Annotated in this window: 58 protein-coding genes and 6 pseudogenes (1 of these 64 running past the window's edge); 17 read left to right on the top strand and 47 right to left on the bottom strand. The window is 31.2% G+C overall.

Annotated elements, in window-relative coordinates:
- Window positions 1-519: the 3' end of a YihY/virulence factor BrkB family protein gene (locus tag HMPREF2737_RS00945; RefSeq protein ID WP_053026912.1), read on the top strand. Its footprint begins 693 nt before the window's first position; the window shows 519 of its 1,212 coding nt (coding positions 694-1,212); the start codon falls outside the window, past its left edge; its stop codon occupies window positions 517-519.
- Window positions 520-581: 62 nt separating this feature from the next.
- On the opposite strand, the gene vraR is transcribed toward HMPREF2737_RS00945, so the two are convergent.
- From vraR to HMPREF2737_RS00925, 4 genes are read right to left on the bottom strand one after another with little or no spacing between them, the layout of a single operon-like run.
- Window positions 582-1,211 carry a response regulator transcription factor VraR gene (vraR, locus tag HMPREF2737_RS00940; protein ID WP_037551137.1) on the bottom strand — a complete coding sequence of 210 codons (630 nt, stop codon included), beginning with the start codon at window positions 1,209-1,211 and terminating at the stop codon, window positions 582-584.
- Window positions 1,201-2,247: a sensor histidine kinase VraS gene (locus HMPREF2737_RS00935; protein WP_037551138.1), complete on the bottom strand. Its 1,047-nt coding sequence runs from the start codon at window positions 2,245-2,247 to the stop codon at window positions 1,201-1,203. The genes vraR and HMPREF2737_RS00935 overlap by 11 nt, the downstream gene beginning before the upstream one ends.
- A complete protein-coding gene (gene liaF / locus HMPREF2737_RS00930) occupies window positions 2,244-2,945 on the bottom strand; it encodes a cell wall-active antibiotics response protein VraT (RefSeq protein ID WP_011275374.1) in 702 nt (233 codons plus the stop codon). The genes HMPREF2737_RS00935 and liaF overlap by 4 nt, the downstream gene beginning before the upstream one ends.
- Window positions 2,946-2,969: 24 nt before the next feature.
- On the bottom strand, window positions 2,970-3,356 hold the full coding sequence (locus HMPREF2737_RS00925; RefSeq protein ID WP_037551139.1) for a hypothetical protein: 387 nt from the start codon (window positions 3,354-3,356) through the stop codon (window positions 2,970-2,972).
- Between the two features lie 213 nt (window positions 3,357-3,569).
- On the opposite strand from HMPREF2737_RS00925, the pseudogene HMPREF2737_RS00920 reads away from it, so the two are divergent.
- Together HMPREF2737_RS00920 and HMPREF2737_RS00915 are read left to right on the top strand one after the other, a co-directional pair.
- Window positions 3,570-4,574: pseudogene (locus tag HMPREF2737_RS00920) on the top strand (HoxN/HupN/NixA family nickel/cobalt transporter).
- Window positions 4,575-4,693: 119 nt separating this feature from the next.
- Window positions 4,694-5,503: pseudogene (locus HMPREF2737_RS00915) on the top strand (SDR family oxidoreductase); the annotation flags it as partial.
- A 115-nt stretch (window positions 5,504-5,618) separates the two neighbouring features.
- On the opposite strand, the gene map reads toward HMPREF2737_RS00915, so the two are convergent.
- Complete coding sequence (gene map / locus HMPREF2737_RS00910) at window positions 5,619-6,371, bottom strand: type I methionyl aminopeptidase (RefSeq protein ID WP_016931021.1); 753 nt, start codon at window positions 6,369-6,371, stop codon at window positions 5,619-5,621.
- 151 nt (window positions 6,372-6,522) lie between these two features.
- Here map and HMPREF2737_RS00905 point away from each other — a divergent pair, with 151 nt between their 5' ends.
- Complete coding sequence (locus HMPREF2737_RS00905; RefSeq protein ID WP_016931022.1) at window positions 6,523-7,512, top strand: FUSC family protein; 990 nt, start codon at window positions 6,523-6,525, stop codon at window positions 7,510-7,512.
- Between the two features lie 64 nt (window positions 7,513-7,576).
- Here HMPREF2737_RS00905 and HMPREF2737_RS00900 read toward each other — a convergent pair whose 3' ends face one another.
- Together HMPREF2737_RS00900 and HMPREF2737_RS00895 are read right to left on the bottom strand one after the other, a co-directional pair.
- Window positions 7,577-8,296, bottom strand: coding sequence for a lipid II isoglutaminyl synthase subunit GatD (locus HMPREF2737_RS00900; protein ID WP_016931023.1), 720 nt, complete (start codon window positions 8,294-8,296; stop codon window positions 7,577-7,579).
- Window positions 8,297-8,298: 2 nt separating this feature from the next.
- Window positions 8,299-9,609: a lipid II isoglutaminyl synthase subunit MurT gene (locus tag HMPREF2737_RS00895; protein WP_037551141.1), complete on the bottom strand. Its 1,311-nt coding sequence runs from the start codon at window positions 9,607-9,609 to the stop codon at window positions 8,299-8,301.
- A gap of 195 nt (window positions 9,610-9,804) precedes the next feature.
- Between HMPREF2737_RS00895 and ftnA the strand changes: the two genes are divergently transcribed.
- Entirely contained in the window at window positions 9,805-10,305 is a 501-nt protein-coding gene (gene ftnA / locus HMPREF2737_RS00890) for an H-type ferritin FtnA (RefSeq protein WP_011275365.1), read from the top strand.
- Between the two features lie 256 nt (window positions 10,306-10,561).
- A complete protein-coding gene (locus HMPREF2737_RS00885) occupies window positions 10,562-11,113 on the top strand; it encodes a 3'-5' exonuclease (protein ID WP_037551142.1) in 552 nt (183 codons plus the stop codon).
- A 55-nt stretch (window positions 11,114-11,168) separates the two neighbouring features.
- Here HMPREF2737_RS00885 and dinB read toward each other — a convergent pair whose 3' ends face one another.
- From dinB to gatC, 7 genes are all read right to left on the bottom strand, one after another.
- Entirely contained in the window at window positions 11,169-12,245 is a 1,077-nt protein-coding gene (gene dinB, locus HMPREF2737_RS00880) for a DNA polymerase IV (protein WP_037551143.1), read from the bottom strand.
- A gap of 115 nt (window positions 12,246-12,360) precedes the next feature.
- Window positions 12,361-12,909, bottom strand: a complete 549-nt coding sequence (locus HMPREF2737_RS00875) for a DUF3267 domain-containing protein (RefSeq protein ID WP_037551145.1) — start codon at window positions 12,907-12,909, stop codon at window positions 12,361-12,363.
- 126 nt (window positions 12,910-13,035) lie between these two features.
- The gene (rlmD, locus tag HMPREF2737_RS00870; protein WP_037551148.1) at window positions 13,036-14,400 is read right to left on the bottom strand and encodes a 23S rRNA (uracil(1939)-C(5))-methyltransferase RlmD; all 1,365 of its coding nucleotides are present in this window, start codon (window positions 14,398-14,400) and stop codon (window positions 13,036-13,038) included.
- Window positions 14,401-14,502: 102 nt separating this feature from the next.
- Window positions 14,503-15,495 carry a diacylglycerol kinase gene (locus HMPREF2737_RS00865; protein ID WP_037537988.1) on the bottom strand — a complete coding sequence of 331 codons (993 nt, stop codon included), beginning with the start codon at window positions 15,493-15,495 and terminating at the stop codon, window positions 14,503-14,505.
- A 248-nt stretch (window positions 15,496-15,743) separates the two neighbouring features.
- Window positions 15,744-17,171: an Asp-tRNA(Asn)/Glu-tRNA(Gln) amidotransferase subunit GatB gene (gatB, locus tag HMPREF2737_RS00860; protein ID WP_037551151.1), complete on the bottom strand. Its 1,428-nt coding sequence runs from the start codon at window positions 17,169-17,171 to the stop codon at window positions 15,744-15,746.
- 12 nt (window positions 17,172-17,183) lie between these two features.
- Window positions 17,184-18,641, bottom strand: a complete 1,458-nt coding sequence (gene gatA, locus HMPREF2737_RS00855) for an Asp-tRNA(Asn)/Glu-tRNA(Gln) amidotransferase subunit GatA (protein WP_037551153.1) — start codon at window positions 18,639-18,641, stop codon at window positions 17,184-17,186.
- Window position 18,642: 1 nt separating this feature from the next.
- Window positions 18,643-18,945: an Asp-tRNA(Asn)/Glu-tRNA(Gln) amidotransferase subunit GatC gene (gene gatC, locus HMPREF2737_RS00850; RefSeq protein WP_037551155.1), complete on the bottom strand. Its 303-nt coding sequence runs from the start codon at window positions 18,943-18,945 to the stop codon at window positions 18,643-18,645.
- A 464-nt stretch (window positions 18,946-19,409) separates the two neighbouring features.
- On the opposite strand from gatC, the gene putP reads away from it, so the two are divergent.
- On the top strand, window positions 19,410-20,948 hold the full coding sequence (gene putP, locus HMPREF2737_RS00845; protein WP_037551157.1) for a sodium/proline symporter PutP: 1,539 nt from the start codon (window positions 19,410-19,412) through the stop codon (window positions 20,946-20,948).
- Window positions 20,949-21,007: 59 nt separating this feature from the next.
- Here the strand turns inward: putP and HMPREF2737_RS00840 are convergent, their stop codons facing one another.
- From HMPREF2737_RS00840 to HMPREF2737_RS00795, 10 genes are all read right to left on the bottom strand, one after another.
- Complete coding sequence (locus HMPREF2737_RS00840) at window positions 21,008-22,213, bottom strand: CamS family sex pheromone protein (RefSeq protein ID WP_037551159.1); 1,206 nt, start codon at window positions 22,211-22,213, stop codon at window positions 21,008-21,010.
- Between the two features lie 12 nt (window positions 22,214-22,225).
- Window positions 22,226-24,229, bottom strand: a complete 2,004-nt coding sequence (gene ligA / locus HMPREF2737_RS00835) for an NAD-dependent DNA ligase LigA (RefSeq protein ID WP_037551160.1) — start codon at window positions 24,227-24,229, stop codon at window positions 22,226-22,228.
- A 3-nt stretch (window positions 24,230-24,232) separates the two neighbouring features.
- A complete protein-coding gene (pcrA, locus tag HMPREF2737_RS00830) occupies window positions 24,233-26,428 on the bottom strand; it encodes a DNA helicase PcrA (RefSeq protein WP_037551161.1) in 2,196 nt (731 codons plus the stop codon).
- A complete protein-coding gene (locus HMPREF2737_RS00825; RefSeq protein WP_037551162.1) occupies window positions 26,425-27,120 on the bottom strand; it encodes a heptaprenylglyceryl phosphate synthase in 696 nt (231 codons plus the stop codon). Before HMPREF2737_RS00825 ends, pcrA begins: the two co-directional genes overlap by 4 nt.
- A 276-nt stretch (window positions 27,121-27,396) precedes the next feature.
- Window positions 27,397-27,699 carry a YerC/YecD family TrpR-related protein gene (locus HMPREF2737_RS00820; protein ID WP_011275350.1) on the bottom strand — a complete coding sequence of 101 codons (303 nt, stop codon included), beginning with the start codon at window positions 27,697-27,699 and terminating at the stop codon, window positions 27,397-27,399.
- Between the two features lie 94 nt (window positions 27,700-27,793).
- A complete protein-coding gene (gene purB, locus HMPREF2737_RS00815; RefSeq protein ID WP_037551163.1) occupies window positions 27,794-29,089 on the bottom strand; it encodes an adenylosuccinate lyase in 1,296 nt (431 codons plus the stop codon).
- Between the two features lie 277 nt (window positions 29,090-29,366).
- A complete protein-coding gene (locus HMPREF2737_RS00810) occupies window positions 29,367-29,537 on the bottom strand; it encodes an NETI motif-containing protein (protein ID WP_070631709.1) in 171 nt (56 codons plus the stop codon).
- Complete coding sequence (locus HMPREF2737_RS00805) at window positions 29,518-30,126, bottom strand: DUF2179 domain-containing protein (RefSeq protein ID WP_037551165.1); 609 nt, start codon at window positions 30,124-30,126, stop codon at window positions 29,518-29,520. Before HMPREF2737_RS00805 ends, HMPREF2737_RS00810 begins: the two co-directional genes overlap by 20 nt.
- Before the next feature lie 83 nt (window positions 30,127-30,209).
- Entirely contained in the window at window positions 30,210-31,031 is an 822-nt protein-coding gene (gene nadE / locus HMPREF2737_RS00800; protein WP_037551167.1) for an ammonia-dependent NAD(+) synthetase, read from the bottom strand.
- On the bottom strand, window positions 31,024-32,493 hold the full coding sequence (locus tag HMPREF2737_RS00795) for a nicotinate phosphoribosyltransferase (protein WP_037551169.1): 1,470 nt from the start codon (window positions 32,491-32,493) through the stop codon (window positions 31,024-31,026). Before HMPREF2737_RS00795 ends, nadE begins: the two co-directional genes overlap by 8 nt.
- Before the next feature lie 179 nt (window positions 32,494-32,672).
- Between HMPREF2737_RS00795 and HMPREF2737_RS00790 the strand changes: the two genes are divergently transcribed.
- Window positions 32,673-33,740, top strand: a complete 1,068-nt coding sequence (locus HMPREF2737_RS00790; RefSeq protein WP_037551172.1) for a nitric oxide synthase oxygenase — start codon at window positions 32,673-32,675, stop codon at window positions 33,738-33,740.
- Window positions 33,741-33,769: 29 nt separating this feature from the next.
- Window positions 33,770-34,570 (top strand): prephenate dehydratase, encoded by an 801-nt coding sequence (locus tag HMPREF2737_RS00785; RefSeq protein WP_037551174.1) that lies wholly within the window; start codon window positions 33,770-33,772, stop codon window positions 34,568-34,570.
- A gap of 158 nt (window positions 34,571-34,728) precedes the next feature.
- Here HMPREF2737_RS00785 and HMPREF2737_RS00780 read toward each other — a convergent pair whose 3' ends face one another.
- Entirely contained in the window at window positions 34,729-35,811 is a 1,083-nt protein-coding gene (locus HMPREF2737_RS00780; RefSeq protein ID WP_037551176.1) for a glycosyl hydrolase family 28-related protein, read from the bottom strand.
- 171 nt (window positions 35,812-35,982) lie between these two features.
- On the opposite strand from HMPREF2737_RS00780, the gene HMPREF2737_RS00775 reads away from it, so the two are divergent.
- From HMPREF2737_RS00775 to HMPREF2737_RS00765, 3 genes are all read left to right on the top strand, one after another.
- On the top strand, window positions 35,983-36,543 hold the full coding sequence (locus tag HMPREF2737_RS00775; protein WP_037551178.1) for a cysteine hydrolase family protein: 561 nt from the start codon (window positions 35,983-35,985) through the stop codon (window positions 36,541-36,543).
- A gap of 50 nt (window positions 36,544-36,593) precedes the next feature.
- Window positions 36,594-37,523 (top strand): manganese-dependent inorganic pyrophosphatase, encoded by a 930-nt coding sequence (locus HMPREF2737_RS00770; RefSeq protein ID WP_037551180.1) that lies wholly within the window; start codon window positions 36,594-36,596, stop codon window positions 37,521-37,523.
- A 167-nt stretch (window positions 37,524-37,690) separates the two neighbouring features.
- Window positions 37,691-39,073: an aldehyde dehydrogenase gene (locus HMPREF2737_RS00765; RefSeq protein WP_037551182.1), complete on the top strand. Its 1,383-nt coding sequence runs from the start codon at window positions 37,691-37,693 to the stop codon at window positions 39,071-39,073.
- A 52-nt stretch (window positions 39,074-39,125) separates the two neighbouring features.
- On the opposite strand, the gene HMPREF2737_RS00760 is transcribed toward HMPREF2737_RS00765, so the two are convergent.
- Both HMPREF2737_RS00760 and HMPREF2737_RS11395 read right to left on the bottom strand, forming a co-directional pair.
- Window positions 39,126-40,160: a 6-phosphogluconolactonase gene (locus HMPREF2737_RS00760; RefSeq protein WP_037551185.1), complete on the bottom strand. Its 1,035-nt coding sequence runs from the start codon at window positions 40,158-40,160 to the stop codon at window positions 39,126-39,128.
- Between the two features lie 141 nt (window positions 40,161-40,301).
- The gene (locus tag HMPREF2737_RS11395) at window positions 40,302-40,475 is read right to left on the bottom strand and encodes a hypothetical protein (RefSeq protein ID WP_011275337.1); all 174 of its coding nucleotides are present in this window, start codon (window positions 40,473-40,475) and stop codon (window positions 40,302-40,304) included.
- A 336-nt stretch (window positions 40,476-40,811) separates the two neighbouring features.
- Between HMPREF2737_RS11395 and HMPREF2737_RS00755 the strand changes: the two genes are divergently transcribed.
- Window positions 40,812-41,852, top strand: a complete 1,041-nt coding sequence (locus HMPREF2737_RS00755; protein WP_037551187.1) for a C45 family autoproteolytic acyltransferase/hydrolase — start codon at window positions 40,812-40,814, stop codon at window positions 41,850-41,852.
- A gap of 70 nt (window positions 41,853-41,922) precedes the next feature.
- On the opposite strand, the gene HMPREF2737_RS00750 is transcribed toward HMPREF2737_RS00755, so the two are convergent.
- From HMPREF2737_RS00750 to HMPREF2737_RS00740, 3 genes are all read right to left on the bottom strand, one after another.
- The gene (locus HMPREF2737_RS00750) at window positions 41,923-42,765 is read right to left on the bottom strand and encodes a DUF4097 family beta strand repeat-containing protein (protein WP_037551189.1); all 843 of its coding nucleotides are present in this window, start codon (window positions 42,763-42,765) and stop codon (window positions 41,923-41,925) included.
- On the bottom strand, window positions 42,762-43,319 hold the full coding sequence (locus HMPREF2737_RS00745) for an HAAS signaling domain-containing protein (RefSeq protein ID WP_037551191.1): 558 nt from the start codon (window positions 43,317-43,319) through the stop codon (window positions 42,762-42,764). Before HMPREF2737_RS00745 ends, HMPREF2737_RS00750 begins: the two co-directional genes overlap by 4 nt.
- An 84-nt stretch (window positions 43,320-43,403) precedes the next feature.
- Window positions 43,404-43,889 (bottom strand): hypothetical protein, encoded by a 486-nt coding sequence (locus HMPREF2737_RS00740; RefSeq protein WP_037551195.1) that lies wholly within the window; start codon window positions 43,887-43,889, stop codon window positions 43,404-43,406.
- Window positions 43,890-44,100: 211 nt separating this feature from the next.
- On the opposite strand from HMPREF2737_RS00740, the gene HMPREF2737_RS00735 reads away from it, so the two are divergent.
- Window positions 44,101-44,661, top strand: coding sequence for a thioredoxin family protein (locus tag HMPREF2737_RS00735; RefSeq protein WP_037551197.1), 561 nt, complete (start codon window positions 44,101-44,103; stop codon window positions 44,659-44,661).
- Between the two features lie 79 nt (window positions 44,662-44,740).
- On the opposite strand, the gene HMPREF2737_RS00730 is transcribed toward HMPREF2737_RS00735, so the two are convergent.
- The 7 genes from HMPREF2737_RS00730 to HMPREF2737_RS11695 all read right to left on the bottom strand — a co-directional run bounded on the left by HMPREF2737_RS00730 (window position 44,741) and on the right by HMPREF2737_RS11695 (window position 48,931).
- Complete coding sequence (locus HMPREF2737_RS00730) at window positions 44,741-45,469, bottom strand: phenol-soluble modulin export ABC transporter permease subunit PmtD (protein ID WP_037538020.1); 729 nt, start codon at window positions 45,467-45,469, stop codon at window positions 44,741-44,743.
- Window positions 45,470-46,342: a phenol-soluble modulin export ABC transporter ATP-binding protein PmtC gene (locus HMPREF2737_RS00725; protein ID WP_011275330.1), complete on the bottom strand. Its 873-nt coding sequence runs from the start codon at window positions 46,340-46,342 to the stop codon at window positions 45,470-45,472. It lies immediately after the preceding gene.
- Complete coding sequence (locus tag HMPREF2737_RS00720; RefSeq protein WP_037551199.1) at window positions 46,339-47,022, bottom strand: phenol-soluble modulin export ABC transporter permease subunit PmtB; 684 nt, start codon at window positions 47,020-47,022, stop codon at window positions 46,339-46,341. The genes HMPREF2737_RS00725 and HMPREF2737_RS00720 overlap by 4 nt, the downstream gene beginning before the upstream one ends.
- On the bottom strand, window positions 47,019-47,918 hold the full coding sequence (locus HMPREF2737_RS00715; RefSeq protein ID WP_037551201.1) for a phenol-soluble modulin export ABC transporter ATP-binding protein PmtA: 900 nt from the start codon (window positions 47,916-47,918) through the stop codon (window positions 47,019-47,021). The genes HMPREF2737_RS00720 and HMPREF2737_RS00715 overlap by 4 nt, the downstream gene beginning before the upstream one ends.
- Window positions 47,915-48,295, bottom strand: a complete 381-nt coding sequence (locus HMPREF2737_RS00710; protein ID WP_011275327.1) for a PSM export ABC transporter transcriptional regulator PmtR — start codon at window positions 48,293-48,295, stop codon at window positions 47,915-47,917. The genes HMPREF2737_RS00715 and HMPREF2737_RS00710 overlap by 4 nt, the downstream gene beginning before the upstream one ends.
- A gap of 188 nt (window positions 48,296-48,483) precedes the next feature.
- A complete protein-coding gene (locus HMPREF2737_RS00705) occupies window positions 48,484-48,660 on the bottom strand; it encodes an SE1626 family protein (RefSeq protein ID WP_029376652.1) in 177 nt (58 codons plus the stop codon).
- Between the two features lie 175 nt (window positions 48,661-48,835).
- The gene (locus HMPREF2737_RS11695) at window positions 48,836-48,931 is read right to left on the bottom strand and encodes a Trp-rich small protein (RefSeq protein ID WP_011275325.1); all 96 of its coding nucleotides are present in this window, start codon (window positions 48,929-48,931) and stop codon (window positions 48,836-48,838) included.
- A gap of 194 nt (window positions 48,932-49,125) precedes the next feature.
- Between HMPREF2737_RS11695 and HMPREF2737_RS00700 the strand changes: the two genes are divergently transcribed.
- On the top strand, window positions 49,126-50,412 hold the full coding sequence (locus tag HMPREF2737_RS00700; protein ID WP_037551203.1) for an aminotransferase class I/II-fold pyridoxal phosphate-dependent enzyme: 1,287 nt from the start codon (window positions 49,126-49,128) through the stop codon (window positions 50,410-50,412).
- 453 nt (window positions 50,413-50,865) lie between these two features.
- Here the strand turns inward: HMPREF2737_RS00700 and HMPREF2737_RS00695 are convergent.
- Together HMPREF2737_RS00695 and HMPREF2737_RS11950 are read right to left on the bottom strand one after the other, a co-directional pair.
- Window positions 50,866-51,319 (bottom strand): annotated as a pseudogene (locus HMPREF2737_RS00695) (ClbS/DfsB family four-helix bundle protein).
- A 104-nt stretch (window positions 51,320-51,423) separates the two neighbouring features.
- A pseudogene (locus HMPREF2737_RS11950) lies at window positions 51,424-51,602 on the bottom strand (hypothetical protein); the annotation flags it as partial.
- Between the two features lie 304 nt (window positions 51,603-51,906).
- Here HMPREF2737_RS11950 and HMPREF2737_RS00690 point away from each other — a divergent pair.
- Both HMPREF2737_RS00690 and HMPREF2737_RS00685 read left to right on the top strand, forming a co-directional pair.
- Window positions 51,907-52,116, top strand: a complete 210-nt coding sequence (locus HMPREF2737_RS00690; RefSeq protein WP_052071615.1) for a hypothetical protein — start codon at window positions 51,907-51,909, stop codon at window positions 52,114-52,116.
- A gap of 425 nt (window positions 52,117-52,541) precedes the next feature.
- Window positions 52,542-52,748 carry a hypothetical protein gene (locus HMPREF2737_RS00685; protein ID WP_037551205.1) on the top strand — a complete coding sequence of 69 codons (207 nt, stop codon included), beginning with the start codon at window positions 52,542-52,544 and terminating at the stop codon, window positions 52,746-52,748.
- 547 nt (window positions 52,749-53,295) lie between these two features.
- On the opposite strand, the gene HMPREF2737_RS00680 is transcribed toward HMPREF2737_RS00685, so the two are convergent.
- From HMPREF2737_RS00680 to HMPREF2737_RS00655, 8 genes and pseudogenes are all read right to left on the bottom strand, one after another.
- Window positions 53,296-54,126, bottom strand: coding sequence for a class I SAM-dependent methyltransferase (locus tag HMPREF2737_RS00680; protein ID WP_002445384.1), 831 nt, complete (start codon window positions 54,124-54,126; stop codon window positions 53,296-53,298).
- 57 nt (window positions 54,127-54,183) lie between these two features.
- On the bottom strand, window positions 54,184-55,098 hold the full coding sequence (locus tag HMPREF2737_RS00675; protein WP_002445383.1) for an iron-hydroxamate ABC transporter substrate-binding protein: 915 nt from the start codon (window positions 55,096-55,098) through the stop codon (window positions 54,184-54,186).
- A 254-nt stretch (window positions 55,099-55,352) separates the two neighbouring features.
- A pseudogene (locus tag HMPREF2737_RS11690) lies at window positions 55,353-55,463 on the bottom strand (hypothetical protein); the annotation flags it as partial.
- 77 nt (window positions 55,464-55,540) lie between these two features.
- On the bottom strand, window positions 55,541-55,768 hold the full coding sequence (locus tag HMPREF2737_RS00670) for a DUF3102 domain-containing protein (RefSeq protein WP_070650030.1): 228 nt from the start codon (window positions 55,766-55,768) through the stop codon (window positions 55,541-55,543).
- Between the two features lie 204 nt (window positions 55,769-55,972).
- A complete protein-coding gene (locus HMPREF2737_RS00665) occupies window positions 55,973-56,434 on the bottom strand; it encodes a hypothetical protein (protein WP_256277608.1) in 462 nt (153 codons plus the stop codon).
- Window positions 56,421-56,582, bottom strand: a complete 162-nt coding sequence (locus tag HMPREF2737_RS11685; protein WP_256277607.1) for a hypothetical protein — start codon at window positions 56,580-56,582, stop codon at window positions 56,421-56,423. The genes HMPREF2737_RS00665 and HMPREF2737_RS11685 overlap by 14 nt, the downstream gene beginning before the upstream one ends.
- Window positions 56,575-57,084, bottom strand: a complete 510-nt coding sequence (locus tag HMPREF2737_RS00660; RefSeq protein ID WP_002492698.1) for a Panacea domain-containing protein — start codon at window positions 57,082-57,084, stop codon at window positions 56,575-56,577. The genes HMPREF2737_RS11685 and HMPREF2737_RS00660 overlap by 8 nt, the downstream gene beginning before the upstream one ends.
- A 279-nt stretch (window positions 57,085-57,363) precedes the next feature.
- A pseudogene (locus HMPREF2737_RS00655) lies at window positions 57,364-57,671 on the bottom strand (terminase small subunit); the annotation flags it as partial.

The following is a 57,671-nucleotide window of genomic DNA, read 5'->3' as shown; positions in this document are numbered from 1 at the left end:
TTAATTAGAGTTGTATTACCATTAATTATTATTTTGATTCTATTTACAATTCTATATTCAGTAGCTCCAAACGTTAAAACTAAACTAAAATCAGTATTACCAGGAGCTATATTTACATCAGTTATCTGGTTACTTGGGTCTTTCGCATTTGGTTTCTACATTTCAAATTTTGGAAACTACTCTAAGACTTATGGCAGTATCGCAGGTATTATTATCTTATTAATTTGGTTATATTTAACAAGTTTTATCATTATTATTGGTGCTGAAATTAATGCAATCATCCATCAGAGACATGTTATTAAAGGACAAACCCCTGAAGAAGCAGCGCTCGACCATGATGATAATAACCAAAACCACTATAATGAAGATACTACTTATGAATATAAACATACAGCTACTGGCAAAGATGAAGACTATAAAGTCGATAAAGATCCAGAAGATAAAGATGAAGAAGATGCTTCATTAACTGAGAAAATTAAAGATAAATTTACTAATAATGACGATGATAATAAAAAATAAGTGTTTAATTACTAATTAAATTAATAAAAGGTTGAGGCAACGGTTTATCGCCTCAACCTTTTTTATTGAATCAAATTATGTTGGAATGCATAAATTACGGCTTGTGTTCTATCTTGTACTTCTAATTTACTCAATATATTACTTACATGAGTTTTAACGGTTTTAATTGTAATATGAGAAGCACTCGCTATTTCTTGATTTGAATACCCTTTTGCAATTAATAATAAAATTTCCATTTCACGCTCAGTCAGCATTTCATATAATTCTGCACGTTTCTTCATTCTATTACGCATCTTAACTAAAACTTCAGGTTCAAATACAGATTCACCATTATAAGTTTTGCGTACTGCGTCGGCTATATCACTAGCACTAGTCGTTTTTAAAATATAGCTATCTACACCAGCATCTAATGCTCTATATACCTCTTTATCTTCAATAAAACTAGTTAACATTACAACTTTAATATGTGGCAAATCTTTTTTGATTTGAGTAGTTGCTTCAACGCCATCCATGTCATCCATTAATAAATCCATAAGAATTAAATCAGGTTTTAATTCATGAGCTTTTGCAATGGCATCTTTACCAGATTCCCCTTCTCCAACTATCTCAATGTCAGATTGTGTTGATAGATAACTTGATATCCCAATTCTAACCATTTCATGGTCATCAACGAACAATACTTTAATCGTCATTATTATCATCCTCCCTATTTAACGGTGCTTTAACTTCTATTCTCGTTCCAGAATCCGGTAACGATACAATATGGAATGTCGCACCAATTTCTAATGCGCGTTCTCTCATATTTTTTAATCCATAACTTTGCTCTAATTTCTCGTCAACATTGAATCCTTTACCATTATCTTGAATTCGAAGTAATAGATAATCTTGTTTGTTAAATAATTCCACTGTGACTTTTGTTCCATTTGAATGTCTTAACGTATTTGATATAGCCTCTTGTGTAATTCTAAATAAATGATCTTCTATACCTTTAGGCACCTTGAAATCTTGAATATCGTGTATGACTTTCATAGGCACTTTCTTTTGCAAATCAATAACTAAATCTTTGATACCTTCACCTAGTGATTTATCTTTTAGCCCTAAAGGTCTTAAATGAAGTAATAATGCGCGCATTTCAAGTTGAGACTCCTGTACCATTTTCTCTAAAACTGGTATTTGTTGATCAAGCGGTGCCTCTAACTTTGTTTCTTTTATTGCAGATAACATCATACTTGCTGCAAAAAGTTGTTGACTTACAGAGTCGTGTAACTCGCGAGCTAATCTCTGTCGTTCATCCTCAATGATTTTCTTAACTTTGACATCATTCATATTGTAGTTTTCATTAGTCAAGTTTTGCGTTTTCATTCGTAAACGGTGCAACTCTTGATTTAGGGGAACTAATGTTTGATAAAGGTCTATGGTTTCGTTATAAAGCTCAATGTTTTGATCATTAATACCTACTGTTTCTCCTTCAATGGCATGTTCAATTTGCGACTTAATCCACTGATTTTGTTGATTAATTTTATATGCGAGAATTGAACCTACAATAATACAAAGTAAAATGATGACTAAATTTAAAAATAGAAAAACAGGTATCCCAAAAATTTGAGTATAAAACATACCTTGGAAATAGATAATATTAACAAATACTTTATCTATAAATAAGAACGCGGTTAACATGCTATAAACTAGTATAAGCATTGAACCGATAGCTCTTAAGTAGTGGTTCATCGATAAATCACCTCAACATCTCCTATGAATGTTGAAACATAAACATTGACATTATAATTCTCTTCTTTAGGCTTCTCTTCAACTTGGATATGATTATTTTCAACTTTATACGATTGGCCATTTAAATAAGCATTTCCATATAGAGCAGCCATGTGTAAATTAATATTATAATTCAATGGTACCACTAACTGAATTTTCCCTAAAATATGTCTTACTACTATTGTATTATTCTCTTTAATATTTGCAGCTTTTGTCATATCAATGTGTATATCACCAACACCATGTTGAATTTGTACATCTTCCCATTTATAAACATAAACTGGTGTGCGTTGCTCTCCAAACCACTTTTGTTTAATAAATTGAGGTGATGTAACTTCATCTTCTGAGGCAATCACTTTTAAAGGTTTAAACTTAAAAATGAGATATCTAATGATTACGATAACTAGAAAGACAAATAATATTATGATGGTATATTTATTCGACAATAAAGTAAATGCTATAAGCAATGCACCTATCCAAAACGCTAAGAGACCCCTTACTTTATGAAAGTAAAGGTAGCCTACATAAACTAATATACATCCCAAAAGTAATACAAATAGGTAGCCTATTTTCTCAAAAAAGATGTAATAAAAATTGGCAATAATCATTAATGCCGTAAATATGATTAATAACTCTGTCGATATATATTTTCGAGTCAATGTGTCGCCTCCTATTCCTTTCAATTAAGCTACTACACTCATTTGTTCAATTATGTCACATTGGCCTTGTGTTGTGATCTTTTCTTTAGAGCAACGATGAATATCCGCTTCAATTTTTGCACAATAGGCTTCAAATAGATCAAGTTGTCTTTTAAGACCTTCAATTTCATAATTATTAATTTCTTGTGCATGTTTAATATTATACGTATTAGTTATATCAATATATTTATTTTCTAATGTTGCAGTTAAACTGTCAATCAACTTATTCATTTGCGTTTTCTTTTCTTTTAAATATTCAATGTAATTTTCAATGCTCTTTAATTTTTGATCTAAACTGATTTTGTAATCATTAATGTTTCGTTTAATAACTACTTTAAGAAAGTGTTGTAAATATAAGTCCATATAATTCATAGAACCACCTCGTCCTTGATTAAGCTCAATTATAGTTTAAAGTGACTCAAACTCATATAGGCTCTAGGACCATCTTACTCTCATACTTTAGTACGATGTTTATTATTTCTATAGAATTTATATAAAATTCATGTAAGTTACACCTCAAATTTTATTTTCAACTTAAACAGGTCTATGATTAATTATATTTATTTTTGAACGAAGGTAACATCAATGATTAACACACATCGTCTTAATTGGCTTCCTTATGTACTTGTTGTGATTTCACTTCACATTCTGTGTTTTGGCCTCCTCTATTTAGCAAATACTAATCATTTACTACTAGGTATGGGATTATTTGCTTATACATTAGTACTTCGATACGCTTTTGATGCAGACCATATAGCTGCTATTGATAATACAGTGCGTAAATTATTCCAACAATAACGTAATCCAGTATGTGTAGGTTTCTACTTCTCAATTGGACATTCGACAGTAGTCTTTTTTATGGCTGTCTTTTTAGGCATTTAACTTAAATAGGCTAAAGATGCATTACCCCACTTTCAAGAAATTGGTGGAATTATTGGCACTCTCGTTTCAGGAACATTTTTAATTATCATAGGTATATTAAATCTAATGATATTAATTTCTTTAATAACTTTATTTTTAAAGTTTCGCAAAGACAAAATTAATGATGAGAAGTTAAATGATTTATTAGATACACGTGGCTTTGTTTCTCGTATGTTCGGACCATACTTTAAATTTATTAGTCATATTTGGCATGTCTTGCCACCAGGCTTTCTATTTGTTTTAGGATTGGATACTGCTAGTGAAATCTCATTGCTATCTTTATCTTCAGGTGCATCACAGCAAGCAATTTCATTCGTAGGTATAATATCTTTACCTATATTGTTTGCTGCCGGAATGAGTTTGCTAGATACATTAGACGGTATACTTATGATTTCTGCTTATAATTGGGCATTCTTCACTCCTATTCGAAAAATTTATTACAATATTACAATTACTGCTATATCTGTTATCGCTGCGCTATTAATTGGCACTGTTGAATTACTACAAATACTAGTTGATAAGCTTCAATTAAAAGGTTCTATCTGGGAATTTATTGAAAACATACAATTTGATAATATAGGTTATATTTTAGTGATTTTATTTATTATCAGTTGGCTCATTTCTACTTTAATTTGGAAATTTGGCAAAGTTGAACAACGATGGTCTTAATAGATTCATTTCTTGGACATTATTCGTAGAATAGTTAATACTTTATTGACTTTCACAAAGGAGATTATGTTATGACTAAAACTATTGCTCTAGTTACTGGTGCTTAATCAGGACTAGGATTTGAAACATCGCTCATGCTTGCTGAAAAAGGATTTCAAGTATATGCCACGATGCGTAATTTAGAAAAACAAATAGATTTAAAAAATGAAGCTACTAAAAGAAATGTAGACCTAACCATTTTAGAATTGAATGTAACCAAATTAGATAGTATTAAATCTACTGTTGAATTCATTATACAAGAAGAAGCTCGTATAGACATTTTGATTAACAATGCTGGCGCCGGCTTTAATAAAACTACAGAACAAGCAACCGATGAAGAAATAAATTGACAACTTAATTTAAATTTAATGGCTGTTATTCGAATGACCAAAGCTGTATTACCAATCATGAGATCACAAAGAGAAGGTCGTGTTATCAATATTTCGTCAGTTGGAGGCCTAGTTGGACAACCTTTCAACGAAATATATTGTGCCGCTAAGTTTGGTGTTGAAGGTTATACAGAATCTTTAGCAAGTTATATTCAACCTGAATTCAATATTAAATTTACTATTATTGAACCCAGAGGCATACAATCTGAATTTATGCCCAACATTATGAACCACTTAACTCAAACTGGTGGCATACAAGAAGATGAATATACGCACTTATACAATTCATATACTAGTGGTATTAAAGAAAATTATGGGCATGATGCTTCTCAAAGTTCACATGAAGTTGCGCAAGTCATTTTAAAAACAATTGAAATGAAAGAACCACCTATCAGAACGCGTACGTCTGATTGGTCTGAAACTTTCACAAAAATTAAAACCAAACTAGACCCAGATGGCAAACAACAGCAGAAACAAGTCTATAAATTATTAGTTAAATAACTTTATAAAACTAACTAGTATAAACTAAAAAACCAGTAAATGAGCGTTGTCATCTCTTTTACTGGTTAATTTATATATATATCGAATTTTTAATTAATAGTAATTAAATATGAAATTAATCAATTTTTGTAGTTAATAATGGTCCATCTTTAGTAACGATAACCGTATGTTCGATTTGAGCGACAAAACTCTTATCTCTAGTTTCGAAGGCCCATTCATTTTTACCTTCTGTTACAAAAGTTGCTTTAGAAGAAATAAATGGCTCTACTGCAATTACAACCCCTTCTTTAAGTAAAGTTTTATCTTTAGGATCATAATAGTTCATAACATGGTTAGGCGCCTCATGTAGTGATTGACCTACACCATGCCCAGTTAGATTTTTAATGACAGTTAAATCATTTTGACGTGCTGTTGCATGTACTGCTTTACCGATATTACTTAATTTAGTTCCAGGTTTAACTTTTGCCATTGCATTTTCAAATGCCATTAGTGCAACATCACATACTTTTTGTTTAAGTGGGTCACTTGCTTCACCCACAACAAAAGAAATACCAGTATCAGCGTAATAACCATTTTTTAGAGCTGATACATCTATATTAACTAAATCTCCTTCACGGATGATTCGTTTGCCAGGAATGCCATGGGCTACTTCTTCATTAACACTTATACATGTTTGCCCAGGGAAATTCTCATCATGAATAGGTGCTGAAATAGCACCATGTTCTTCAAACAAATCTTTAGCTATGTTGTCTAATTCTTTAGTTGTAATACCAGGTTTAGTAGCTTCTTGCATAGTATCTCTAACCTTAGCACAAATGTAACCTATCTCTTTTAAGGCTTGTAATTCTTCTTCTGTTTTTATAATCATAATATCCCGTTCCTTTTTAAATTGTGATTACACCTTATTATACCAAAAAAATTTTGATATACTAAACATACAAAAAATGAAGCGCAAAATAATTTCTGTTTAAAAGATAAAATTATAATTGTTATTTTCGTACAACGAGAGGATTTATCATATGGATAAATGGTACAAGAAAATTATAGGAGCGAGAACAATCAAAACTGGCCTAGCGACCTTTTTAACATCGCTATTTTGTTTGATGCTTGATCTCACTCCAATCTTCGCTATATTAACTGCTATTGTAACTATCGAACCTACTGCAAAGGCGTCATTAAAAAAAGGTTATAGAAGATTGCCCGCAACGGTAATTGGTGCATTATTTGCTGTACTTTTTACTTTTATTTTTGGTGACCAATCGGCTTTAACGTATACGTTTAGTGCACTTTTTACTATCTTAGTTTGTACTAAATTAAACCTGCAAGTTGGTACTACTGTTGCGGTGTTAACATCGGTTGCCATGATACCCGGCATACACGACGCCTATTTATTCAACTTTTTTTCAAGATTATTAACTGCATTAATCGGTTTGGTTACAGCAGGATTGGTCAATTTTATAGTTCTGCCTCCTAAATATTATCAGCAAATTGAAGATAATTTAACGCAATCCGAATATAAAATGTATGAGTTGTTCTCTTCAAGATGTAACGAATTATTATTAGGAAAATTTGATTCTGATCATAGTAATGATCTTTTAAATAAGTTGATGGGTGTTATAAACAAGACTGAAACTTTAACTGGCTATCAAAAAGACGAATTACGTTATCATAAAAACAAAGAAGATGAATGGAAACGATTAAAAAATATTTCGAACCGTTCCTATATCGATAGATTACTGGCTACTCACCTATCAAATATTATATATTTACCTAAGCACATACATTTAGTTTTTACACCTGAGGAAAAAATAGCTATTATTAAAATTAGTAATAGCGTCAATAATATTATCAAAAGCAATCATTTTGAACCTCACCGCTCATCTGCATCAACACTTAAATCTTCTGTTAAACGCTTAGAAAAATTTGATCAGAATCAAATCAAAAGTCATGTCATTTATGAAATACTTCTAATCTATAAATTATTAGATAGTAGATATAATGACAAATAAAAAATGACGTACTGGAAAATTTCTATAAATCCGGTACGTCATTTTTAATTGCTTATTATATTTGTTATTTTTTTGATGATCTTTCTATAATAACTCTTTTAGCCGCTTCTTCTTCAGTGTTATCTAATTGTTTAGGTTCAAAAGGTATACCTTTACGTTCACAGGCTTTTTCTAATAAATAATCAGTCAGTTCATGATTCTTTGGAAGGATAGGTCCATGTAAATATGTTCCTAATAAATTTTTATAGTGAATACCTTCTTGTTTATCATCATCATTATTACCGTGACCAACCGTAACATGTCCTAACGTACCAAAATTATGATGTGTTCGACCACCGTGATTCTCGAAGCCAACTATCGTTCCAAATGTATCACTCTCGATTACTATATCACCAGTTAATCGTTCAGTTCGTGATTCAGTATAGAAATCTAAGATACCTAAACCTTCAAGTTCAGTTCCATCAGGCGTAATATATTTTGTTCCTAAAAATTGATAACCACCACAAATCGTTAATCCTGGCATACCATCTTCAATAGCATCTTTAAGTGTAGTCTTTATCTTGCTTAATTCCTTAGTAGCAATACTTTGTTCTCTATCACTGCCACCGCCGATAAAGAAGATATCACAATTATCAAGCGTCACACCTTCAGTTTGGTTAACTTCTACTACATTTAATTGAATACCACGTTTCTTTGCTCTTTGTTTGAGTGCAATAATATTTCCTATATCACTATATAAATTTAATTTATCTGACATAAAATGATAAACGGTTAATTCATTCATATTTATTGCCCTCCTTTAAATGAACGATTAAGTTGTTCTAACATTGGAGATAAAGATGTGTAGTTAGGAATAGCTACAGTGAAACCTTCATAATTCATTGTCATTGCAGTTGCTTTATAAATATCTTTTTCAAGTATAATTGGAACATTTATTTCGGCTAATTTCAGACGTAATTGTAATTCTTCAGCTCGAGTCCCTGTAACAATGATCGTTTCAATATCTTGTTCGCTTAATTTCTCGAAATCGGCATCATAAATCCAAGAAGTATCACGACCATCAGCAGCATTATCATTTAGACTAATGACATATACTTTTTTACCTTCTAACTGTTCTCCTACTGATAAACTAGCATTCATACCTGCAGGATTCTTAGCTAAATTAATCATAGCCTCTTTATGATCAAGTTTAAAATATTGCATACGACCATTATCTGAAGTATATGATTCGAAACCAATTCCAATAGACTCATCATTGAGCCCTAATTCTCTCAACACAGTATAGGCAGCTAATGCATTATAAGCGTTGAAGTCTCCAGCAATTTTCATGTTAAATGTTGTTTCATTTATATTTAATGCTAAGAACGGAGATACTGTGAATGATGAAACTTCATATTTAGGTAATTCACGTTTGAATCCACATGAACAATGGTAATGACCGATTTGATTATAATGAATGTAATCGTATGCTAATAATTTGCCACAATTTGGGCAATACTTACTCTCGTTCATAGTACTTTGCTCAAACTCATGTGCGTGTGCTTTCATACCATAATAAACGATAGAGTCACTAGCTATTTTAAGTCGACTTACAAAAGGATCATCTGCATTGAGTAACAATTTAATTCCTTTATTACTAATTGACTTAGCTATGTTATTTACCATTATATCTATTTCTCCAAATCGATCCATTTGATCACGGAAGAAGTTAGTAAATATCATCATTGATGGAGTGACTTCTTTTAAAACTCGAGGAATAGATCCTTCATCGATTTCAATAACTGCTACTTTAGTATTTTTAGTGCTTTGCATGATAAAGGCAGATGTGATACCTGCTGCCATATTAGCACCTTCATTATTATGTATAATATCAATGTGATTTGCTTTTAATGTATGTCCTATAAGATTAGATGTCGTCGTTTTACCATTAGTCCCACTAATAAAGACGATGTCATCTACTTGTGCAGCTAATTTTCTTAATATATTTTGATCCACTTTGCGGGCAACTTGTCCCGGTAAATCTGTTCCTTTTTTCCCAGCAGCGATACTAGCCTTACGAGCCAATTTCGCTAAGTGCGTTGCAGTCCATTGTCTCATGTGCTTCCTCCTCATATAAATCACATGAATAATTATAACACGTAAAGGGTATAACAAAAAACATTCTCAATTAAAAATAGCAAGTTACATTCTAGATTATAATAATTATTATTTACTAATGAGAATAGATTTGTTATACTTCTAATGAACAAAGGCAAAATCAATTATAAAATCTTAAATAGAGGTGACTTAATTATGCTAAGTAAAGACTTGTTAGAAGCACTTAATGATCAAATGAACCATGAATATTTCGCAGCTCATGCTTATATGGCAATGGCAGCTTATTGCGATGATGCTTCATATGAAGGTTTCGCTAACTTCTATATCCAACAAGCTAAAGAAGAACGTTTCCACGGTAAAAAAATCTATGATTATATCAATGATCGTGGTGAACATGCTGAATTTAAATCAATACCAGCGCCTAAAACTGAATTTAAATCTATCCTTGAAACATTTAAAGATGGATTAGCACAGGAACAAGATGTTACTCGTCGTTTTTACAATTTATCTGAAATAGCTCAAAAAGATAAAGACTATGCTACGATTTCTTTCTTAAACTGGTTCTTAGATGAGCAAGTTGAAGAAGAATCAACATTTGAAACACATATTGATTATTTAAATCGTATTGGTGATGACTGCAATACTTTATATTTATATGAAAAAGAATTAGCAGCTCGTTCATTTGATGAAGAATAACTTTTATCTCAAGGTTTAATTGTGATTGAGACAAACTATTTTTATTGCTTGCCTAGTACATTGTAACTAACTAACATGCACAAAAAGGTGTAATGCTAGTTATTCTCAAGACTCATAAATATTAATGGAGTGGATAATGAATTCGAAATGAATTCATTTCTACTCTTTTTTTATTTTATGAATGCAACATTCTGGAAATAAATTTATATTTTTAGCTAAAATAAAAGAATCAATACTTGAAAGGACAGTGTTAGGAATGGAAAATGCCTTTATAGCATTAGACTTCGAAACTGCAAATGGTAAACGTACAAGTATCTGTTCAGTTGGTATGGTCAAAGTAGTTAACAATGAGATTGTGGAATCTTTTTATACTTTAGTTAACCCTTTTGATTATTTCTCTCAGACGAATATTGAGGTTCACGGTATTACACCTGAAGACGTGAATGATGCTCCCAGTTTTGAATATGTATTCCCTTATATGATGCAATTTATTGGTAAATTACCTGTTGTTGCTCACAATGCTGCTTTTGATATGAATGTACTTCATCAAAGTTTAAAACAGTTAAATATAGAAACACCCTCCATGATTTACTTCTGTTCATATCAACTTGCTAAACGTACAATTGATGCATATCGCTACGGACTAAAACATTTAATGAAACATTATAAATTAGATTTTCACGGTCATCATGATGCACTCAACGATGCTAAAGCTTGTGCAATGATTACTTTTAGATTATTAAAACACTATGACAATTTACAAAGTATGCTCCAAATTTATGGCAAAAATTTAAAAGATAAAGGTTAACCCACATAAATTGCAATTATTGGTTTAGTTTAATTGCTAATATCATCATGAACCTTTATCTTTCTATAAAATCATAAATCGTCATATTCTCATATGTTGACTGTTCTAAATTGCCAACCGTTACACCGATTAACCTTATTGGAACATCAGGATCCTTCAAATCGTTATACAAATCATAAGCTACGTTATATATATCAATATCTCTACTTACTGCCTTTCTCAAACTTCTTTGTTTGGAAAATGTTTCATATTGATACGTTTTTAATTTAACTGTTACGGTACTACCTGATTTTTGTAACTTAGATAGACGTTCTGCAGTCTTGCCAGATAATTCCCATATTTTTTGTAAAATTTCTTCATCATCATTCACATCAGTTGAAAATGTTCGTTCAGTACCCACGGATTTACGCACTCTCGTTGCTTTTACTTCACTATGATCAATTCCTCGAGCTTTAAGATATAAGCCACGACCTCTTTTTCCAAACCAACGTAATAATTCAAATTCAGTTTTATCATACAAATCTTTACCTGTATATATATCATGGTTATGCATGACTTTTTTCGATGCTTTACCCACACCTGGAAAGTCACCAATATCAAGATTCATTAAAATATCGTTTACATTATTATAATCGATAACCTTCATGCCATTAGGCTTATTCATACCACTTGCTAATTTTGCTAAAAATTTATTATACGATATACCTGCAGAAGAAGTTAATCCAGTTTGTTCAAATATATCGCGTCGAATAAACATTGCGATTTTAGATGCAGACAAGTCAGGTCTAACAAGGTGAGTAATATCTAAATACGCTTCATCCAATGACATAGGTTCTACAATATCTGTATAACTTTTAAATATAGACATTATAACGGCAGAGGCTTCTCTATAAGCGTCAAATCTTGCTCTTACATAATATCCATTAGGACATAATTTATGTGCTTGAGACATTGGCATTGCAGAATGAACCCCATATTTTCTAGCCTCGTAAGAAGCAGTAGAAACCACACCACGAGTACTTGCCTTACCACCTACAATTACAGGTTTACCTTTTAATTTAGGGTTATCTCGCATTTCTACTTGTGCAAAAAAGTAATCCATATCTATATGAATAATCCTTCTTTCAGCCATCGTCTCACCTCTTTTAAAATAAACCAAAATAAAATAAGCCTCAATATAATTATAATGTGACTAGCAACAAAACTCATGAAATGTGCACATAAATAATTATATTGAGACTCACAATTTATTCAAGTTCGTCATTAGCTTGTATAGGTCTTTGATGATACATAATTAAACCTTCATCTGATGGATGTACATATTCAAATTTATTAGTAAATGTAATACCTACTAAATATAAATCAATTAAGCAATATCCAATATGTATACTTAACATAATAATAATTGAGGAGTATGTGTAAATACTGAATATAAACATTAATACTCCTGTTAATATAAACATTGGAGCTAGCATTATTGTGCAATATTGCCATTTATTAAAATATTTTTTGGAAATATGTACTAATAAAAAACCTTTTTTATATTTAAAATGAGGCTGTTCTCCTTTTGAACAGATAAAAAATGAAATTCTATGAATCAGTTCATGTAGTCCTAAAATAACTATAAAACCTAAAATACCATATAATAAGTTAGCTAAAAATGTTTGTTCATGAATGGTTGTAAACATGAATGCCCATTTATAAGTAAACACTATCATAAATAAAATTACTACTAATTGAGTTGCCATAAATTTAGGTAAGTTGATTCTATTTGGAGAAAAATCAATTTTCTGCACAATAATGACCTCCAATCTCTGTTAATTTTCAACCATAGTATATACAGTCGATGTTAAGAAAAAAACTTTTTTATAAGATTTAATGCTCTGTAACCATTTCTTAATATTTGTATTAAAATTTTACGTTTAAGATTTTCTTTCAAATAATGCAACTGTCTCTACATGTGTTGTTTGAGGAAACATATCGACTGGTGTAATTTCTTGCAATTCATATTGTGAATCTAATATTTGAGCATCTCTTTGTTGCGTAGATGGATTACAAGAAATGTAGACAATACGCTTAGGATTTAGTTTAAGCAGTGTTTGTAAGAAAGTTTCATCGCACCCTTTCCTCGGGGGATCTACCATAACAACATCTGGTTTGATACCTTGTTGTTTCCATTTTATAATGACTTCTTCTGCCTTTCCACAGACAAAAGTTGTATTTTCAAATCCATTTAAAGTCGCATTTTGTTGTGCATCTTTAATCGCTGACGGCACGACCTCAACACCATAAACATGTTTCGCTACTGACGCCATATATAAACCTATCGTACCAATACCGCAATATGTATCAAGAACTGTTTCTTTACCTGTCAATTGCGCATACTCTATTGCTTTTTGATATAATTTTTCAGTTTGAGAAGAATTTATTTGATAGAATGATTGGTCACTTATCTTAAATGTAGTATCACTAAGTTGATCAGCAATCTTATCTTTGCCGTATAACGTTACAGACTGTTGCCCCATAATTACATTGGAATGACTATTATTAATATTTTGTTTAATGCTAGCTATGTTAGGAAAAGTTTCTTTTAATTTTTCAACTAAAATTGAAGCTTGCTGGAAATTTTTACCATTTGTTACAAAAACGACCATCTTATCATCAGAATAATAGCCTGTGCGAATAACTAAATGTCTTAAAAGTCCTTTTTTTGTACTCTCATTATAAACACTAATATCGTAATCAATAATCCATTGTTTGACGTGATTCATAATATCTTGGTGTATATCATCTTGAATTAAGCAACTATCCATATCTATAATATCGTGACTTCTTTGTCGATAATATCCTATAATTGCTTTTCCATCTCTATCTTTACCAATTGGCAACTGTGATTTATTTCTGTAATGCCAAGGATGATTCATACCGATAGTTTTGTTAATGATTGTATTACTAAATTGTGCTTTTCTATGGAATAAGTTGGTAATTTGTGACTGCTTCATAGCCAATTGGGCATCATACGTCATATGTTGCAATTGACAACCACCACACTTCCAATAGTATTTACATGGTGGTTCCACGCGTTGTTCACTTGGTTTAATAACTTGAAGAAGTTTACCAATAGCAAAATTTTTCTTTACTTTTATAATTTTATATTTAATCACCTCACCAATTAACGCATTTGGCACAAATATCGGATAACGGTCGATTTTAATGACGCCATGCCCTTCATGTGTTAAATCAACAACGTTACCTTGTTTCATTTCATTTTTAATTATGGTTTCCATTATTTCACCCCACATAAAAAGAGGTTAGAGTAGTTTAATCTTGGTTTTGTTTTTCATACCTAAGACATCAAAACTATTGCTCAACCTCTTCAACTGTATAATTTACTCTGATATTTCATTGTTTTTAATAATTTCTTCATTCGATGGCTTCTCTTCAATAATACCATCTTCGACTTGTTGATCTTCAGTTAATTCCTCATTATATATATCTTTTGGCGTACATACTTCGATATGTCTTTTTAAATTCAAGAAATTAGCTGGTAATTTACCACCATATTCACCATCTACATTCAATTGCATTTCAGTAAAGGATGAGATATTAATTGATTTAGCTTTCTCATAAATAACCTTTGGATGTTTAATGTGTTCTCCGCGAGATGCTAAGGTCATGATGTGCCCTAGTTCAGCAAGGTTAGCCTTTTCTACAATAATTAATGTAAAATGCCCGTCATCTAACTTAGCATCTGGAACTAATTTCTCAAATCCTGCCATTGAGTTTGTCAGTCCCAATAAGAATAATAATGCCTCACCTTGAAAAACTTGATTATCATATTCTATACGCAAATCTACAGCTTTCATCTGAGGTAACATTTCAAATCCTTTAATATAATACGCAAAGGGACCTACAATTGACTTTAATCGACTTGGCGTCTCATAAGAAACTTGAGTTAATTGACCACCAGCTGCTAAATTGATGAAATAACGATTATTCATTTTTCCTATATCCACTTTAGTCGTGTGATCATCAATAATAACATCAACAGCGCCCATAATATCACTTGGTAAGTGCAAGGCTCTACCGAAATCATTCACTGTCCCCATAGGGATGATACCTAATTTAGGGCGATTGGGCTGTTCAGCTATGCCATTAACAACTTCATTAAGTGTTCCATCTCCACCAGCTGCTATAATAATATCATAATCTCTTTTAAGTGCACGTTCAGCTTCAAGCGTTGCATCGCCTTCACGCTCAGTTGCATAAGCACTTGTCTCATACCCGGCACGTTCTAATTTAATTAAAACATCTGGTAAAGTTCTTTTAAAAAGTTCCTTTCCAGAAGTTGGATTATAAATGATTCTTGCACGTTTTCTCATAAATTATCCCTCATCTTTTTATACATATTCTTATATTAAATGATTTATAAGAGAGTTGGAAGTATTTAAATCAATAATCTTTAAAATACATTTATTACACTATTTACAATTAAATAATCATAGCAGTTATAACATTAAAAATAATTGAACTAAAAACACCACACACCAAAATTAAAAGGCTTGTTCCCTAACCATGATAGGAAACAAACCTTAAATGATGCTTTAGTTCATTATGTTTAAATCTTTAATTAACGTTTATTTAATTCTTGTTTTAATATTTGGTTTACTTTTTGAGGATTAGCTTGGCCTTTAGATGCTTTCATAATTTGACCAACTAAGAAGCCCATTGCTTTCCCTTTACCATTTTTATAATCTTCAACAGATTGAGGGTTATTATCTAAAGCTTCAGTGACGAATTTAGTTAAAGTAGCTTCATCAGAAATTTGAACTAAACCTTTATCTTCCATAATTTGTTTAGCATCGCCACCATTTTCAGCTAATTCTGGGAAAACTTTTTTAGCGATTTTACTACTCATCGTACCATCTTCAATAAGTTTAATCATACCAGCAAGGTTTTCTGGTGTTAATTTAGTATCTTGTAACTCAACTTGGTTTTTATTTAAATATTCATTAACGCCACCCATTAACCAGTTTGAAGTTAACTTAACGTCTGCACCTTTTTCAATAGCACCTTCAAAGAAATCAGACATCTCTTTAGTAAGTGTTAATACGTGCGCATCGTATTCAGGTAAACCTAAATCATTTACATATTTAGCTTTACGCTCATCTGGTAATTCAGGGATTGTTTGACGTACACGCTCTTTCCATTCTTCATCTACGTATAAAGGTACAATATCAGGTTCAGGGAAGTAACGGTAGTCATCTGAGCCCTCTTTAACACGCATAAGAATTGTTTTACCAGTTGATTCATCAAAGCGGCGTGTCTCTTGTCCAATTGTACCACCGTTTAATAATTCTTCTTCTTGGCGTTTTTCTTCGTACTCTAAACCTTTTCTAACATAGTTAAATGAATTTAGGTTTTTCAATTCAGTTTTTGTACCAAATTCTTCTTGTCCATAAGGACGTAATGAAATATTGGCATCACAACGTAATGAGCCTTCTTCCATTTTACAGTCTGATACACCTGTATATTGAATAATTGAACGTAATTTTTCTAAGTAAGCATAAGCTTCTTTAGGAGATCTAATATCTGGTTCAGATACAATTTCAATTAATGGTGTACCTTGACGGTTTAAGTCTACTAAAGAGTATCCATCTTTATGTGTTGATTTACCAGCATCTTCTTCCATGTGAAGACGTGTGATTCCAATACGTTTTGTTTCACCATCTACTTCAATATCAATATAACCATTTTCACCAATTGGTTGATCAAATTGAGAAATTTGATAAGCTTTAGGATTATCTGGATAGAAATAGTTTTTACGGTCAAATTTAGAATTTGTAGAGATATCCATATTTAAAGCCATTGATGCACGCATAGCCCAGTCTACAGCACGTCTATTAACAACCGGTAATACACCAGGATATGCTAAATCAATAACATTTGTATTTGAGTTAGGTTCAGCTCCAAAATGTGCTGGTGATGGAGAGAACATTTTTGAGTCTGTTTTTAGCTCAACGTGAACTTCAAGTCCGATAACTGTTTCAAAATGCATTATTTCCACTCCTTATAATTTTTCATATGCGTCATGTAAATTGAATTGTGTTTCATATTGATATGCCACACGATATAACGTCTTTTCATCAAAAGGTTTACCGATAAATTGTAAGCCAATTGGTCTACCGTTTGATTGCCCACAAGGAACAGAAATACCTGGTAAACCAGCTAAGTTAACAGGTGTAGTTAATAAGTCATTAGCATACATAGTTAAAGGATCATCGATTTCATCACCTAAGTTAAACGCAGTAGTTGGTGCAGTTGGACCTACAACAACATCATAGTTTTCAAAAACTTTATCAAAGTCATTCTTGATTAATGTTCTAACTTTTTGTGATTTTTTATAGTAAGCATCATAATAACCAGAACTTAATGCAAATGTACCTAGGAAGATACGACGCTTAACTTCAGCACCAAATCCTTCTGATCTAGACATTTTATATAATTCTTCTAATGATTGGGCTTCTTTTGAATGGTAGCCATAACGTATACCATCAAAGCGAGCTAAGTTCGCTGATGCTTCTGATGACGCGATAACATAATATGATGGAATACCATATTTCGTATTTGGAAGTGATACTTCATCAACTTCTGCACCTAGAGATTTAAGTGTTTCAACAGCATTCTTAACAGCTTCTTTAACATCATCATTGATACCTTCACCTAAATATTCTTTTGGTAAAGCAACTTTTAAGCCTTTAATGTCTTTACCAATTTCTGAAGTAAAGTCAACATCTTCAACTGGTGCACTTGTAGAATCATTTCTATCAACACCTGAAATTGTCTCTAGAACGATAGCGTTATCTTTAACATTTCTTGTAATTGGACCAATTTGGTCTAATGAAGATGCAAAAGCAACTAAACCGAAACGTGATACACGCCCATAAGTTGGTTTCATACCCACTACACCACAATATGCTGCTGGTTGTCGAATTGAACCACCAGTATCTGAACCTAGACTGAATGGTACTAAACCTGCAGCAACTGCTGCTGCTGAACCACCTGACGAACCACCTGGAACAGCTGTATGATCGAATGGGTTAACAGTTTGTTTGAAATATGATGTTTCAGTAGAACCACCCATAGCAAATTCATCCATGTTTAGTTTACCGATTAGAATCGCATTTTCATCATGTAGTTTGTTCATTACAGTAGATTCATAGATTGGAACAAAACCTTCTAACATTTTACTAGCACATGTTGTTTCCACATCTTTAGTAATGATGTTGTCCTTAATTCCCATAGGAATACCAAACAATTTACCTTCCATTTGGCCTTTTGCTTGTAATTCATCTAATTCTTTTGCTTTTTTAATAGCATTATCTTTATCTAGTGCTAAAAATGATTTAATAGTAGGATCCGTTTCTTCAATTGCATCATAGATGTCTTTGACAACTTCTGAAGGCTTAATCTCATTGTTTTTAATCATTTCTGATAATTTTTCAACTGATTCATAACGAATACTCATCTTAAGCTTCCTCCTCATTCATGATAGATGGTACTTTAAATTGACCATTTTCTGTCTCTTTAGCATTTTTTAATGCAAGTTCTTGAGGAATGCCCTCGATTGCTTCATCATCTCGTAACACATTTTGTAAATCTAATACATGATAAGTTGGTTCAATACCTTCTGTATCTGCTGTGTCATTTTGTTTAGCAAAATCTAAGATACTTTCAAGTGTATTAGCCATTTCTTCAGTTTCTTCTTCAGAAATTTGAAGTCTTGCTAAATGTGCTATATGTTCAACCTCTTCACGTGTAACTTTAGTCATTTATTAAAAGCCTCCTTATTACTCATTCATCATAAAATTGTATCAAATTTTCACTTAAAAATCTAAATATTTATTGAGACAACATAACTTCATGACATTATTGATGATTAATTCATAGGTAAGTAATTAATAAATGCTTTACAAATAATGTAACTCAATTATTAATTTAACGATAATAATGACCTAAATTTTATATCAAAAATATTTATAATCTTTAATATGCATGTTACGTATAATAAAATCAATAAACATTTTTACATTTTGAAAACGCTTACTATCTTGTTTTAAAAGTGTTTATTTTTTAAAAATTAAAATTTACACTTCTCTAAACCATTCACTACATTGTATAATATTACATGTAACTAAATTATTTGAAAAAGTTACATACTCATGTAATTGAAATTTACCAATGTTTATAAGTCATCTAAATCTTCACATCATATAAAAAAAGGGGGTATTTCTTTATGCTTATTTTAGGAGCAAGCTTGTCTAGTCAAGTTAATACCAATTGGCAAACATACATAATGATTGCGATTTATTTTATTATTTTACTTATCATTGGATATTATGGCTACAAACAAGCTACAGGTAATTTAAGTGATTATATGCTTGGTGGACGTAGTATCGGCCCATATATCACAGCTTTATCTGCAGGTGCATCAGATATGAGTGGCTGGATGATAATGGGGCTACCAGGTTCAGTCTATAGTACTGGTTTATCAGCAATATGGATAACAATTGGTCTCACATTAGGTGCATATGTTAACTATCTAGTCGTTGCACCAAGGTTGAGAGTTTATACTGAAGTGGCAGGTGAAGCAATCACCCTTCCAGATTTCTTTAAAAATCGACTTAACGATAAAGAAAATATTATTAAAATTATTTCTGGTTTAATAATAGTTATATTCTTTACTCTATATACGCACTCTGGGTTTGTATCAGGTGGTAAACTATTTGAAAGCGCGTTTGGACTAAATTATCATTTTGGATTAATTTTAGTTGCAGTTATCGTTATCGCTTATACTTTCTTCGGAGGATATTTAGCTGTATCTATAACTGATTTCTTCCAAGGTGTAATCATGTTAATTGCAATGGTTATGGTCCCTATTGTTGCAATGTTACAACTTAATGGTTGGGATACGTTTTCTCGAGTTGCTGAAATGAAACCAACAAATATGGATTTATTTAGAGGCACAACCTTCCTAGGTATTGTTTCATTATTTGCATGGGGGCTAGGTTATTTTGGACAACCTCATATCATCGTTAGATTTATGTCTATTAAGTCACATAAAATGCTACCTAAAGCTCGCCGTTTAGGTATAAGTTGGATGACTGTAGGTTTACTTGGTGCTGTAGGCGTAGGATTAACTGGTATCGCATTCATTCCAGATAATCATATTAAGATGGATGATCCTGAGACACTATTCATCATTATGAGTCAAATTCTATTTCATCCTTTAGTAGGCGGGTTCTTATTGGCTGCCATTCTTGCAGCTATCATGAGCACAATCTCATCACAACTATTAGTAACATCAAGTTCATTAACTGAAGACTTTTATAAATTAATACGTGGTGAAGAGCGTGCGAAAACACATCAAAAAGAATTCGTGTTAGTTGGTAGATTGTCGGTATTAGTTGTGGCAATTGTAGCAATTGCGATTGCTTGGTCTCCAAATGATACAATTCTTAACTTAGTTGGTAACGCATGGGCAGGCTTTGGAGCTTCTTTCAGTCCGTTAGTATTATTCTCACTTTATTGGAAAAAGCTAACACGAGCTGGTGCTATCAGCGGTATGGTAGCAGGTGCCCTTGTGGTAATTATATGGATTGCTTGGATAAAACCTTTAGCGGGTATAAATGAAATTTTCGGAATGTATGAAATTATTCCAGGATTCATCGTTAGTGTCATCGTTACATATGTTGTGAGTTTATTGACTCAAAATCCAGGTGACTTTGTTGAAAGAGATATTGAAAAAGTTAAATCTATTGTTCGTGAAAAATAATAATATTAAACAAAAACTACGGATAACCCAATTTGTAGGCGTTATCCGTAGTTTTTATGTTAATTATTATAAATATGAACTTGAGGCTCTTTATCTTCTTTAGATTTACTAATTAAAGCTCTTGGTGTATTTCCGTCTTTAATTCGAATTTCATAGCTATCGATGTTGTCAAAATATTTTCTAGCTTGTTCTGTAACATATTGAGTAATACCAATCGTTTCAGCTTGACTATAATAATCAATAGGTAAATCTATAGTTAATTGTGTTGGTTTTTTACCGTCAAATTTAACTTTACCTACTGCTTGAGTGAAGTTAGTAAAGTAAGATTGTAGGTTGTCGTTGAATTGTTTAAAATTATTATTCAAATTTTCATTGTATTTTTTTGCTGTTGAAGATGGCAATAATGCTGACACTTGATCAATTTTTTTCCATTTATTAATTTTAGTTTGATCATCATCAACTGTAGTATTAGCAATAAATTCTCCCGGTGTAATTGAATTTAGATCGGATTGTTTATAAATCGCAAAATGAATAGGAATATCTTTTAAATCATCATTGGCTCTCAATCTTGTTAAGATTTCTGAAGCCATTTGTTTACCTTGTTTTTCAATTTCCTTATCATCAAGTTCTTTGCTATAAGTCTCTCCATCTTTCTCTTTCTGATAATAATAAACACTATTCATGGCTAGGCCAATTGTCATACCTTTAATATTTTTTCCTTTTGTATCCCCACTATCGTAAAAATCTTGTTCAAGAATATTAGATAAATAAGCTGGAGATTGTTCTGCGATTTTTTCTGGATCATCCTCACCTTTGTGTGATGGATTTAATCCTAAATTCTCACTAGCTTTATTGGATTCTTTCTCTTTTTCACTCATTTTATCTATTTCTTTTTTAGTGTATTTGGGATTTAAATAACTATTAAGAGTATCTTTATCTAGATATTGTCCGTCTTGATAAAGGTAATCATCAGTTGGAAATACATCTTTGCTTAGTGTCAATAAACCACTTTCGAAATCGTCACCATTGTAACTATTTGCCATGTTATCTTGTAATACACCACGGGCCTTACTTTCTTTGAATGGCAAAATCGTGCGGTAATTATCACCTTGTACGTTTTTATCTGTTGCTATTGTTTTCACATTATTTGAGTCAGTTTTAGTTTCTTGTTTATTCACAGATTGGTTATTTTTATTATCATTGTTATTGCCACATGCCGTTAACAACACAATCGACGTTATAATTAAGAATAGGGTCCGCTTCATTGCCGTTCTCCTCTAACTTGATATTTCATTTTGTTTAGCCACGAATTGCTCTTCTGTCCAAATTTCAGTACCAAACTTTTCTGCCTTAGTTAATTTAGAACCTGCATCTTCACCAGCAATTACTAAATCTGTTTTTTTAGTTACACTACTTGTAACTTTTGCGCCTTGTAATTCTAACCAGGCAGATGCTTCTTTTCTTGTCAGTTGTTGTAATTTACCTGTTAAAACAATTGTTTTATCTTTAAAATCAGGGTGCCCTTCTATATCAGAAGTTTTAATTCCATTATAAACCATATTGACATTTTTATATTTTAATTTTTCAATTAATGCTTTAATATCTTCATTTTCTAAATATGTCACAACAGATTGAGCTAACTTATCTCCAATATCATGAATATTAATAAGTTCTTCTTCAGTTACTTCAAGTAGTCTATCCATTGTTTCGTATTTTTCAGCTAGAACTTGACTTGCTTTAACTCCTAGATGACGTATTCCTAAACCAAATAATAGATGCTCTAGAGAGTTGGCTTTAGCATCTTCAATCGCTTTTAGTAGATTTTCAACTTTTTTGGAACCCATACGCTCTAAAGGTAATAAATCGTCTTCCGTTAGGTAGAAGATGTCGGCCACATCTTTAATCACATTGTGATGATAGAGTTGTTGTATAATTTTAGTTCCTAAGCCATCAATATTCATGGCTTGACGTGATACAAAGTGAATCAGCCCCTCTACAAGTTGAGCCTGACACTTTGGATTTATACAACGTAATGCAACCTCCCCTTCAATTCTTACCAACTCATGGTCACAACTCGGACAATGTGTTGGCATTGAATACGGTAATGTACCTTCAGGTCGGCGTTCCGTAATACTTTTCACTACTTCTGGAATTATATCGCCAGCTTTTTTAACTACTACACTATCCCCAATTCTGATATCTCTCTCATGTATTAAATCTTCATTATGTAAAGAAGCTCTAGATACAGTTGTCCCAGCAACTCTTACAGGATCAAGAATCGCAGTTGGTGTTACAACACCTGTTCTACCAATACTTAACTCAATATCTTGTAATGTTGTTACCACTTCTTCGGCAGGAAACTTATATGCAATCGCCCATCTTGGAGATTTCTGAGTGTATCCCATTTCATCTTGTTGTTCAATGTCATTCACTTTTATAACGATGCCATCAATATCATAGGATAATTGTTCACGTTGTTTTGTCCATTTCTCAATATATTCTAATACACCTTCAATATCACCCACGCGCATACGTTCATGATTTGTCTTAAATCCTAAACGATCTAATTCATCCAACGCACCACTCTGAGTAGTTGCATCAAAATCTGTGAAATCATTAACACTATATAAGAATACACTTAATTTACGTTTAGCTGCCAATTTGGGATCAAGTTGCCTTAACGATCCCGCTGCTGCGTTTCGTGGATTAGCGAATGGTTGTTCTTCATTCTTTTCTTTTTCTTCATTTAGTCTTATAAAAGAACTACGAGGCATGTAAGCTTCGCCACGAACTTCAAAACTTAATGGTTCATTAATCTTTAATGGAATAGCATGAATGGTGCGTAAATTTTCAGTTATATCTTCACCTGTAGTACCATCCCCTCGAGTTAAACCTTGAACGAAGCGACCTTCTACATATTTAAGGGACACAGCTAATCCATCAATTTTCAATTCACACATATATTCAACACTACCGACTTGTTCACGAATACGTTGATCAAAACGACGTAATTCTTGTTCATTGAAAGCATTACCTAAACTTAACATTGGTGTATCATGATTGACTTTTTCGAAAGAAGATTGCACCTCCCCTCCTACACGTACAGTAGGAGAATCAGGTGACTTAAATTCTGGATGTGCCTCTTCTATATCTATTAATTCTCTTAATAATTTATCGTATTCACTATCTGGCACTGAAGGATTATCTTGCACATAATATTCATAACCATATTGATTTAATAAATCATGTAATTCATTCACACGACTTTGGATATTGTCCATAAATTAATCCTCCTTTTTCTCGATTGGGGCAAATTGAGCCAATAGGCGCTTTGGTCCTTCTGATTTAAATATAATATCTAATTCAACTGAGCCATTTTTCTCATTAACGTTACTTACCATGCCTTCACCCCATGATTTGTGCGTAACTTTATCTCCTATTTTCCAATCAGAAGCAGAGACTTGTTTTTTAGAAGACGTTGTACGTTTACTAAATCCACGCTTAGGTTGTTTGGATGATGTTTTTGGGGTAATCGTTTGACGCTGTTGCTTAGATGGTGTCTCTAATAGCTCTTCCGGGATTTCACGTAAAAATCTTGAAGGCATATTAGATTGTGAGCGTCCATATAACATTCTAGACGTCGCGTGCGTAATATATAGAACTTCTTCAGCTCTTGTTATTGCTACATAACAAATCCGACGTTCTTCTTCCATTTCGTGGTCATCATCACTCTTAATTGCACGAATATGTGGAAATAGCGATTCTTCCATTCCCATAAGGAATACAATTGGAAATTCTAAACCTTTCGCTGAGTGCATTGTCATAAGGGTTACGCCACTCTCAATTTGAGCTTCATCGATGTCTGCTACTAGTGATAAATCCGTTAAAAAGTTAATCAAGGATTGTTCTTCTAATGGTGTATTCTCTTCATAATCTTTAGGCACTGACATAAATTCATCTATATTTTCAAGTCTACTACGTGATTCCAGTGTTTGTTCGCGTTCAAGCATATCTCTATACCCAGATTTATCTAATATTTCAACAACAATTTCACTTACCTCTAAAAATTCCTGTTCTTTAATTAAGTTTTGAATTAGTTCATAAAATTTAATGCACTCTTGAGTTACTTTTTTTGAAAGACCAATAAAATCTACTTCTGCCAATGCGTCAAACATACTTATATTGCTATCATTCGCATAGCGTTGAATTTTCTCAACTGATGAAGGTCCTATACCTCGTTTTGGAACATTGATTATGCGTTGTAAACTAATTTCATCATTACTATTAGCTACTACTCTCAAATAACTTAATAAGTCTTTAATTTCTTTTCTGTCATAGAATTTTTGGCCTCCAACCATCGTATAAGGAAGATTAGATTTCATAAATGTTTCTTCTAAAACACGTGATTGTGCATTGGTTCTATAAAGTATTGCCATATCACTATAATCTTTTCCAGCTTTACGGTGTTTCATTATTTCTCTAACCACATACTCAGCTTCATCACGCTCAGTCATTGCTTCATAATATTTAATTTTTTCGCCACCTGTATTTGCAGTCCACAGGCCTTTAGGCTTTCTTTCTGAGTTATGTTTAATGACTTCATTTGCAGCAGTCAGGATGGTCTTTGTAGAACGATAATTTTGTTCTAAAAATATCGTTTTAGCATCAGGGTAATCTTCTTCAAAAGATAGGATATTTTGAATATCTGCACCCCTCCAACCATAAATTGACTGATCTGAGTCACCAACTACACAAAGATTTTTAAATTTACTAGCTAACAACTTTACTAATGTATATTGTGCTTTATTTGTATCTTGATATTCGTCTACGTGAATATATTGGAATTTGTTTTGATAATATTCAAGTGCATCTGGAATGCGTTCGAACAACTGAATTGTTTTCATAATTAAATCGTCAAAATCAAGTGCTTCATTTCGAGTCAATTGACGTTGGTATCCACTATAAACAGTAGCTACCATTTGCGAATGGAAGTCATTAGCCTCATTAATTGCATCTTCTGGTGTTTTAAGTTCATTTTTTAAGTTACTAATCGCCCCAATAAACATTCTTGGTTCAAAGCGTTTACTGTCAATATTTTCATTTTTTAGAACGTCTTTTATGACGGATTTTTGGTCAGTAGGATCAATAATAGTAAAATTACGTTCAATGCCTATTCTATCAGCATCACGTCTTAATATTCTTACGCACATAGAGTGGAATGTAGACATCCAAATCACTTGTGCTTCTTCCCCTACTAATTGTTCAACACGTTCTTTCATTTCTTTAGCTGCTTTATTTGTAAAAGTAATTGCTAATATATTGTAAGGAGAAACGTCTTTTTCATCTAATAAATAGGCGATACGATGTGTCAATACTCTCGTTTTACCTGAACCAGCGCCGGCCATAATTAGTAATGGACCTTCTGTAGTTCTTACCGCTTCACTTTGCTCTTTATTCATATTATTAACTAATGAATTCATTTATTAGACTCCTTTTTTATTTTTACTGTTTTAATAGCCTTTTTAATATCGTCATAAATAATATTACCTACTATAATAGTGTCAGCATATTGTGCCATCTCTCTGGCTTGTTCTATAGATGTAATGCCACCGCCATAAAACAATTGTGTATTCGTTAATAATCTGGATGCGGCTTCCACTTTTTCAATATCGCCATACTGACCACTATATTCTATGTACATCAACGGTAGTTTGTACATCTCATTAACCATTTGCGCATATGCCTCTACATCTTCAATATCTATATTAGTATTTGATTGCGTTAATTGTGCTACTTTACTATCAGGATTTAAAACTAAATACCCTTCTAATACGACTTCATCAAAATTAACCATGAATCCGAATTGCTTTAGAGCTTTATGCATCATCCCATTATGATATGTAGTATCCTTACTATTTAGAACTGTTGGTACAAAATAAAAATCGAAACCAGGAATAATACTCTCAATATTAGATATTTCAAGGACTAATGGTAATGGATATCTTCTTACTCTACTCATCAAATGAATGACATTATCTTCGGTAACATTATCTGTGCCACCAATCATGATAGCATCAGTATCTGACATACATAGTGAATCTAAATCATTATCACTTATTTCTTTGGCGGGATCTAATTTAAACACATGTTGCCACGCTTTAATGTCATACATATTCCTTTAACTCCTTTTTTTAACATACACTAAATTATATCATTTTTGGTGTACCAATTCTAAACAGAATCATTAGAATCTATACTGTCTTTTAAAGAACGAAAGACCTAATATCTTATAAGTTTATTTGTTAAAAATTAAGTAAATTAAAAGTTGTTTACTTACTATTAGCCTGTATAAATTCAATATAAAACAGAATGCTCCCATCAAAATATCCAAATTATTGTCAATTTTGAAGGGAGCATTTCAATTTATAAATATATGTTAAACGTATTATTATTTTTTTGTTTCTATATTTAATCGTTCTAATATCATTGTATATGCGTCATTACCCCATTGTAATGATCGTTTTACTCTAGATATTGTTGCTGTAGAAGCACCAGATTCTTTTTCGATTGTTGCGTAAGTATACCCTTGTTTAATCATCTTAGCAACTTGTAATCTTTGAGATAATGATTGTAATTCATTGACAGTGCATAAATCATCAAAGAATTGATAACATTCTTCTCTATTTTCAAGTGTAAGAATTGCATCAAAAAGTTCATCTAACGCTTGTCCTCGTAATTTCTCTATTTGCATCTCAAACAACCCCTATAATCCGTTTTCAATATAATCTCATTTTAACGCATTAAATAGTTAAAGTGTAGTATTTTTATTGAAAACCGTTAACTTATTACTCTAAACCTGCACGTTTAAAGATTGTATCAACTTGATTTAAATGATGTTCAGGGTTGAAGCATTCATCTAATTCTTCTTTAGAAAGCACATTAGTGATAGACTCATCCTTTTCTATTAATTGACGGAATGGTGTTTTAGTTTCCCAAGATTCCATTGCTTTAGGCTGCACTCTATCATATGCTTCTTCACGAACCATGCCTTTATTAATTAACGCTAGTAATACACGTTGTGAGAAGATTAGTCCAAATGTTTTATCGATATTATTTCTCATGTTGTCTTCAAAAACAGTTAGTCTATCAACAATATTAGTGAATCTATTTAAAGCATAATCTAAAGCAATTGTAACATCTGGTAACATTATACGTTCAGCTGAAGAGTGAGAAATATCACGTTCGTGCCATAAAGGCACATTTTCATAAGCCGTTGTAATGTAACCTCGAATCACTCTTGAAATACCTGTTATATTTTCTGAACCAATAGGATTTCTTTTATGAGGCATAGCTGATGACCCTTTTTGACCTTTTGCAAACGCTTCTTCAACTTCACGTGTTTCTGTTTTTTGTAAATTGCGTATCTCTACCGCAAATTTTTCAAGAGATGTAGCTACCAGTGCTAGTGTAGCGATATAGTATGCATGACGGTCACGTTGTAATGTTTGAGTAGAAACGGGTGCAGTATCAATACCTAAATGGTCACATACATATTGTTCTATTTCAGGAGGAATGTTAGCAAATGTACCAACTGCACCACTCATTTTACCAACTTCTATTTCTTTACGTACTTCTTTGAAACGCTTTAGATTACGTTTCATTTCTGTATACCATAATGCCATTTTAACACCAAATGTAGTCGGTTCAGCATGTACACCATGTGTACGTCCCATCATCAATGTGTATTTATAATTTTTAGCTTTCTCTTCTAAAACTTTTATGAAACGTTCAATATCTTTCTCAATAATTTCGTTGGCCTGCTTTATAACATAACTTAGCGCTGTATCAACAACATCTGTAGAAGTTAAGCCATAGTGAACCCATTTACGTTCGTCACCTAACGTTTCCGATACTTGTCTAGTAAATGCCACAACATCGTGTCTTGTTTCTTGTTCTATTTCTTGCGCACGTTTCACATCTACTTTAGCATTCTGTCTAATTTTTTTTACATCTTCTTTAGGAATGTGGCCTAATTCACTCCAAGCTTCACAAGCCAAGATTTCAACCTCTAACCAAGCTTCATATCTATTTTGATCAGTCCAAATATTTGCCATTTCTTCTCTTGAATAACGATCAATCATTTCTAAACTCCTATTCTATGTATAAATTTATAATTTAAAACTGTACATTAAACGTAAAATATTAGGAAAGGTTCGTTTTTACAACTTCATTTTTATTTTAACAGATAATTAATCAAATGTATAAATCTTTTTTTTACAAACTTAGTATAATGGATTTTATCTAAATAATACACTTATCTAACAATAATCCGATAATAAAAAGAGTAAAAAGAAGTTGTACTTTAGCTTCTTTTCACTCTTAATAAAATTAATTTGAGTTGTAATTCACATTATTAAATCAAAGCTTTTTACCAACAAATTGAATATCCTGTCTTAATACTACTACATTACCTTTTTCATCTTCTGTATATATAGGTTTTTCAATTCGTTTAACTGGCATATAGCCTTCTTCACGCATACGTGATAAACATTTTGAGATAGTTTCATTTTCATTTACTTTGAACTTCATCGTCATGCTCCACAACACTTTCTATTTCTTTTACTTCGTATGCTTTTACTTTTCGAGTTCGAACGCCTTTAGTCCAGAAACCGCCGTGAATTGCTCTTGGCTCATACGCTATAATAAACGCTTTCTCATCTAAATTTCGTACTGTCTCCATTAATTTACGTTCATAACGTCTTGGCGTTAAAATCTGCATTACCATTCGACTACCATCGCGACCATGTGCTGCATAGTGTGTAACACCATAACCTAAATTTCTTAACTCATTTGGTAAATCAATTTCATACTCTGATGAGGTTACATTTACGACAGTATACCCTAATGCGAGTCTTTCTTCAATTTTCATACCTACTAAAATCCCAATCGAAAAACCAAACGCATAAGCAAAGATATTTTGAATTTGGTCTAAACTAGACATTACCATACCAAGACCAACTACATATACTAACACTTCAAGGAAACTTACTGCAGCCGCCATATAACGATAACCTTTTAACGTTAATATTGTACGCATTGTTAAAAATGTAACATAAAAAACGTTGATGACGAATATCGCTAATACCATTGACCATGGATTTGAAGTTATCACTGACATACTAATCCTCTTTTCTTACTTGGATATCTAAAATCGAGATAATTTTATCAGTGAATTTTTATTTTGTCACTAGAAAATCTTTTTTAATTTTTAGGCCAAGTGTAACGCGTATAGGCTAATTCACGTTTATGTGCATTTTTGACATAGTGATTTTCAATCGTATCACGGGCTTCACTAGAAATGTGTTTTCCTTCTAAATAGTCATCAATTTGATTATAAGTAACACCCAAAGCTTCTTCATCAGGTAATTGTGGTTTATCATCCTCTAAATCTGCTGTGGGAACTTTTTCGTATAAATGCTTTGGTGCATTTAAATATTTAAGTAGCTGTCTTCCTTGTCTTTTATTTAGACCAAAGATAGGTGCGATATCAGCAGCACCATCACCGTACTTAGTATAAAATCCTGTAATATTCTCTGCAGAATGATCCGTACCAATAACAATACCACTACGATTTGATGCGATTGAAAATTGAACCTTCATACGTTCACGTGCTTTTTCGTTACCACGTTGAAAATCCGTTAATTCAATACCAGCCTCGTTTAAAGATTTAACACTTTGATCAACAGCAGGTTTAATATTGACAGTAATGATTTCATCGGGATGAATAAAGTTTAATGCGTCTTCAACTTCTTCTGCATCTTTCTGTACACCATATGGTAATTTCACAGCGATAAATTGACAATCTCGCCCTTCATTGCGTAATTCTTCAACTGCTAGCTGCGCTAATTTACCAGTCAGAGTAGAATCTTGACCACCAGAAATACCTAACACTAAAGATTTAATAAATGAATGTGATTGCACATAGCTTTTAATAAATTGAATAATTTCACGTGACTCTTGTTCACTGTCAATATGTTTCTTCACTTTCATTTCATTGACTACAATATCTTGTATATTAGTCATTGTCTTCCTCCATCTCTTTTACGTGTTCTGCAACTTCGAAAATACGCTTATGTTTGTTGTCCCAACAAGCTGTACTTAAATCCACAGGGTATTCTTGAGGATTTAAATAACGTTTATTTTCATCCCATAATTTAGATAATGCATTTTTAGAGTATTCTTGTGCCTCTTTTTCACTCGGTAATTGGTAAACAAGTTTCCCATTTTCAAAGATTGAATGATGCAAATCAATCGCTTCAAAGTGTTTGATATGTTTCATTTTATACGTGTGAACTGGATGGAACATTTTTAAAGGTTTTTCATTATTTGGATTCTCATATTCTAGAGTAATATAGTCACCTTCTGCTTTACCTGTTTTAGTATTGATGATGCGATACACTTTCTTCTTACCAGGTGTTGTCACTTTTTCTGCATTGTTGGACAGTTTAATTCTATCAACATATCGACCGTTATCATCTTCAACTGCTACTAGTTTATATACTGCACCAAGTGCTGGTTGGTCATAACCAGTAATTAATTTTGTACCTACACCCCATGAGTCAACTTTAGCTCCTTGAGATTTTAAACTCATTATCGTTTGTTCATCTAAGTCATTAGATGCAATGATTTTAGCATCTTTGAATCCCGCTTCATCTAGCATTCTGCGTGCTTCTTTAGATAAATAAGCAATATCTCCAGAATCTAAACGGATACCAATGAAATTGATTTTATCCCCTAGTTCTTTCGCTACTTTAATAGCTGTAGGAACACCTGATTTAAGCGTGTGGAACGTATCAACTAAGAACACACAATTTTTATGGCGTTCTGCATAAATTTTAAAAGCTTTATATTCATCACCATATGTTTGAACTAAAGCGTGTGCATGCGTACCAGAAACAGGTATACCAAATAATTTACCAGAACGCACATTACTAGTAGAATCAAAACCACCGATATAAGCAGCTCTAGCACCCCAGAGCGCAGCATCTAACTCTTGAGCACGGCGAGTTCCAAATTCCATTAATGTATCATCAGGTGCTACTTGACGAATTCTACTTGCTTTAGTCGAAATTAATGTATGGAAGTTGATTATATTAAGTAATACGGTTTCTATAAGTTGCGCTTGAATTAATGGTGCCTCCACTCTAAGTAAGGGTTCATTTCCAAAACACAATTCACCTTCTTGCATTGAGCGAATATTACCAGTGAACTTTAAATTTTTTAAGTAGTTTAAAAAATCATTTTTATAACCTATTGACTGTAAATATTCAATATCAGAATCACTAAAATGAAAATGTTCAATAAATTGAATTACTCTTTTTAAACCATTAAAAACTGCATATCCACTCTCAAATGGCATACTTCTAAAATACAAATCAAATACTGCATTTCGTTCATGAATACCATCATTCCAATAGCTCTCTGCCATGTTAATTTGGTATAAGTCATTATGTAACATTAAACTGTCATCTTCGTAACGATACACCACAATCTCTCCTAACGCTGTTTTAGTACATTTTATCATAATTCAGTAGAAGTGCGTATTCACATACCATTGATACAATTAAAATTTAAATAAGTACCAATAAGACAAATTCGTGACAATCTATGTAATTGAATGAGTTAATTCAATGTCTAGATTATAATATGAACCGAGGTGGTTATATGTTATTGGAAGAAGCAAGAAGTTTTATCGAAACGATGTATCGTGAACTTAATTACAATCCATCTATTTTTGATAAAAGAATAAAAGAGATAAGAAAAGAAATTGAACATACTGGTACATATACGCATACTTCGGAAGAGTTGACGTATGGTGCTAAACTTGCTTGGCGTAATTCTAATCGCTGTATTGGGCGCTTATTTTGGGATTCTTTATATGTAGAAGATGCTAGGAATGTTGATAATGAGCGTGATTTTATAGATACAATCAATCATCATCTTAAACATGCGACGAATAATGGTAAGATCAAGCCTTATATAACGATTTTTTCACCTAGTCAAGCACCTCGTATCTATAATAATCAACTTATTAGATATGCTGGTTATGAACATGCCGGTGATCCATCTGAACGTGAAATCACACAATTAGCGGAGCATTTAGGTTGGAAAGGCAAAGGTACTGATTTCGATGTACTACCACTCATTTATCAATTACCTAATGATTCTATAAAATGGTATGAATTACCCCATGAATTAATAAAAGAAGTTGAAATAGAACATGAACATTATCCAAAATTAAAAGATTTAAATTTAAAATGGTATGGTGTTCCAATCATTTCTAATATGGATTTGAAAATTGGTGGCATTACTTATCCAACTGCCCCGTTTAATGGATGGTATATGGTAACCGAAATAGCAGTACGCAATTTCACTGACTCTTACCGCTATAATTTATTGGAAAGTATTGCAGAAGCGTTTGAATTTGGTACACTAAAAAATAATTCTTTTAATAAAGATCGAACACTCGTTGAACTTAATTATGCGGTATACCATTCATTTAAATCTCAAGGTGTTTCTATTGTTGATCACCTAACTGCATCAAAACAATTTCAATTATTTGAAGAAAAGGAATTAGCAAATAACCGTGATGTCACGGGTAAATGGTCGTGGTTAGCCCCACCACTTTCACCGACCCTAACCTCAAATTATCATCATGGTTATAATAATGAAATCAAGGATCCTAATTTTCATTATAAAATGAAACAGTCAATGAAATGTCCATTTCACTAGTGTTCGATAATACGAGGTGACGAACAAAGATGCGTTTATATTATTTAGGCCCTAAGGGAACATTTTCTTATTTAGCTGCAAAAACTTATTTATCTGAGGAAGAAGTTACATATTCACCTAAATCAAATCTCTATGAAGTAATTAAAGCCGTTAATAGTCATAGTGATGCTGTTGGTATCGTACCTATTGAGAACTCAATTGAAGGTACTATTAATATTGTAGCTGATGCACTTGCACAAGAAGATATATACGCTCATGGCGAAATCCATTTAGATATTAATTTTGGTTTATACGCTAATAAAGGTACTTCACTGGATGATATTGAAAAGGTTTATTCCATTGCACCTGCAATAAGTCAAACGAGTCAATATATCCATCGACATCATTTCTTATATGATTATGTTGATAGTACTATTCAAAGTTTAGAGAAAATTGACACACATATCGCTGCTATTGCACCATTAGGAAGCGGAGAGTCATATGGTTTCGAACCGATAGACACACATATACAAGACTATCCACATAATGTCACTCGTTTTTTGGTAGTAAAAAGTAACGAGCACTACAATGAATCTGCTTCTAGTACGCTATTACTGATAACACCTAAACATGATAAAGCTGGATTATTAGCTAGTATACTTAACACATTTGCATTATTTGACATTAACTTGTCATGGATTGAGTCTAGACCTCTTAAGACGCAGTTAGGTATGTACAGATTTTTTGTTCAAACCGATATTGGGAAAAATGAAAAACTCAATAAGATTATCACAATATTGCAGACTTTAGATTTTGAAGTTAAAATTATAGGTGCATTTAATCGCCATTAGATAAGTATCGTAAGGCATTATGACGAAATTATTAAAAAATTGTTGTCTTGCCCTTATTTAACACTGATGTATCGAAATTAAATAGCCAGTAAATGCGTCTTCAAAACGTATTTACTGGCTATTTATTGTTGGGTTATGTTCGAAAACATTATCTCTACTCAGTCTACATTAATTTTTTTAATCGTAACATCTTCACCCTGGTTTAGGGTTAAATCTTCTATATCTTCTAAATGTATGGTTTGTGATGCTTTATCAAAAGTATTACCGGCGATAAACACTTGCTGATGTTTTATATTATTATAGCTTCTAATGTGAATGGCATCTTTTTTAATTTCTCCAATAAAGTAATTAGCAATCACACTGAAATTCTCACCAGCTTGAGATTCCATGATTTTGCCAGTAACAGGGTCAGCAGCATTTTTTCCATCTTTTACCCCTAAAAATCGAATACCACCGTTACAATTTTTGAATTTATTGCGTGAAATAATCATATTTTTAGCTTTTAGGGGTGTTAATGCATAGTCTTGCGTTCCCTCAAAACAATTATCTTTTATATGCACATTTTCGTAGAACTTGTTATACCTGCTTGCATGTGAGCCAATTGCTCTATTCCATGGACGCATTTGATGGTCATCTGAATTCCCAAAATAACAATTCTCAATGACTACATTTTTAGTGATGGTTCCGTCTGTCGTCCCAAATTTAGGAAACGCACCAGGTACTTGAATATCTAATTGAATTGCTTCAGAAAATGAACGATCCCCATCAAAATCATTAAAACCTTTAAAATTACAATTCTTGATATACAAACCATTAATACCACAAGCGTCTAGAGCATGTCCGCCAACTACGTTTAATACTGTTACACCTATTAATTGAATATCTTCTGCATGTCCAATTGACATCGCAGTATTATTGTATGGATATTTAGAGCCATTCATATCAAACGTCCCACCTTTAATATAAATATGACTATTACCTTGATACCCTTTATAAAAACCGAAACGATGGCCATTTTTTAAAAGTGCATCCGTACCACATCTTAGTAATGTCGTATCATCTTCTAGTAATAAAGTTGTTGAGTCATAAATGATGAGTGCTTTCGAAATATAATATGTACCGCTAGGTATAAGTACAGTGTGTTCACCATATCTTGCTTTATTCAGTGCTCGTTGTATTGCTTTAGTGTCTTTGCGTTTATTACATCCTTTTAATCCATAATCTTGAGCATTTATTAACATAACGTATCCCCTATCTAAACTTTCAAACCTATTATATTGCTATATACCATTTTAGAATGGGATTAGCTATAATATATATATAATGATTAATGAGGTAATAATTTAATCGTTTCTATTATAATTATACAATTTTTAAATACCTCAAACATTTAATAGAGAGGAAGATTGATCATGACTAGAAAAGCACTAATAGTAGTAGATTATTCTTATGACTTCATTGCAGATGATGGTCGATTAACATGTGGTAAACCTGGGCAAGATATTGAATCTTTTATACTGAAGCGTTTAGAGACATATCAGTCTGAAGGCCATGACATTTTCTTTATGATGGATTTACATTATGAGAACGATATGTTCCATCCTGAGACACAATTATTCCCCTCTCATAATATTGAGGGCACAGCAGGACGTGAATTATATGGTAAGATTAAGGCCTTTTATAATAACTTTAGTGGAAACAGTAATATTCATTACTTAAATAAGCGCCGTTATGATTCATTCTATGGTACACCTCTAGATAGTCTATTGAGAGAGAGAAATATAAAGGATATTGAAATAGTAGGTGTTTGTACTGATATTTGTATTCTACACACTGCTGTTTCAGCCTATAACTTAGGGTATAACATTACAATTCCTAAAGATGGTGTTGCTTCATTCAATGAGAGTGGTCATAAATGGGCATTAGGACATTTTGTAAACTCATTAGGCGCAGAGGTAGATGTAGCTAAATAAAACATGATAAAATAAGATGAAAAATTAAATGATAAGGGTGGATAATAACAATGGCAAAAACTTATATTTTTGGACATCAAAATCCAGACACAGATGCAATAGCTTCAGCTATCATCATGGCTGATTTTGAACAATTAACTGGTAACTCTGAAGCAACGCCATATCGTTTAGGAGATATTAATCCTGAAACTAAATTTGCTTTAGATCATTTTGAAGTTAAAGCACCAGAATTATTAAGTGATAATTTAGATGGTCAAGAAGTAATCTTAGTCGATCACAATGAGTTCCAACAAAGTGCAGAAACAATTTCTGACGCAGAGATTAAACACGTTGTGGATCATCATAGAATCGCTAATTTCGAAACTGCTTCACCGCTTTGGTACCGCGCAGAACCAGTTGGTTGTACTGCTACTATTCTTTACAAAATGTACAAAGAACGTGACTTTAAAATTAAACCGCATATCGCAGGTTTGATGATTTCAGCAATTATTTCTGATAGCTTATTATTCAAATCTCCTACTTGTACTGATGAAGATGTAAATGCTGCTAAAGATTTAAAAGATTTAGCAAATGTTGATTTAGATGAGTATGGCTTAGAAATGTTAAAAGCTGGTGCATCAACTACTGATAAATCTGCAGAGGAATTATTAGACATGGATGCTAAATCATTTAATATGGGCGACTATGTTACACGCATTGCCCAAGTAAATACTGTCGACATTGATGAAGTATTAAATCGTAAAGATGATCTTGAAAAAGCAATGTTAGAAACAAGTGCTAATGAAAAGTATGATTTATTTGTATTAGTAGTTACTGACATTATTAATAGTGATTCTAAAATCTTAGTAGTAGGTGCAGAAAAAGATAAAGTCGGCGAGGCATTTAAAGTTCAATTAGATGATGGCATGGCATTCTTATCAGGCGTTGTGTCACGTAAAAAACAAGTGGTACCTCAAATCACAGAAACTTTAACTAAATAAAACATATTGGCAATTTAGTTATCGCCTTTATATACGCAGTTGAATGAATCTTTTCATTCAACTGTTTTTTTATTGAAAAATATTTAGGGTATAGATATGATGAATTACATCATTTATTTTAATTTAATTCTTTAATATAGATTTTACTATTTAGGAGGTATCACACATTGCCAAGCATTGAGCAACAATTTGAAGAAAGTAAAGCTTTTTTCAAAACACATAAAACGAAAGATTTAAAATTTCGAAAACATCAATTAAAACTTCTAAGTAAAAGTATTAAAAATCATGAAAATGATTTACTAGATGCTCTAAAGACTGATTTAGGAAAAAGTCCTATTGAAGCATATGCCACAGAAATTGGTATCACACTAAAAAGTATTAAAACTGCAAGAAAAGAACTTAAAAATTGGTCTAAAACAAAACAAGTTGATACACCTTTATTTATGTTTCCTGCAAAAAGTTATATCAAACAAGAACCATATGGCACAGTATTAATCATTGGTCCGTTTAATTATCCCGTACAGTTACTATTTGAACCTCTAATTGGGGCTATTGCAGCTGGAAATACTGCTATTATAAAACCATCTGAATTAACACCTCACGTTGCCACGGTCATTCGTCAAATTATTGAAGACGTATTTACTACGGATTATATAGATGTTATCGAGGGGGGTATAGAAGAAACAAAAACATTAATTAATCTGCCATTTGACTACATATTCTTTACAGGTAGTGACAAGGTTGGTCAAATCGTGTATGAATCAGCAAGCAAAAATTTAGTTCCTGTTACCCTTGAATTAGGCGGAAAATCTCCAGTTATTGTAGATGATACCGCTAATATTAAAGTTGCTAGTGATCGTATTAGTTTCGGTAAATTTACTAATGCAGGACAAACATGTGTGGCTCCGGATTATATATTAGTTAACAAGAAGGTCAAAAATGAATTGATTGAAGCACTTATACAAAGTATTCAAGAATTTTACGGTACTAACATAGATGAAAGTCCAGATTTTGGTCGCATAGTTAATGATAAACACTTTAATCGCTTAAATGAATTACTTAATGTGCATCAAAACCATGTTATTTTCGGTGGTAATGCAAATGCTACAACACGCTATATAGAACCAACTATTTTAGATGGTATTACGTCTAGTTCTAAAATCATGCAAGAAGAAATCTTTGGACCTATCTTACCTATTATTACTTATGATGATTTTAATGAGGCAGTAGATATTATTCAGAGTAAAGCTAAACCGTTAAGTTTATATTTATTTAGTGAAGATGAGAATACTACACACCGTGTATTAAACGAATTATCTTTCGGTGGCGGGGCAATTAATGATACTTTAATGCATCTTGCTAATCCTAATTTACCATTTGGTGGTGTCGGAATGTCTGGCATGGGACAATATCATGGTAAATATACTTTCCAAACCTTTAGCCATAGCAAGTCATACATCTTTAAGTCTACGCGATTAGATTCAAGTGTTATGTATCCGCCCTATAAAGGTAAATTTAAATATATTAGAACATTTTTTAAAAACTTATAAAAATTTGCAAAAAGCCACGACATTTTACACTGCCGTGGCTTTGTATTTTTACTTAAATAAAACTAACATGTACACCTTCAGGTGCAATTTGCTGATTATCTGTTGGCGTTAATTTACCAGTATTTGTGTCTCTTTTAAAAACTGTAATTTCATAATTCCCCTCTTGATGAGCACAAACTAGATAGTCATCTGATTCAGTAATATTAAAATCTCTTGGGAATTGGTCTCCACTTTTAACGATTTCTACAGGGTTTAGTCCCGCGCCATTCTCTGTAATCGTGAATACCGCAATACTGTCATGACCACGGTTACTAATATATAAAGTTTGTTGATCATGCGATAAGCGAACAGCCGCTAATTTAGTGTCATCATTAAAATCTTCAGGAACAGTTAAATGACGTTCTAGTTCTTCAAATTGACCATCTTTATATTTAGCTACGCTAACATAATTAGATAATTCATGAACAATGTAGGCATATTCACCATTATTGTGAAATGCAATATGTCTTGGACCATCTTGATCTTTAAATTTAGAAACTTTGTATTCTTTAAGACCTTCATTATTGAATTCATAAGTTACAACTCTGTCTGTACCTAAATCAGTAGCTACAACATATTTGCAATCGGGTGTTTCATTTATATAGTGGACATGTGAATGCTCTTGACGCTCATGACTTCCAAGTGGATAGTCGTGATTTAATTCTTGAATTAACTTAATAATCTCACCTGTATCTTTATTCAATTGATATATTCTAGCGATACCAGCGCCGTATACTGCTTCAAATAAAAAATTGTGGTCTGATGATACCGATATATAGCAACCTGTACCCTCTTCAGATTCTAAGCATTTATTAATTAATGTTAACGAACTAGAAGCTTCTTTTTTAAAAGCAGCTACCCCGCAGTGTGCGCCTTCTTTAGTGATTGCGTATAAATAATCATCTGTTTGAGCAAGATAAGTAGATGCTTCAATCTCATAACCAGTATTAACAGAACTAATTTGTCCACTATTTTCATTTAATTCGAATAAGTAAATACCTTTACCTTCTTTTTTTGTGTATGAACCGATATAACCCTTCGTCGTCATCAGAATACCTCCTATTGTCTAATTACCTTTATTTTATTAAAAGATTGGTGTCTATGACAATTATTCTTAATCATTGTTTGAATTTATTGAAATAAAAAACCAGTAACTCCAAAACTGAAGTCACTGGTTAAATTAATATTATTACGCGTTATTACTTTCGATATCTGAAACGATTTCTTTAGTTTTTCTTTCGATATCTTCAAAGTCTTTCTTGAAGATGTAAGCAAATGCTACAACACCTACACCAACTACTACTGATGTAATAACTACTAAGCTTAATAAGAATTTGAATAAACCTTTAATTAAATCCCACATGTATGTTTCACCTCTAAATAGATATAAGTATGTTTACAATTTTATATATTATCATACTTACTGTTATGGTTAAATAGATACCTTTTTTCGTCTTATAATAATAACTATAAAATAAATTTCAAAATTCAAAAACTTCATAAACTTTCAATTGTAAATTAGTTTAATACAACCACCAAGCTTTTACTTTATTATATACTTTTAAATATGCGTCCTTAAACATAGTACCCCTCCTTGTTTTTTAAATTTTTCTTGCTATCATGTTCAGTATAATAATAATTATATTAGTTTTCAATTAGTGCTATTTTACAATATTTAGAATTTTCAGGAGGCCTTCTCATGCAACAAGTGAAATCAGATATAATGACGTTTAAAGGATCACATTATGATTTAGGGGTCAAAACAGCGCTATGGCTAAAACAAACGCCCTTATTGCAAAATCGTGAACGTGAATGGAAAAAACGTATGCCCCGATTTGATATAGATGTTAACGAAACGTATCAAGTATTTCAAACATACGCTCCAGAAATATGGGAAGAGTTAATGGGTATGCAAGAAGTACTGAACTTACCTACAAAACAAATGATATTAAATTTTGCACATTACCGCTTCACGGATTTAAAAGAGAGTGGATGTACTGTATTTCAAGGTAAGGATTTTATGGTGCGCAATTATGATTATCATCCTGCCACATATGATGGGAGATATCTATTATTCCAACCTAATGACGGTGGGCTAGCGCAAATTGGGCCAACGTCTAGAGTGACAGGTCGTATGGATGGTATGAATGAAGCTGGTTTGACGATGGGCTATAACTTTATGCATCGTAAACACCCCGCTAATGGCTTTGTATGTTATATGATTGGTCGTCTTGTTTTAGAATATTGCAAAGACGTTGATGAAGCCGTTAGATTCTTGAAAGAACTTCCTCATAGAAGCTCATTCAGTTATATTTTAATGGATAAAAAGCTTAATCACGCAATCGTTGAGGTTACACCACGTTCTTTTGATGTCAGATATGATAAAGTATGTACAAATCATTTCGAAATCTTAACGCATGAAAATCGTAATTACACAAAAGAATCACGTGAACGTTTAGAACGTACTGTCTCACAAACTTCTCAAAGCTTAGATAAACATACAGCTTTTAAATTATTTAATGATCCAAAATTCGAAATATATAGCAAATTATTTAGAAGTTGGTCAGGTACGATACACACTTCAATGTATGAACCGCAAAACTTAACCGCTTGGATGACACTAGGTGAAAATCAAACACCCACATCAATAAATTTTCAATCCTGGTTAGATGGAAATGAGTTAACTATCCAACAATTTAGCGGTCTAATTGATACCGATTTAACATTCGCAAATCATTAAAAAAACGACGAACTTTTAAATCGTTCGTCGACTATATAAGTGATTGCCTCTTATTGTGTAGGCAATCATTTTACTTTATTGTGATATCTTCTTTTACCGTGTAAAATTCAATTACATTATTACTATTTCCTACCTTACCTTTATTAAAAGATTTATTTTCAACTTTTGCCTCTCCTGTACCTGGGTGTAATTTTAATAAAGTATTTTTAGGTTCATCTTTATAGTCCAAATGAATATAATCAAGCTTACTTGATCCTTTTACATCTGTTTCACTATTCATGTTTGTGAAATTAAGATAACCAAGTTCACTTACAAATAACGATTTTTTTATCTTTGAATTATTTACTTCGACGTTACCTACCCCTGTCTTAAATTCACTATTAATGATATCACTGTTTTTAATTTTTACTCCACCAGCATCGCTCTTGTAGGAAAGATTATCAAATTTTGAATTTTGAATTTTTAAATATTTGTTGTCTTGATAAATCGAACCTTTCTTAACGTTAATGCCATCAAGATTCACATTTCCAAATCCTGAATATACATCTAAATTATTAATACTTTTATTTGGAAGTGTAACTTCAATTTTTGATTTACTTTGATTAAAAGGATTAATATTAACGCTATAACCCCTCTTGTCAGATTTATGCTCTTTTATGTTTAATGTATTTTTTTTGCGATATACCTTAACATCATTATCACCATAATATTTAACACCACAATGTTCTCCTTGCTTAATTGTGACTTCTGAATTATAGCTGTAAATATCTAAATTATTCATTTTCACATTACTGTATGCTCTATCATATTTTAGCTTTTTAAATTCATCTTTATCATGCACAAACCAGACTAAAGTTGCTGCTAAGAAAAATCCTACAAATATTACTATGCCTGTTATCATTGCTTTCTTCATTGTTTAATTCTTCCTTTAACCGTTTGGATATACCAAGTTAAATATTTTAATACAAGTCGATATAAATTTTGTGTAATTTTCATGGTAACTACAAATAAGACGATACCTAATCCGGCATATGAAATGCTAAATAAGAAATTGCTAAACGAATCAACAATCCCTTTAATGATACTCATTGATATTATTATTAATGGAAGAGAAATTAAAAAAACAGAGAATATAAACACAACAAACAATAACGCTATAAATATTACAATAGGAATGATGATGAAGAAAAAAGAAAGCACGCCAAGACTTAATGAAGCCATTATAGCCCTAATAATATTCGGTAGGTTAGGTGTTACTTTAGCATAGGATATTGCTTCTTTGGCTTTAACTTCTTTACCTATATCATGTGGTTCTTTTAAATCCGATATAATATCTTTTTCTGATTTCCCTTTCGATTCTTGTTCATAGAAATGATTTTCATAATCATCCATGAGTTTATCTTTTTCTTCTCTTGGTAATTCATCAAGTTCTAATTCAAGTTCATTTAAAAAGGTAATCTTATCCATTATTTCACTTACTTTCTTAATTGAATTATCTCTATCTTAACGAAAAGTAGCTTATTTTGATGTGCATTGTAAAAGCATCACTTTTTAACGACTAAAAAATTCAATTCGTTTAACCACATTATCTTTATATAAAATGGACAGCTTCATATGGTGCTCTTTATCAACATAAATTAACGCATCATATCCTTTACCTACTTTATCTTTACTATAATTATCACCTAAATAATTGATTGCATGATTCACTCTATCTCCAATTTTAACACCGAAGTTGGTTGTTACATCATGATCATTAATCAATACAATCCCTTTTACTGTTTGGTGTTTATTTTTTACTTTTACAGTTAAATCTTTATGGTTTTTATCGTTATAGAATTTGTATCTATCCAACTTTATGTGATGATTTATCTCATAATCATTTTCATTAAATGGTTCATTCAATTGAATATCATTTATCTTCACTTCAGTAAGATCAATTGTTTTTTCATTTTTATAGATTGTAAGACACGTAACCACTATAAAAGCTATTATTGTAAAAATACTAAGGATTATCCATCGATTTTGAATGCGCAAACGTACCACCACTTCTATTCTTATTAACTTAAATATATCATAACCACTTACTGAGAAACATCTAAACCACTACAATCATTTCTTACAGAATTGTAACGTTGCTTTAACGTTCTTATTATTGTGATAAAACTAATATATTTTAAGTTTTATAATTATTCTTTCTTAGTAAAAATTGTTATAATGATATAAATTTAACGGGGAGGTTTTATTTATGGCTAATTTAGAAACATATTTTAATAATAGTCAGCCACTTGATGAATATATCGATAGCATGACTTTGAATAAAGATAATGTATTAACAATTTACAATGCATTCACACTACCTTCGTCTGACGATAGAATCAATCAACTTAAAGATAGTTCTTATTCTAAAGTCTTGGTTATAAGTGAAGATTGGTGTGGTGACGCTATGATGAACTTACCTATATTAAAGCGTATAAGTGAATCACTACAGCTAGAAGTACGCGTATTCCATAGAGATGAAGACACAAATCTCATTGATCAATATTTAACAAATGGTACAGCACGTTCGATTCCAATCTTTATCTTTATGAATGATCAATTTGAACAGATAAGTGTTTGGGGCTCTAGAGCTCGTGAAGCTCAAGAATTTGTTACTCAACTTAGAGCTGAAAAACTACCACCTAAAGATGCACACAATTATGAGGATAAAGAAAAAGAAGTACATCATGAAATCGTTTCTAAATATAAATCAGATACTGACTTATGGAATCAAGTTTATAACTCTATAATCAGTAAGTTAATGCTATAAAAGCATATAAAGTAAGAGGGTAATAAAACAAACTTTGTTTTACTACCCTCTTTTTTGGATATCAATTTCTTGGCATATATTATATATCCCTTTTAGCTGCATAAGCAATATTCGCAATGAATAAAATAACAATTGATGCTAAAGAAATAAACCATTGCCAATTTGAAAATTTAATACTATCCGTTTGAGATTTCTCAGTTAAGTAACTAAACGGAATATACTTTAATGATTTTTGAATTTTTTCTCCCCAGTCAGGAATCAAACCAATAAAAGGTTGAATAAATGGAACTATAAATACTAAGAATATACCTAGTGTAAAGATTACTGCCGGTTTTTGAACAATTAATGTAACTAAGAATAAGAGTAAACCAAAGAACAGTAAGAAGATAAGATAGAACCAAATGTTCGTTAAGAACTTATCTCCGTCTAAATTTTTTCCATCAGTAAATGCTTGTACTAACATTAATGTGATATATGTGATGAATGCAAAAATGAATGAAAATAAAATAATTGAAATTGTTTTAGCAATAATATATCCAATTCTATTTTTCACTTTATTCATATAAAGTTGAATCGTACCTTGTGAATAATCACGTGTAATTGTCTTAATCACTACTAACAAGCCAAAGAATAAGAACATCCAATTTGCCATAGATAAAATAGATGAATAATTTACTTGATCATTATTTCGTGCCATTAAGAACGTTATTAATCCTAAAACTAACCAGATTAAAATTAGTGCTATATATGTTAAGTAGCTTTTACAAAAACTCAATATATCATATTTAACTAATTGTAAACTTCTCATTTATTTGTCACCTCTTTGATTAATATTAAAGTACGTATCACGAAGCGAACTTTTTCTTGTTTCAATATACTTAGGATATAAATCTTTTTGTGCTAAAGATTTGAGTAATTGTTTATAATCTTTTTGTGCTTTAATCATTATTTCTCCACTATCTTTGTGTGATTGAAGCACGTTAAAATGTTCTGTTAAATAGTCTAGTGCTGTATTAAATTCACTAACTTCAAATTTAATCGATGTATGATCTTGCGCACTACCATCTTTCATATTGACATCTTGTACAAAATTTCCATCACGTAGAAAGACAGCTCTATCACAAATCAATTCAATATCTTCCAATTTATGACTTGAAATTAGAATTTTCATTTCTAAATCATTCACTAATGATTGAATAGTCTCTAATACATCAATTGAACCATCTGGATCCATACCGTTTGTCGGTTCATCAAGAATTAGATATTTGGGTTTGTTCATTAATGAAACTGCTATCGCAAGTTTTTGTTTCATACCCATTGAATACTTTTTCACTTTTTTCTTAATGTATGGTCTCATACCAAATGCGTCAATGATTTTATCTGTATATTCTTTGTCGAAACCTTTGCCTAGAACTTGAGCAAATAATTTCAAGTTATTTAATCCTGTTTTATTATCATATAATTTCGGATGTTCAATAAGATAGCCAACGTTCTCGTTATCATTTAATTGAACTTTCCCTTTAAAATTAATAATATTGCCATTCATGACTTTCATTAATGTTGTTTTACCAACACCATTTTTACCAATTAAACCTACAATTTTGCTATTTCCAAAATCAAAATTGATATTATCTAAAACATTGTTATCTCCATATGTTTTTGTAATATTTTCTAATTTCATATAGGCCCTCCTTTATTTTCACGCTGAATTATACGTCTTAATTGAATCAAATAATTTATAATCATCCAAACAATACTTAAACTTAATAAACCATAATTGTAATATATGCCAAAGATATTATAAGAAATATGATGATGAAAAACGAATGCATTAATTAGTGTAAAAACCATTGTAATAGCGAATGGAAAAACTAACATCATTATCAAGATATAAGGTGCATATGATATCCCTTCGCGTTTCTTTTCAGTATTCCTACTAAATGCAATTGGAATACTGAAAAAGTTTACAAATATAAAAGCAATCGCAGTTGAGTATCTTAAATCCCCAAAATCAATATTAGATGATTGAAAATTGTACAAAGCGATAATAAAACCACCAAAAAGTGTTAATACGATACAGGTAATGTAATTCGCATTAAGCATGTCTTTTTTAGAGACAGGTAAACTTTCGTAAAATAAATATGAACTTTTACCTCCTAATCTTCTATGTAGTCTAAACAAGTGTCCAGAGTCTAATATGCTAACCGCCATTAATGTGATTGCAATCGGTGCATAGAATAAAAAATAAAGTTCTGTTTTAGAAAATACGAAAGCATATAACGGATTTAATAGAAGTAACAAGATATAAATGGCAATCGTTATACTCCTACATTTAAAATTTCTAATAAGTAATTGCTTCATTTTATCAACCTACTTTGCTGAAAATCTTGTTGATTGTCATTACTTTTAGACTTTTCGATGTAGATCATAAGTTCTTCAATCGTAGGTTGTTTAATATTAACTTTTTTTCCGAACAATTCTTTAAAAACTTGTGCCTGTTTAGTAAAACCAACAAAACCTGTCGACTTCACTTCTTTATAAAGGAACAAGCGATTTAATTCCTCGTCTAAATCTTGATTATCACCTTGTACAATTGAGTATTGTTCTTGAAGTTGATGACGAAAACCTTGCATAATAATTTCTCCATCTTTTATATGTACAAGATAGTCAGCAATTTTCTCTAAATCCGAAATAATATGGGTTGAAATAAATAAAGTCTTATGTTCGTCGAGTAATTCACTTTGCAAAATTTCTAACACTTCATTACGAACAATAGGGTCTAACCCCGCAGTTGGTTCGTCTAATATAAACAATTCAGCATGGTGACTCAAAGCTAGTGCTAAAGACAATTTCATTTTCATACCTGTAGAAAAATGTTTTATTTTTTCATTGAAAGGTAAATTGAATTTTTCTAAATAATTTTTAAATGCTTGTGAGTCCCAATCGGTATAAAATGGTGAGACCATTTTTTCAAGTTTTTTTGCAGTCCATTGTTGGTTAAAATAAACTTCTGAATAAACAAAACCTATTTTATTTTTTATCCATTTCGGTTTGTTTTCTATTTGTTTACCAAATATTGATATATGACCATGATTAGGTTCTATAATATCCATTATCATACGAATTATCGTTGTTTTCCCTGCCCCATTAGCCCCAATGAATCCAGTTACAAATCCTTGAGGAATACTGAATGAAAGATTGTTTATTGAAAATACACTACTTTGTAACGACACATCTTTTACTTCAATGACATTCATTCTTCTTCCTCCTCATAAATTAAAGCTAGTATTTCTTTTAATTCCTTGAGAGGCATATCTATTGTTTTTGCTTCTTTAATCATTAATCGAGCAAGATTTTCAATTACAAAGAATTGCTTTTCTTTTAATATGGAACTATCTTGTTCTTTAACAAATGTACCTTTTCCTCGGACAGTTGTTACGAATCCCTCTTTCTCAAGATCTTCATAAGCTCTTTTAGTTGTAATTAAACTCACCTGTAAATCCTTTGCAAGCTCACGCATCGAAGGTAAGTGGCTACCAGCTTCAACATAACCCTTTAAAATATTCTCTTTTATTTGTTGTTTGATTTGTTCATAAATGGGTTGCTCACTGGTGTTCTTTAATATAATTTTCATTGATGTCCCCCTTTAATAACTGTATATAAATAATATACACACTATATACACGTTTGTAAAGGAAACAATGAAAATACTTATATTAGTTGGTATTAAAGCTACAAACTGTATATACATTATAGATACAATTCTTTTTAAAAATAAAACTCTATATCTAACGTCAAACGCTAATATAGAGTTTAAAAATGTTATTTTCTGTTTTTCTTTCTATCATTATTACGATTAATAAAAGCACATATGATAAACATAATTGCTGCTAATAATAATTTAACCCCTTGATTCTCGTGTCCTGTAGCCTGTAAATAATATCCAATAACAAATAAGATAATTGCCAAACTAACGAAAATCTTAGTTAAATGTTTCATCATAATCAACACCTCAATACATGTATTATAACAAATTAAAATTATAAATTTGCTTACTAAATACATTTAAAATTGAAAATATTAATCCATATGTTACAATTTAATTGTATCCACGAATTACATTACACAACCCCTAACTTGTGACGGCAAGTTAGGGGCTTTTGTGTATGGTCATCTATTTATCTTTCCACTTAGATTCTAACCAAACACGGAATATAACGAGTATACCACCCGAAATTAATGTCACCATACCATCTAATAGCCACGACATTACACTACACCTCCAAATGAAAAGTGTCATATCTTATGATGACCTGACATTATTCTAACATAAAACACGAACAAATGTTCTATTTTTTAAAAACTCAACTCTCAATTCTTTGTAATCATTATAGGAACACTTTATCTTTAAGTCATTTAAAGATAATATATTATTAAACACTAAAATAAAGTGAGGTTAAATAAATGAACCCATTAGCACAAAATTTAAATAATCAACTTGTTGATCATTGTCCAGAAATATTAAGTATGCTATCAAATTTAGGTCAATCAATGTATTATCCAAAAGGCATTTTATCTCAATCTGCTGATGCTAAAAGAACTAAATATAACGCTACAATTGGAATGGCTACTAATAAAAACGGGAAAATGTATGCTGATACTTTATTTGATGTCTATAATCATTTATCTCCAGATGAAGTCTTTCCATACGCCCCACCTCAAGGATTAGAAGCTTTAAGAGATTTATGGCAAGACAAAATGCTAAAAGAAAACCCTGATTTATCCAAAGAGACAATTACTAGACCTATTGTCACTAATGCGTTAACTCATGGATTATCTTTAATAGCTGATTTATTTGTAGAGAGTGGAGATACTGTTTTAGTACCAACACATAATTGGGGTAACTACAAATTAATTTATGAAACACGTCATTCTGCAAATATTGAGACATATTCAATCTTTAACCAAGAAGGACATTACACAACAAATGATTTAGTTAATACTTTAGAAAATTTCAATCAAGACAAAGTCATTTTAATTTTAAATTATCCAAACAACCCTACCGGCTATACACCGAACAATGTTGAAGTTACAACTATAGTTTCAGCGGTTCGTTCACTAGCTGAAAAAGGAACAAAAGTGATAGCTGTAGTAGATGATGCATATTATGGTTTATTCTATGAAGATGTTTATCGTCAGTCTATTTTTACTTCACTAAATCAAATTGAATCAAGCAATATTTTACCAATTCGTTTAGATGGTGCTACTAAAGAATTCTTTGCGTGGGGGCTACGTGTTGGTTTCCTCACATTTGGATTAAATAATAATGTTGCTAAAGAAGTGCTAGAAGCGAAAGTTAAAGGTTTAATAAGAAGTAATATTTCAAGTGGACCAATGCCTTCTCAAAGTGCTATTAAATACGTTTTAGAAAATCATGATGAATTTGGTAAAGAAATCCAACAAAATATAGATACATTACAAGAAAGATATGAAGTTACAAAAACTGTTGTTTATGATGATAAATACAAAAATCATTGGCAAGCCTATGATTTCAATTCTGGTTATTTCATGGCAGTCAAAGTCAATGGCGTAAATCCTGAAGAACTACGTACGCATTTAATTAACGAATATTCAATCGGTATTATAGCGTTAAATGACTCAGATATCCGTATTGCTTTCAGTTGCATTGAAAAAGATGACATTCCACATGTTTTTGAATCAATCGCAAAAGCAATCGATGATTTAAAGTAAGAGATTGATATAAATAAAAAAAAGTAATTAGGATGACATTGAAGAAGTATTTATATTCGATTTATTCAATCTATCGAAATTAAAAATAACTCGAAAGCTGTGATCTAAATGGTAATTATTTTTTCAATATTGCTTATTATTACATTAATCTCCACTTCGTATTATTTGTATCTTTACGCTTTTACTTCGAAAGCACATGTACCCAAAAATTTATATTTGTTCATAGTATCACTCATCCTATTTATCTTATTTGGAGCATGGTTATTAGATTTATTATAAATTTTCGGATTATAGTTCTTAATTAAAAGACGAGTCTTGGGTTTAATTCCTAGACTCGTCTTTATTTTAGATAATATGGTTTTTCAAATTGTTATAATCTTTCGAAAGTTAAGTTATCTTTATATTTCTGTTTCTTCCATTTTCTAATTTTAGTTCTAAATGACTTAAATGGTGCTACGATGTTAATGTGAATCTATTTCCAAACTGGCCATTTGGAAGGCGTTGATGAAGCCCATTGCCTTTTGCGCTCTCAAATAATGTAACATTATCTAAACTTTTAATTAAATTAATAATGCTATCTACTTCCTTATTGAACTGATTAATAAGTTGTTCTAATGTGTAGTTTGAGTACGTTTTATAGAATTCTTGATATAATCCTCCTAAATTATTCCACTTATAGTCAGGACTTGGGGTTACAACTGGTATATTTTTTATTATCATTCTCCCACGATTGAATTAAATTTAACCATCCAAGCTGGTATGCGATCATCTGTGCAGGTGTTCTATCGACACCAATTTTATATACATCCTTATCTGATTCTGATACATCACTAAATTCATTAATAAAAAGTTCAGCTCTCTTACTAATTTCAAATATTAAATCATCTTTATTTGAATAAGTCTGCATGTTATCACCGCCTAGCATTTATATATTTATTATATAATATTTCATTAAATTAAAATATGTATTTATCAACTATATTAGAACTTAAATTATTGGTATATTTATTGTTAAAAAGCTTCACCCCCACTAAAACCGATTATATAATAAAATTTCTTTTTTAATTTACTTCTTAAATTTTCTATTGTGATAGGATTTGTGAACCAATAAACCTCCGCTTTGTAAGAAATAACAAGTCAATGCTTAGTAGCATTAATGTTTTCCTTGTATTTGATTTTTCAAAATCAAAATTACTATTTTTTTAATAATGTTCTTAATATAGGTCTTCAGTTTATTAATCTCATCTTATTTCCTACTAACATTATACAAAAACCTTAATTATAGACATAATATGTACTTTCTATTTGTTAATTTGTATTGTGTACCACTTAAAAAGTAGTTTTTAATAATTATCAAGGAGGAAATCCAAAGTTTTAGTAACATCAGTATTAGCCGGAACATTATTATTTACAGGGGTCGGAGCAAGTCAACATGTACATGCTACTGATAGCGTAGTAAATGCTAACAATGCTACTAATATCGCTGTTGAAGTTATGAATAAAAATGGTAATGATGGCCCTAGATTAGAAAATTATTATGATGTAGAAAATAAAGGAAATTACTATTTAGTTCAGTACGGAAATAAATCTGGTGCTGGAACTGGAGCTATAAGGGTTTATAAAAACGGTGATGTAACTAAAGAGAGTGGATACAATGCTACTATTGACAAAGGTAACTTTACTTATATTGGTAAATATGAATAGGACAAATCTTTGAATAGCCAAAAGCTATCTAACGATAATTATCAATCAGTTCAAAAAAACTACATCAACTGATGACATCAGTAATATAACAAATGAAAATAACATTTCATTAAACGAATCTAAATCAACTAGTAAATCTTTATCAGAAACAGGTAAGCAATCTAATTATGGTTTAATTTCAATTGTCGCTTCTATATTATTTGCAGCTGGTTCATTAATAGCATATGGGAGAGTTTCTAAATTTAATTAATTATTATCATAAGATATTAACAATACTTATTCGGGGGATCATTTATAAAACGTAAATTAATTTATTTTATCTCAATTACTGGCTTAGTATTATTACTTGCTGCATGTGGTAATGGACTAAAAAAGGAAAATATTATTTTGCACAGAGTAGTGGTATTGTCTATTTAAATGTCGACATGGTTTTAAAAGTTCCAAAAGATAATGCCAATACAGCTAAATTAACATATGGTGGCGAAACATTAAAAGTTACAATAAAAGGTGGAAAAATGATATTTACTGATGGTAATGATAAAGAAAGTATAAATTATAAAGTTGAAGAAAATGGCGAAACTATCAAATTAGATGGCGGAGAAGGTCATAATGCTATATTTAGAAAGCAATAATCACCCAAAAATCCTTTAAATTTGTTTCAAAGCCATTTTTATTTGTTTTTTAGTCATATTTTAGATAACATTATTAAGTAAAACTTAAAAATATCGAAACTTCATATCAACAATAAAAGGGTAGCTCTTTCAGCTACCCTTTTCATACTCTATCATAATATATATCGTTTTACATCATGCCTGGCATTAAGGGCAGTATGAAATAGATATAAATCACATACAAAAAGCCTATTAAATCAGCATTTTGCATTCTTTAAACATTCATTTTTTTTAATTTTTTCATTTCATTATGACCAAGTTATGACCACCAATTATTTCACACACAAACCTTTATAAATATATTTACAATAATTAATATGTTTATCCATAGAATGATTTCTCGTTGCAATATAATGCTTCTCTCAGCATCTTATATCACCTAACAAAGTTAAGTGTAAAACGTTAAAATTGAAAAAACACAAGATATTTGTGCACTTTACTTTTAATAAATTTCTAGCTACATCTTTTTTGAAATGTTTTATTTTAATACTCAATTATCAGTAAATTTTTAAGCTGGTTTATATTCCATAATTACTATTTTATTGTTTAGCCTTTTTTTCAGATAAGGTATATATCTACAATACCCAAAGAGCCCCCACCTTTTCTTATGGTAGTCAAAGTAATTATATTCATTTATAACTTTCATTTTATTTGGTAAAACTTTATCCAATTCATTTAAATCATTGTATCCATATTTAAAAACAGGTTGTGAGGATAATTTTGATACAGATTTATGTCTTTTTGTATTATTTGCAATTGTTTTTGAGCAAAATTCAATCGCAAAGGCCAAATTATGATCTCCAAACTTTTTAATAATAGTATGTAATAATTTAGTCATTACACTCTCATCAAAATACATCAATACACCTTCAAAGATAAACAATATATTTGACTTACTATTAAAAAATTTATAATTTTTAACATCTTCAATCCAACTGTAATCCAGCATTGATTTAGCTATCATCTTATAACTATCTGTTTCTTTAAAAAATGTTTTTCGTATTTCTATTGATTCAGGTACATCTAAATCTATCCACGATATTTTTTCTTTATTAAATCTTTGAAACCTTGTATCTAAGCCACAACCTATATTGACCACAATCAAATTTTTATTATCCTTGATAAGTCTTTTAGTAACACTATCTATTATCACAGAACGTATACTAATTCCAATTTGAGACATGTCATCACATGTAACATTTTTGTACATATCATCTAAACCATCAAATATTTTTTTAGATAGTGCGTCTTTTATTATTGGTTTTTCGTATTCGTACTCTTTTGCTCGAGCTATCAAAGGAATTAACATTGATTCGGGAATTCCATCCAGTCGTTTCATTTAATCACTCCTTAAAAATATTATTATTAATACATTAGAAATTTTTATAACTTATTTCTAGTGAGATTTATTTAAAATTTCTTTTTTTAATTTACTTCTCAAATGTTCTAATGTAATAGGATCTGTGAACCAATAATCTTCTGCTTTATATGAAATTACATGTCCTTTTTTTACAGCTTCAATATTCTGCCATGTATGTGTTTTTTCAAAATCAAATTTTCCGTACGAAGGTTTACTTAAAAATATATAATCACCAGCATATTTACTAATATTTTCTTTTGAAATGGAAGCATAACCTTTTTTATCTTCTTGTAATTTATCTTTATATTGCTTTGTCATTGGCATACCGAATGCATCATGAACAATATCCAAACCACGACCCCATGTAGAGTTATATATGTATATTTGCTTTTCATCTGGTTCAAACACAGATGCTGTTGCTTGACCAACTTTACTTTGAATTTCTTTTTTATCTTTTCTAGTTTTATCTTCCCACTCTTCAATCCATTTTTTGGCTTTATCCTCATTATTAGTCAACTTGCCTATTTCTTTTAATATTTCTTTATGATTGTATTTATTGTATGTATATGGGACTGTTGGCGCTATTTTTTGATATTTTTTAATATTTTTATCCATAGCATCTACAACTATTAAATCTGGTTTTGCTTTAGCAACTTTTTCAACATCGTTTTCTCCAATATAATCAACCCCTTTTAAATAAGGTTTTAAGATTGAAGAATCTTTAGTTATATCTGAAACAGCAATTGGTTTGATTCCTAACTTTATAAAATCACCAACATAAAATCCAGTTAATACAGCAACTCTTTTAGGTTTCTCTGGTACTTTCAGTGTTTTACCATTTTCAATTTTATAGTCTATAGTCTTTGTCGAGTCACTTGTTTTATCGACAGACGCTGAACACGCAGTCAAAATAAATAAACTACATAATAAAATTCCAATTAATCCTTTCATAATATCATCCTTTCGTTTTTAATTGATATTCATTTTCAATTATAGATTTTTAAAAATAATAGTCAATACTTATACCTATCCTACTCGATGATATGAATGTATTTCGTTAAGCCATAATTAACTTATACATTGTTTTTAACGTGTGAGAGAATTTTTATTATCACATGAAAGCTTTTTGATATAGAAGTTTGTGAATAAAAAATAGGCAAGTACCGAAGTACCTGCCTAGAAAAGGATCATTCACTTTTTATATTCTAACTGATTTTTCCCCATAAGTCACTTAATACCTGACTAGTTGGAACAGAACTATTCCATGTTCTAATAGGCAAGTAATAACGTTGCCCCTCCCGTTTATATAATACCCATAAATAATTTTTATATAACTAATTTATGTAATTTTACAAGGCTCAAAATTGAGTTCTGCAGTTAAATTCATAAACATTTAGTATGGAATTTTAGTTTTGCTGTTTGATGTTATGTGTATTTTGGTGCGTTCTGGTACAGGTAAGTTAGCTATTTCCGATAAAGCTCTCAGACCTAAATGTTGGTACATACCAACATCTTTAATTTCTTCAGAAACTTTAATGAAACGATGAGCTTGTGTTCTATCTAAGTTGATATTTTTCAACCAATTACCCAATTCTCCATGTGCTAGGTCATTTTCTTTCACATGCTTCAATCTTCGACCAATCTCGAAAATCGATTAACCAGCCTTTGATGATGTCGAATTTAACAATGTAATATATACATTTTGCATACATAGTTATTAAAACTCATTCCCCACTGCAACACAGGGCGTTTCTCAGCGTCCTAAAATACAAAAAACGTCACTCGTAAGTGACGCTTGAAACGATATATTTAACTTACCCGTATGCTAATTAATAAAATACCGACTAATACAATGTTTTTTGCTATTAGTAACTGATTGATAGGTTGTAATCATCATTTTATCTTTATTCATTTTACCATGCTGACTTGGTAAAACTAAATGTTGTGGATCAATACAAACTATTTTTATTTCGTTATCAATCAAATCGTAATACCAATATACTCTTAAACCCTCTTGAACATCAAGTAACCCTCTAATATCTGTTTTCATTAAGCCCTTTATATTTCTAATATCTTGTTGAGTATATAAAGATAAAATTGATAACATTCTCTCATCATAATTTATATTCGTAGCTTCATCGGGGTTATTTTTGACTATGCTTATATTTTCACTGAAATGGGTTATAGCATTGATTTGATTTTGTTGTGTAAAATCAGAAATAAAATTAGTAAATTTCAGATCATTATTTTGTTTTGAATACTTTACTTCTTCATTAAAAAAAAACAACTTCTTTTACTTCAGCATTTCTTAACTCGATTTCTACTTTGTCAGTTTCAAATTCATTTCTAGTTGGTAAAAAATCTTTATTAACTATTTCAACGTGAACGTTCTTTTTTCTTTTTTTAGAAGTAACATTACTATTAAATCTAGGCATTTACCAATCCTATATATTCCTTAATAATTAAATCGTTATTCATAATTTCTTGCTGAGTAATTTTATTTTTCCACTCTTCATCTTCATGAGAACGTTCTACTAAACCAAAATCACTAATTTTTAAAGTACTCTTAATAATTTCTCTCAAATATTCTGTAATTTCCTGCTGCATTGTTTTATCTTCTATTTCAAAATTACTCATTGAAAAGTCTATGTCATTATAGCCAAGACTATATTTATTGTTCTTATATACGTCTCGAATAACAGGGCCGTATTGCCAAGCTTCAAATTGAGCGTCAAATAAATATTCAGGCAAGTTTAAACTTTCACTTTTTGTAACTTCATATTCTTTACTTTTAGATAGTTGCCCATATGAAGCACCATAATATGCAAATAAAAAGTATAATGTTTTTTGTAGTCTTAAAGGAGAAATGTTTTTTATTTCTTCTTTCATTAAACCAATTATATTTTCAACTGTTGTCAGGTATTTTTGCTCAGCCATGATAAACTCCTCCATAATCAACACATCATATTGAACATAAAAATAACAGTGACTATACACTGTCACTGTGTATACTTTCTATAATTGGTACACAAAAACAGTATATATCTTTGTGTGTATTCGCTAAGATGTGTTACGCATTTGCAACTCTTATTTATAATATAGAGCATTTCAACATTTTTTACCATACATCCACTCAAATTTGTCAACTTAATCTGAAATTGCGGAAAGAATTTAGATAAAATAAACCACCACCTATTTGAAGGTAATGGTTTCACATTAATCCTCTAACGGTATATCATCAACAATCATTGTTCTGTTAGGGTGTTGCTCATGTAGTTCATCTAGTGCTTTCTGTTTTTCTTCTTCCTCATCATCCGGCCAATCACCAATGTTTACAATAATAGGCGTGTCAGTGGATAATTCTTTTTTATCAGTAAATAACTTATGATACTTACCTAACATATCCCTAGCACGCAATCTATCACTAGGCTTAATAGGTATTTCCACCATTTCTACATGTTCATTGTAAACTAAGTTCATTTTGTCGGTGTCTGGGTTGCGTTGAAACTCCCCACGCTTAACAA

The sequence above is a fragment of the Staphylococcus sp. HMSC069D12 genome, assembly GCF_001810405.1.
GTDB classification, from domain to species: domain Bacteria; phylum Bacillota; class Bacilli; order Staphylococcales; family Staphylococcaceae; genus Staphylococcus; species Staphylococcus haemolyticus.
Note: the sequence above shows the minus strand (reverse complement) of the source record. Positions and strands in the feature narration are given on the sequence as shown.

What these genes read in the sequence shown, in the direction of transcription:
- HMPREF2737_RS00755 (WP_037551187.1), top strand. Translation starts at nt 40,812, where the DNA reads ATGCAACAAGTGAAATCAGATATAATGACGTTTAAAGGATCACATTAT.
- HMPREF2737_RS00780 (WP_037551176.1), bottom strand. Translation starts at nt 35,811, where the DNA reads ATGTTAATAAATGCTCAAGATTATGGATTAAAAGGATGTAATAAACGC.
- HMPREF2737_RS00720 (WP_037551199.1), bottom strand. Translation starts at nt 47,022, where the DNA reads ATGAAGCAATTACTTATTAGAAATTTTAAATGTAGGAGTATAACGATT.
- rlmD (WP_037551148.1), bottom strand. Translation starts at nt 14,400, where the DNA reads ATGGAAACCATAATTAAAAATGAAATGAAACAAGGTAACGTTGTTGAT.
- gatA (WP_037551153.1), bottom strand. Translation starts at nt 18,641, where the DNA reads ATGAGTATTCGTTATGAATCAGTTGAAAAATTATCAGAAATGATTAAA.
- HMPREF2737_RS00785 (WP_037551174.1), top strand. Translation starts at nt 33,770, where the DNA reads ATGCGTTTATATTATTTAGGCCCTAAGGGAACATTTTCTTATTTAGCT.
- HMPREF2737_RS00735 (WP_037551197.1), top strand. Translation starts at nt 44,101, where the DNA reads ATGGCTAATTTAGAAACATATTTTAATAATAGTCAGCCACTTGATGAA.
- HMPREF2737_RS00805 (WP_037551165.1), bottom strand. Translation starts at nt 30,126, where the DNA reads ATGTCAGTGATAACTTCAAATCCATGGTCAATGGTATTAGCGATATTC.
- dinB (WP_037551143.1), bottom strand. Translation starts at nt 12,245, where the DNA reads ATGGCTGAAAGAAGGATTATTCATATAGATATGGATTACTTTTTTGCA.
- HMPREF2737_RS00900 (WP_016931023.1), bottom strand. Translation starts at nt 8,296, where the DNA reads ATGAATGAATTAACCGTTTATCATTTTATGTCAGATAAATTAAATTTA.
- HMPREF2737_RS00820 (WP_011275350.1), bottom strand. Translation starts at nt 27,699, where the DNA reads ATGCAAATAGAGAAATTACGAGGACAAGCGTTAGATGAACTTTTTGAT.
- nadE (WP_037551167.1), bottom strand. Translation starts at nt 31,031, where the DNA reads ATGACTAATATACAAGATATTGTAGTCAATGAAATGAAAGTGAAGAAA.
- ftnA (WP_011275365.1), top strand. Translation starts at nt 9,805, where the DNA reads ATGCTAAGTAAAGACTTGTTAGAAGCACTTAATGATCAAATGAACCAT.
- HMPREF2737_RS00865 (WP_037537988.1), bottom strand. Translation starts at nt 15,495, where the DNA reads ATGAGAAAACGTGCAAGAATCATTTATAATCCAACTTCTGGAAAGGAA.
- pcrA (WP_037551161.1), bottom strand. Translation starts at nt 26,428, where the DNA reads ATGAATTCATTAGTTAATAATATGAATAAAGAGCAAAGTGAAGCGGTA.
- HMPREF2737_RS00925 (WP_037551139.1), bottom strand. Translation starts at nt 3,356, where the DNA reads ATGAATTATATGGACTTATATTTACAACACTTTCTTAAAGTAGTTATT.
- HMPREF2737_RS00675 (WP_002445383.1), bottom strand. Translation starts at nt 55,098, where the DNA reads ATGAAAGGATTAATTGGAATTTTATTATGTAGTTTATTTATTTTGACT.
- HMPREF2737_RS00935 (WP_037551138.1), bottom strand. Translation starts at nt 2,247, where the DNA reads ATGAACCACTACTTAAGAGCTATCGGTTCAATGCTTATACTAGTTTAT.
- HMPREF2737_RS11695 (WP_011275325.1), bottom strand. Translation starts at nt 48,931, where the DNA reads ATGTCGTGGCTATTAGATGGTATGGTGACATTAATTTCGGGTGGTATA.
- gatC (WP_037551155.1), bottom strand. Translation starts at nt 18,945, where the DNA reads ATGACTAAAGTTACACGTGAAGAGGTTGAACATATAGCACATTTAGCA.
- HMPREF2737_RS00750 (WP_037551189.1), bottom strand. Translation starts at nt 42,765, where the DNA reads ATGAAGAAAGCAATGATAACAGGCATAGTAATATTTGTAGGATTTTTC.
- HMPREF2737_RS00770 (WP_037551180.1), top strand. Translation starts at nt 36,594, where the DNA reads ATGGCAAAAACTTATATTTTTGGACATCAAAATCCAGACACAGATGCA.
- HMPREF2737_RS00885 (WP_037551142.1), top strand. Translation starts at nt 10,562, where the DNA reads ATGGAAAATGCCTTTATAGCATTAGACTTCGAAACTGCAAATGGTAAA.
- HMPREF2737_RS00715 (WP_037551201.1), bottom strand. Translation starts at nt 47,918, where the DNA reads ATGAATGTCATTGAAGTAAAAGATGTGTCGTTACAAAGTAGTGTATTT.
- putP (WP_037551157.1), top strand. Translation starts at nt 19,410, where the DNA reads ATGCTTATTTTAGGAGCAAGCTTGTCTAGTCAAGTTAATACCAATTGG.
- map (WP_016931021.1), bottom strand. Translation starts at nt 6,371, where the DNA reads ATGATTATAAAAACAGAAGAAGAATTACAAGCCTTAAAAGAGATAGGT.
- HMPREF2737_RS00700 (WP_037551203.1), top strand. Translation starts at nt 49,126, where the DNA reads ATGAACCCATTAGCACAAAATTTAAATAATCAACTTGTTGATCATTGT.
- HMPREF2737_RS00895 (WP_037551141.1), bottom strand. Translation starts at nt 9,609, where the DNA reads ATGAGACAATGGACTGCAACGCACTTAGCGAAATTGGCTCGTAAGGCT.
- HMPREF2737_RS00690 (WP_052071615.1), top strand. Translation starts at nt 51,907, where the DNA reads ATGAATAAAAATGGTAATGATGGCCCTAGATTAGAAAATTATTATGAT.
- HMPREF2737_RS00710 (WP_011275327.1), bottom strand. Translation starts at nt 48,295, where the DNA reads ATGAAAATTATATTAAAGAACACCAGTGAGCAACCCATTTATGAACAA.
- HMPREF2737_RS00745 (WP_037551191.1), bottom strand. Translation starts at nt 43,319, where the DNA reads ATGGATAAGATTACCTTTTTAAATGAACTTGAATTAGAACTTGATGAA.
- HMPREF2737_RS00660 (WP_002492698.1), bottom strand. Translation starts at nt 57,084, where the DNA reads ATGGCTGAGCAAAAATACCTGACAACAGTTGAAAATATAATTGGTTTA.
- HMPREF2737_RS00810 (WP_070631709.1), bottom strand. Translation starts at nt 29,537, where the DNA reads ATGAAGTTCAAAGTAAATGAAAATGAAACTATCTCAAAATGTTTATCA.
- gatB (WP_037551151.1), bottom strand. Translation starts at nt 17,171, where the DNA reads ATGCATTTTGAAACAGTTATCGGACTTGAAGTTCACGTTGAGCTAAAA.
- HMPREF2737_RS00905 (WP_016931022.1), top strand. Translation starts at nt 6,523, where the DNA reads ATGGATAAATGGTACAAGAAAATTATAGGAGCGAGAACAATCAAAACT.
- HMPREF2737_RS11395 (WP_011275337.1), bottom strand. Translation starts at nt 40,475, where the DNA reads ATGTGGGATTTAATTAAAGGTTTATTCAAATTCTTATTAAGCTTAGTA.
- HMPREF2737_RS00705 (WP_029376652.1), bottom strand. Translation starts at nt 48,660, where the DNA reads ATGAAACATTTAACTAAGATTTTCGTTAGTTTGGCAATTATCTTATTT.
- HMPREF2737_RS00760 (WP_037551185.1), bottom strand. Translation starts at nt 40,160, where the DNA reads ATGACGACGAAGGGTTATATCGGTTCATACACAAAAAAAGAAGGTAAA.
- HMPREF2737_RS00775 (WP_037551178.1), top strand. Translation starts at nt 35,983, where the DNA reads ATGACTAGAAAAGCACTAATAGTAGTAGATTATTCTTATGACTTCATT.
- HMPREF2737_RS00825 (WP_037551162.1), bottom strand. Translation starts at nt 27,120, where the DNA reads ATGTATGACATTAAAGCGTGGCAACATGTGTTTAAATTAGATCCCGCC.
- vraR (WP_037551137.1), bottom strand. Translation starts at nt 1,211, where the DNA reads ATGACGATTAAAGTATTGTTCGTTGATGACCATGAAATGGTTAGAATT.
- HMPREF2737_RS00725 (WP_011275330.1), bottom strand. Translation starts at nt 46,342, where the DNA reads ATGAAATTAGAAAATATTACAAAAACATATGGAGATAACAATGTTTTA.
- ligA (WP_037551160.1), bottom strand. Translation starts at nt 24,229, where the DNA reads ATGGACAATATCCAAAGTCGTGTGAATGAATTACATGATTTATTAAAT.
- HMPREF2737_RS00730 (WP_037538020.1), bottom strand. Translation starts at nt 45,469, where the DNA reads ATGAGAAGTTTACAATTAGTTAAATATGATATATTGAGTTTTTGTAAA.
- purB (WP_037551163.1), bottom strand. Translation starts at nt 29,089, where the DNA reads ATGATTGATCGTTATTCAAGAGAAGAAATGGCAAATATTTGGACTGAT.
- HMPREF2737_RS00840 (WP_037551159.1), bottom strand. Translation starts at nt 22,213, where the DNA reads ATGAAGCGGACCCTATTCTTAATTATAACGTCGATTGTGTTGTTAACG.
- HMPREF2737_RS00680 (WP_002445384.1), bottom strand. Translation starts at nt 54,126, where the DNA reads ATGAAACGACTGGATGGAATTCCCGAATCAATGTTAATTCCTTTGATA.
- HMPREF2737_RS11685 (WP_256277607.1), bottom strand. Translation starts at nt 56,582, where the DNA reads ATGCCTAGATTTAATAGTAATGTTACTTCTAAAAAAAGAAAAAAGAAC.
- HMPREF2737_RS00685 (WP_037551205.1), top strand. Translation starts at nt 52,542, where the DNA reads ATGGTTTTAAAAGTTCCAAAAGATAATGCCAATACAGCTAAATTAACA.
- HMPREF2737_RS00790 (WP_037551172.1), top strand. Translation starts at nt 32,673, where the DNA reads ATGTTATTGGAAGAAGCAAGAAGTTTTATCGAAACGATGTATCGTGAA.